Here is a 45,220-nt window from a genome sequence, read left to right on the forward strand (position 1 = left end):
CCGAACCCGCTACGAGTTCGGCGTCAAGACGTCGATTGCCGTCACCAATGCTGCAAGCGCCGGCGGACAGTTCATCCTCGGGGCCATGGCGCTGCCGGGAAATCCCTACGACGGCCATACGCTCGAAGGTCAGATAGAACAGACCGAGCGGCTCACCGGCGTGACGGTGCGGCGCGCCTATGTTGACCGCGGCTATCGCGGCCATGGCGGCGATCCGCAACGCGCCGAAGTCCATGTCGCCCATACCAGGGGCATCGTCTCGCCGACGATCCGGCGTGAACTGCGACGGCGCAACGCCATCGAGCCTGTCATCGGACATCTCAAGAGCGACGGCCTGCTGGAAAGGAACCATCTCAAGGGAGCCGAAGGCGATGCCGTCAACGCCATCCTCGCCGCAGCCGGCCACAATCTGCGGCTGTTCATCGCATGGATGAAGCAGCTTTTGGCGTTCCTGCTTGCGATCGTCCTGATCAGCGCCGAAAAACAGCCGCCATCGAACACGATGACGGCCGTCCCAAACGCCTGAAATCGCCTAAATCACGGACGACCAGCTTGATAATTCCAACCTGCAGAGTAGCACCGACGTCACCGACGAGCGTCACCAAGAGAGCGCCAAGACCCTGCATGGGCCAATCATCTTGACCGAAATCCGCCTTCACCGGCTCTTGAGAACAGCCATCACCGCCGCGCCGATCTCCTGCAGCGCCGCGTTGCGGGTCACGAAATCCACGTCGGCATCGGAAAGATAGATGGCCACAAGCCAGGGCGCGTGGTCCCGCGGCGTTACCATTGCCACGATGTTGCGCGTCTGGTCCCCGCCGCCCGACTTGTCGGCGATTTCCCAGTCCGCAGGCGCCTCGGCCCGCAGCAATGCGCCCGTCACACCGCCACGGCTCATCCACTCCGCCAATTGCGCACGCGAGGCCGGCGTCAGCGCATCGCCCAGCAGCATGGCCTGCAAGGTATCAAGCATCGCGGCCGGAGTCGTGGTGTCGCGGGGATCGCCTGGGGCAAAGGTGTTCAGTTCGGGCTCCCGCCGGTCGAGGCGAGTAACAGGATCGCCGATATCGCGCAGGAAGGCGGTCACTTCCTGCGGGCCGCCCAGCCGATCCATGAGAAGGTTCGCGGCGGTGTTGTCGCTCATGTCCAGGGTGGCGAGGCAGAGATCGCCGATTGACATGGACTCACCCACACGCGTTTCTGTCACAGGGGCGTAGGACAGCAGGTTCTCGTCGCGAATGGGCAACACCTCGTCGAGCGTCAAGGCGCCGCCATCCACCTCCGCCAGGACAGCGCCGCAGATCACGGGTTTGACCGTGCTGTTCATGAGGAAGCGCTCCTCGGCGCGATACGCCCAGGTCCAGTCCGAGCCTGTGTCGCGTACCATGACCCCGGTCCGGGCGTCCAAGCGGTCTTCGACGCGGTGGATCGTTTCGGCGAGCCGATCTTCGGCGTCCTGCGCGACGGCGGAGGTGGCCAGCGACAGTCCGAGGGCGAGCGTTGCCGCGAGGCGCGGCAGGAAGGAAGCACTGCGCTGCGGATGTGGCAAACTGAATCTCAATTTTCTCAAAAAAGGGTGCGTAATGCGCAATGATCGGAGGAACCAGCCCTTTTCGACTAAGACCATGACGACTGGTCTTTGGGAAGCCGACCGTCGGGATCGTGGACTTCAACGGAATCCGCTCTTGTCAGATTTGCAGGGAATAGGAGGAGGTTCGTCCCTCCGGCATGGCGTAACGAGGGGAAAAGCAATCCGCGTAGTCCAGAGGAAATCACGGTATCAGCCAGTTTCCACGACGGCGGGATTTTCTTGTCGATGCGTGCGATCTGACGCCACTGACAATCCCACTCGCTCCATGCGGGATCCAGTGATCCGGATCGAAACCTTCGGACAGGTCGGCAACCTCCTCCAGCGTAATCTTGTAAGCAGCGAGGGTAGCGGGCGGCGTGATGCTGGTGCCTTGCCGATATTCCTCAAGGGCTGTTTGCGGAGCTTCCGATAGGTACAAAGCTTCCACGCCTGGCCGATTGAAGCGGCCGCCATCACCAGCTGCCCCTGCCCCGCTCGTTGGAAGAAACGCCCATCGCGGCGTAAGGTATCTATGGAAGACGGCGTTCAGACCGATGCGAGTGACCTTCACCCGCGGGCTCCGTTTTCCAGATCACGGATATAGGCCAGGACGGCGTCAGCATGACCATCCGCGACAAGTTCGGCCGCGGTGCGGTGATCGTAGTCGGCAATCGGCTCGTTTCGATACCAATAGATGGCCTTCTGAATATCCCCCGTGAGCTCAGCGGCGGCCGATATCACCTTGATCATTTCCCGCATCTTCAGTTGTAGACGCTCGGACGATGGATTGCGCAATGTGTTGCGGTGAACGCCGGTCAGCTCAGCCAAAGCAATGACCTTAACGCCAAGCACCTCAGAAAAGCGCGAGGGCGAGATATAGGGTGTCCGCGGTTCCTGGAGGCTGTCCACGAACTTGGATACAACGACATTCGCCTGCTCGGCATGAGCGTGTGACATGACTAATCTCCGCACTGTTCAATGCACAATATATGCACATTTTCTAGCATATCAAGTTTATTCGGCTACAACAGGCCCCACGCACGATAGCGTCCCCTCCCCGTCATCTCACGGACGCCAAACTCTTTAACTAGGCTCAACGCCCCGCGAAGCAGATCAATGGCAACCGGGAGACTGCTCGTCGACCGCTTGCCGACGGCGCGCCGCTCTAAGGCCTGTTGAGATTCATCGTGAATTTATGACGGCGGCTGCGAGATGGATGATTGCAATGAACGAGGTGTCGGTTTTGTCGGCGCGCATGGCGATGCGTTTGAACTCTTTGAGCTTGCAGAAGAAGTTTTCGACGAGATCTCAGGACCAATTCGCTCGCGGTGCGCCAACTACGCAGATCTCGGTGCGGCCAGCCTCTCGAGCCGCGACTTCGTTGTCTCGCTTTCCGAAATAAGCCAATTGCGGAAGCGTCGGACCTGCGGTCGTGCCATGGCGGCATCACGAATCCTGATGCGGTACGGGCTCGTCGCGAGCACATGGTCACAGACGGGGAAAGGCAAACTCATCCTCCCTGCTTCGACATCGTCGAGAACAAGAGACAGGCCGCAGATAAGAAGCCCCGCGTTCGATCTCACGCCCTCGAGCGCGTCGCGCATATGCGCGTAGCGCACCCCTCGCTCGGGTTCAGCCCGGTCGTATCCGAACGTTTCGGCCCATTCCCGCCAACTCGGCGTATGGGGCTGAGAGGGACGCGACTGTATATGGAGCAACGGGAACCCTTCCAGGCCCGCGGCAGCGGAGTGACGCCATAATCTCGCCCGATCGTCGAGCGCACCGACAGGCAGGTACTTTGGAGACGGCACACCGGAGGGCTGGTTGAAAGCACCTTCAAGCCGGGCCTGGTTCTCGAGGGAACACACGGGCAGGAAGCGTTCGGTATAAAGAGGCTCGCCATCGGCAGCATGACCTTCCGTGTCGCGGTCGATTATGCAGTCCGTCGTCCCCAAACGCATTGGGACATCACCTTCCCCATTCAAGTTGAAGGATATGTTGGGATGTTCTCGATGAAAGAGCTCAAGGCGCGGAAGAAGCCACAGATCCGCCCAGTCGGGATCGGCAACGACATGGATCTCTGCGGCCCGCTGGAAATCCAGCTTGTCGGTGGCTTTGTCGAGCGCCGCGAAACCCGCTCGCAAATCGTCGAGTGCAGCACCGAGCGCAGGTGTCGGCTGCAGCCCCGATCGCCCCCTGACAAGCAGGTCGGTCTCCAGATATTCCTCTAGGAAACGAATTCTCTGTCCGACGGCAGCGGCGGTGATGCCTAGACGCCGAGCTGCCCCCTGCAGCGATCCCTCCTGGATCGCCAGATCCAGAGCCTGGAGTGATCTCAGATGTGTTGCGCCTGACATCTGCTGAAAGTTGACTCTGGTGGAACAAAACGCAGCTTTGATTATAAAGATTTCCTTTCTAACGAAAAGAAAAACCTCATTAGGCTCAAAGCCCATTTTGCGTCATGCTATGCAGCGATCCCTCCTGGATCGCCAGATCCAGAGCCTGGAGTGATCTCAGATGTGTTGCGCCTGACATCTGCTGAAAGTTGACTCTGGGGGAACAAAACGCAGCTTTGATTATAAAGATTTCCTTTCTAACGAAAAGAAAAACCTCATTAGGCTCAAAGCCCATTTTGCGTCATGCTGTTCCCATCCCGATCACAGGAGGAACAAATGACCCAGATGAAACGCTACATCGTCGAGCGCGACATTCCCGGTATTGGCCAAATGTCGATCACGGAACTTTGCGGCGCGGCACGGGCGTCGAACAAAGCCCTCGCCGAGATCGGTCCGAAGGTCCAGTGGCAGCACAGCTACGTGGCTGGGGAGAAGACATTCTGCGTGTATCTTGCCGATAGCGAGGAAACCATCCGCAAGCATTCCGAGGTCTCCGGAATTCCCGTTACGACGATTACGGAAGTTCCACAGATCATCGACCCCCTCACTGCCAACAACTGATCGTCCCGATGGTGCGCCTTCGCGGCCGTCGGTGCACCATCGGCGGAGGCGATGGATCGTTCGAAGTACCAGGAGAGTATGCGGCAGCGGTTCAATCATGCGAAGGCGCATTCGAATATTGATACTGTCAATCCACTAGGTGATCCCCAGGCGGAGTTTGTCTGGTGTGCGGACGAAGAAGACGCTCACGGGCTACGCCGACCTAGATCCTCGAAGAAGCGGAGCAGGTAGCCATCTGGATCGGCAACTACGAATTGACGATTTCCAACCTCACCGTCATTTTTCCGATACCACTTTTCTTCCGGACCGAAATAAAGGGGAAGCTCAGCCTTCGTGAGCGCATCGAGCAAAGGGGCTATGCTCGTGACATGCTCCCCTGAATGTACCCATTCATAGGCTAGCCCTGTTCACGTTGTGGTCCATTCGTGACCGGGTTGCAAATTCGTGCGGGGTGAGCCCGTCGAGACTCGTGTGCGGTCGCTTCAGATTGTAGTCGATCCTCCATCTCTCGATGACCTCACGGGCATGGCGGTAGCTGCGGAACAGATGCTCGTTGAGGCATTCGTCTGCCGCGCGATCCTATGAATGTGTGGTTCGTGTCGCGCGCGTGAGAGGCTGATGCTCTGGCATTGTGCGCGGGATGACCATCATCCGGCTGAGTGAACCGACATGGCGGGTGGTGGGCTCGATCACGGCCCGTCATCTGCTGGAAGCGCGGTGGCGCTGACCGGGACAGGCCGGTGATTCTCCTTCTCACTTTGCCGGACAGTGGATTTGCCGCCGGGGACTTTTGTTGTCTGCTGACAAATTCAGCAAAATATGTAGAAATATCAATTGTATGACTCTGTCCACAAAGATGCCGAGCAGGCGGCGTCGCCCTGTTAACTATTCATTAACCTAAAATTTCTTGTTCAGAGCGACGAATCGGGCATACTCACGGTTGATTGGTGGATTTTTGCCAAAAATCGTTATTTGGGAAGCCTGATCGAATGAACGTGAGTTCGCCTGTTCCAGCTCAAGCGCCATTGCACTTCGAGAAGCATATTCTCGAACAGGGCGATCAGATTTCCAAGAAACTGCACCTGTTGAGCATGCAACGGTTCCCGCCGCATGCGAAGAAGAATCTGCGATCGTTTTCGCTGGCGGAGGTCGCCACATATCTCGGCGTTTCGCAAAGCCATCTGAAGAAGCTGCATCTCGAGGGCAAGGGGCCGGTTCCGGAAACCTCCTCCTCCGGCCGTAGATCATATACCGCCGAGCAGATGCTCGAGTTGAGACAATATCTCGATCAGCATGGACGCTCGGATGCAAGAATGTATGTTCCGCATCGGCGCTCCGGTGAGAAGCTGCAGGTCATCGCTGTGGTAAATTTCAAGGGTGGTTCAGGCAAGACCACCACAGCCGCTCATCTGTCGCAATATCTTGCTCTTACCGGGCATCGGGTTCTCGCAGTCGATCTCGATCCGCAAGCCTCGTTGTCCTCCTTGCACGGTTTTCAGCCGGAGCTCGATCAGATCAAATCGATCTACGACGCGATCCGATATGACGACGAGAGAATCCCGCTTTCCAACATCATCCAAGAGACCAATTTCCCCGGTCTCGACATTGTTCCGGCAAATCTCGAGCTGCAGGAGTACGAGTACGATACGCCGCTTGCGATGGCTGATCGAAATTCAAATGCGGGCAAGGCATTTTTCACGCGTATTTCGAGCGCCTTGGCCGAGGTCGACGACAGCTACGACGTAGTCGTTGTCGATTGCCCTCCGCAACTCGGCTACCTCACGATCACTGCACTGACTGCAGCCACCTCGGTCCTGATCACCATCCATCCCCAAATGCTGGATGTGATGTCGATGGGACAGTTTCTGCTGATGCTGGGCGGTATTCTGGAGCCAATTCGCAGCGCCGGAGCTGCCGTGAATCTGGAATGGTACCGTTACGTGATCACGCGATATGAACCGACCGACCAGCCGCAAGCCCAGATGGTGGCATTCCTGCAGACGCTGTTCGGGGAGTTCATCCTCAAGAACCAGATGTTGAAGTCCACGGCGATCTCGGATGCGGGGATAACGAAGCAGAGCCTCTACGAGGTTGAGAAGAATACCATGACGCGGTCGACATATGAGCGCGCCATGGAAGCCCTCGAAGCGGTCAATAGCGAGATTGCAGGCCTGGTCCATCACGCGTGGGGACGATGAGATGTTGTCGGCTGACAAAAACGGTCTTTTGCGACGAAAAATCAGCGCATTAGCCATCAAGAGGAACTGATGTCATGGCCCGAAAGAATCTGCTGGCTGGCTTGAATGACATTGAGAATGAGGAGTCTTCAAGCTCGGCCGCTCCATACGCGGTCCGGGGTGCATCGAAGTCGATGATCCGCTCTGTGAGCGAGCTCGCCAAGCAGGCAGACGCCTATCTCGAGGGCGAACATGTGGTCGAGCTCGATCCGGGTGTGGTCGATGGATCATTCATCTCCGATCGTATGGGTGACGACCAGGAGCAATATCAAGAACTGCGCGAAGCCATTCGGGAGAGGGGACAGGACACACCCATTCTGGCGCGGCCGCATCCCGAAGCGGAAGGCCGCTACATGGTTGTTTTCGGCCATCGGCGCGTTCAAGTCGCCAAGGAACTCGGCCGAAAGGTGAGGGCGGTCGTCAAGGCGATAGACGACAAGATGCACGTCATCGCTCAGGGGCAAGAGAATTCCGCCAGGGCCAATCTCACCTTCATCGAAAAGGCCATGTTTGCGAGCCGCCTCGAAGACATGGGTTACGACAGAGATGTCATTTGTTCCGCACTGGCCTCCAACGCCGCCGCGGTGTCGAAGATGATTTCCGTCATCAAGCGCATCCCGGCTCCCGTCATCTCGAGAGTAGGAGCCGCTCCCGCTATCGGCCGGGAGAGATGGGTAGAGCTTTCATTGCTGGCTGGCAGGAAACCGGAAGCCGCCGATGCTGTGATGGCCACCCCTGAATTCGACGATCTTGAGAGCAATGACCGTTTTGAGCGACTGTTTTCGGCCCTGAACGAAAAAGGAAAGCCAGTTCGGAAGACGACGGCCAAGCCCGTGCCCAGAACCTGGTCCTCAGATGACAATTCGGTCAGCGCGGCATTCACGCGAAGCGGCAAGGCGGCAACCATAGCTCTTGGAGCGACCGATGGTCCGCGTTTTGCCGAATGGATTTCCAGCAATCTGGGCGACCTCTATGAGGCGTTCAGGATGTCGGAGAAGAAAGAAACAGGAGACTGAAACCGCAAAAGAAAAAGGCCCCCGAAACGTCACCGTCGCGGAAGCCCTTCTCTGCTTTGGTCAGCTTGAGAATCGCAAATCCGCGAATCACTGTCAAGAGTCCCGGCGTCGATTCGGCGAGCAGATTTCTTTTGCCTAGCGATAGGTGAAGAAAAATGCAGACGCATATCCCAACGACGCCCTTTGGGCGGCGAACGATGTCGCTTGGCATGATGACAAGCCAGGCCGTTGCGAAGGCAGTGCCGGAAAGCGCGCAGGTTCAAAAATGGAAAGTGTTTCACTCGATCCGGGAAGCGCGCGATCTGATCGGCGCCACGGACCGCTCACTGGCCATTCTCAATGCCCTGCTCTCTTTCCACCCGGAAACCGAGCTCGCAGGCGATGGTGAACTGATCGTCTGGCCGTCGAACGAGCAGCTCATGGCTCGCGCGAACGGGATGCCGGCGACAACGCTGCGGCGCCATCTGGCTGTCCTGGTTGAATGTGGGCTGATCATCCGCCGGGATAGTCCAAACGGAAAGCGCTTCGCGCGGAAGGGCAGGGGAGGGCAGGTCGAACAGGCCTATGGGTTCGATCTGGCTCCAATTGTTGCCCGGGCCGAGGAATTCGAGGAACTAGCGGAGACCGTCCGGGCCGAGAAGAACGCCCATCGCGTCGCCAAGGAGCGCCTCACGCTGCTGCGCCGAGATATCGTCAAGCTTATCGAAACCGGCATCGAGGAGAACGTTCGAGGCAACTGGGGCAGGGTACATCAGACCTATCAGGCCATTGTCGGCCGCTTGCCGCGCTCTGCACCGAGGCAACTTATCGAAGACATCTGCATAGACCTCCATGGCCTCTACACGGAAATCCTCGAGGTACTGGAATCATTCGCAAAAACACAGAATGCGGACGCCAATGAGTCCCATTCTGGTCGCCACATACAGAATTCAAACCCAGACTCCACATCTGAATCTAAAAGAGGCTCTAGAAAAGAAGATGAAGCGGGCGGCAGCGCGGCGGAAAACGACAACCTGCGGAGCTTGCCGAAGCGGGAGCTACCCTTGGGGATCGTGCTTGATGCTTGCCCAGACGTGAAGGATCTGGTGCAAGGCGGAGAGATACGCCACTGGCGAGACTTTCTGGCCGCCGCGGAGGTGGCCAGACCTCTGCTTGGGGTCAGCCCGAGCGCCTGGCGGGAAGCCTGCGAAGTCATGGGCGAGGCGCAGGCCGCGATTGCTCTGGCAGCCATCCTCCAGCGGGCTGATCAGATCAACAGCGCCGGCGGTTATCTGCGCAGTCTGACCGACAAAGCGAGGGAGGGGAAATTCTCGACCTGGCCAATGGTCATGGCGCTCTTGCGTGCCAAGTTGGACGCCAGTAGGTCTTTCGTCGGAAAGCCCGCTGAGCCGCGAAACGATGGGAACAAGGCAGACGAGCGTCTGGAAGTCTCCGACGCGCTGCTGAAGTCACTGGATCGATCGAGAAGGTGAGGATGCCCCGATGAGCTGGACAGCCTCGTCGAACCCCCCGGACTTTTCTGTGGCAGAGACCTTGCGCTCAGTCGACGTCGACGAGACCGTCGAATGCCTCGAGCAAGCCCGTTCGCTTAGCCCGGTCGAGGAGGTTCTTGACGGATGAGGGTGCCCATCTCGTACCACCCCGCGGCGTGCGCTCGTGAAGGCGCTCGAGCTGATTGGCGATTTCGCGCAAGGTGAGCTCCGGATTGGACGAATGGATGCCCGCCACCAGCGTCATCAGGCGATCCTCGGGCGGTCGAGGCGGCGACTTCCTCAGAAGCGACTCATCGGCCATTCCTTCGCTGATCATCCATTTTGCAGCCCGTCGCAGGCGTTCCGGGGTCCAATCGAAGCCCCGCCGCTTGAGGACGCGTGAGATGTCGTCCCAAGTGTGGTCTGGTCGCATGCGCCGGACGATTGGAAGCCATTGGTTGGCAGTGGACTGGATCCGCGCACCGTAGGCCGCCTTTTGAGCAGCTGTCATTTTGGCGAGTGCTTCGGGCCGACGTTCTCGAATCCCAGGATTGCCTGGTAATCGGCCTTTTGCCCTGGCGGCTTTGACGCCTGCCTTCGTCCGTTCCGAATTGAGTGCCCGTTCAAGCTGAGCGACGGCGCCAAGGACCTGCAGCGAAAACATGCCCTGCGGCGTCGTGGTATCGATTGGATCACTTAGCGAGCGGAAATGTGCACCTTTGGCAGTCAGCTCCTCGATGACATCGAGCAGGTGGCTCACCGAACGAGCCAGGCGGTCGAGCCGAACGACAACGAGGGTGTCGCCGGCGCCGATCTCCCGAACAAGCCTGGCGAGGGCAGGGCGGGTCCGCGAGGCACCGGAACCGTGCTCCTGGACGATCATCTCGCATCCGGCCGACCGCAGTTCCATCTCCTGCGCTTCAGTCTCTTGCTCGTCCGTAGACACGCGCGCGTAGCCGATAAACTGGCCCTGTGGTCGACGGGAGGTGTGGTTGCGCGGTGTTTTGGCCATCTGGAGGAATCTGAGAGCTGTGTTGAAGACGAATTTACAAACATAGAAGATATGCATAACCGATCGTTTGTAAACGTCTCTTGCGTGTCTTTTTGACCACCTGAAGCGGCAGAAACCCCAGAAAAACAGGCCCTCTCGTCGATCTGAGCACGAATTGCCGGGTCTCTGTTCAATCCCGAAGGCCGCAGCGCGCATTATATATAGAGGAGCTCAGAAATTACCGGTGTGACGGAAGCGAAAATCATGATAGCTTCCGTATGAGGATCGAAGACGCGTGACATCAATGACTTACGAAATCGGAAAATTGAGCCACGAGACCCTCTTGGGACCGATAGCGGCTGCGGAGGACGCGCTCGCGCGGCTCGATGAGAAAGTGGCGCGGTCTGAGGTGGGACCGGGCTTTGCAGAACGGGCCGACTTCTTCGATTCCGTCTCCTGTATGTGGGTTGCCGGCGAACTCGTCCATCTCGAGGATCTCGTTCTCCACGATGCGCAAATGGACATCCGCGCGCCGAGCCACGAGCTCGTCATCGCGCACCGAATCGTCAGGGCGAGGCGGCGGGTGTCGAGAAACGATCCCGGATGGGCGGTTGCGCGATCGGGGATCATGGCGCTCGCCGGTGTCGCCGAGGAACCTTCCGGTGAGGCCGAACCGGTTGACAGGCGAGGGGAGGGGGTCGAGCTCGAGTTGGTCGTCGATGAAGCACTGTCGCCCGAGCTGGCTGAGATCGATGAGGTTCTCACCCGAACCAAATGGCTGGTCGATGGCAATGGGTCTGTCGAGCAAAGGAAGCGGGGAACGGAGGTCAGTGTTGGGGAGCTGCTCATTCGCGACCCGGATTGGGATGAAGGTGAACGGATTGCTGAATGGCTCGAACTGGCGAAGAAGGTCGATCGGTTACCGGCCACCTTGGCGGCGGCCGTTCTTTGGGACGCCTGGGAGCATCTAGAACCGTTACAACGCCAGCACTGGCTCGGGCAGGTGCTCGTTTCGGATTTCCTAAGATCGCGTGGAAAGGTCCGATCGCACTTGCTGGCCTATTCGGTGGGCTTACGGGAAATTCCCCGCGAGCGGCGACGTGCGCGCGATCCAACGACGAGGCTGGTCGGCTATCTCGAAGCGATGAGTGCTACGGCAAGCGCAGGGATGAAGGATATCGATCGGCTAACGCTCGCTAAGCGCCAGCTAGAGCGGCGCGCTGTCGGCAAGCGGTCGACGAGCAGTCTCCCGATTGCGATTGATCTACTTCTTTCGCGGCCGATCGTGTCGGCGCCCATGATTGCGAATGCAGCGAGGATCTCGCCACGCGGGGCGTTGAACCTGGTTAAAGAGCTTGGCGTCCGTGAAATAACGGGGAGGGGGCGCTACCGGGCGTGGGGCGTGCTGTAGTCTATTAAACTTGATTTGCTAGAAAATGTGCATATGAAATGTGCATATATTGTGCATTGAACAGTGCGGAAATTAGTCATGTCACACGCTCATGCGGAGCAGGCAAATGTCGTTGTATCGAAGTTTGTGGATAGCCTCCAGGAACCTCGGACACCCTATATCTCGCCATCGCGCCTTTCTAAGGTGCTTGGCGTTAAGGTCATTGCTTTGGCTGAGCTGACCGGCGTTCACCGCAACACATTGCGCAATCCTTCGTCCGAGCGTCTGCAAATGAAGATGCGGCAGATGATCAAGGTGATATCGGCCGCTGCCGAACTCACGGGTGATATTCAGAAGGCCATCTATTGGTATCGAAACGAGCCGATTGCCGACTACGATCACCGCACCGCGGCCGAACTTGTCGCGGATGGTCATGCTGACGCCGTCCTGGCCTATATCCGTGATCTGGAAAACGGAGCCCGCGGGTGAAAGTCACTCGCATCGGTCCGAACGCCGTCTACCATAGATACCTTACACTGCGATGGGCGTTCCTTCCGACGAGCGGGGCGGGCTGCCGGTGATGGCGGCCGCTTCAATCGGCCAGGCGTGGAAGCTTTGTACCTATCGGAAGCTCCGCAAACAGCCCTTGAGGAATATCGGCAAGGCGCCAGCATCACGCCGCCCGCTACCCTCGCTGCTTACAAGATTGCGCTGGAGGAGGTTGCCGACCTGTCCGAAGGCTTCGATCCGGATCACTGGGATCCCGCATGGAGTGAGTGGGATTGTCAGTGGCGTAGGATCGCGCGCATCGACAAGAAAATCCCGCCGTCATGGAAACTGGCTGATACCGTGATTTCCTCTGGACTACGCGGATTGCTTTTCCCCTCGTTACGCCATGCCGGAGGGACGAACCTCGTCCTATTCCCTGCAAATCTGACAAGAGCGGATTCCGTCGAAGTCCACGATCCCGACGGTCGGCTTCCCAAAGACCAGTCCTCTTGGCGCTAACGGTCTCGCCCGCGTACGTTCCTCCTATTTTGGATTCCGCAGACTCCTTCTGCGACGGCGTCGAACACACGGGTATAGCCAGCCTCACGTTCCAATACCAAGGAGGTTGCCCGCTCCCGGTCGCCTTCTAAAATCTTCAGCTTCTCATCGAGGCTTTGCAGCACCGTGGTTTCATCGGCGATTCTTTTTCTGACGGCTGCGAGCCTCTTGGCCGTCTCGTTGTCTGCAGCGACGATCTTCTCGATCCGGGCGATCTCGGCTTCAAGCGTTCCCACTGGCAACTTTTCCGGGTCGTCGGTCGGTCGGACGGATGAAGGAACCAGAGTCATCTACTGGCGCAGTTGGCGCGACACCGCGCCAACCCTCCATGCTCTTTGCAGCATCTATCGCTTTCTTCGACACCACCTCGTCGACATTTCCGGAGTATGTCAGAAGGAAGCGTTTCCAATCGTCATCCTCGATCTTGGCTCGTTGATGCTGCTCGCGCATGGTGCGTAGCGTATCCGCGCCTTGTTCTGCCGCAGATCCTGCACTTCGGCCTATATTCCGGTGATGGCCGACTGCTGGTTCGCGAAATACCGAATGTATCCGCGCACCTTGTCCGCGGCCGTGATTAGATCCTGCAGTCTCTCAGCAGTCTTGTTCGGCCCTTCGGTGGAAGTTGTTTGCGGTCCCCCTGGTAGCGGTCGATTAGCTTCTTCTTCTCCGCGACCTGCGCCCGAAGAGATGCGGCTTGACGCGATTTCTCGAGCTCGACCCCGGTCTGTTCGGAAAGACTCGCGAGCGCGGTTTCCTCGCGGGCGCGAGCGTCACGGTATTCGCATGCCCGCAGCTCCAGCAGCTCCTGGAAGTTGACTGTGGCGCAACGCTCCCTGATTAAGGGACTCGGGCTCGGCAGATCACATTTGGTTGCAACGTAGGGAAAGTATGCCCGTCGGCGCTTGACAAATCAGGCGAATGATTGTCCCAAGATGCATGATGAGAAGGCGCCCGCAAACGAGACACCAGGGATTGGCGGCATTCCGCACGATCCTGGCGCTCGCCTTTCTGTTTCTTACCGTGCTTCAGCCGGGAATGTTTGCTGTCGCTAATGCAAAGGGCTTCCAGGTCGCTACGGCACTTGCCGCGGATGCCTCGTCTGTCGAGCACGGCAGCCATGCGCAGCATCACCAATCGGTCGCTGAAGAGCCGAGCCAGGACAACAGTTCCCAGAACCACCATGACAAGCGCTTCGCCGACAAGGCCTGCGAGGTGCATTGCGCGTCGGTGACGGCCGTATCGGTCGATTGCCAGGCATTGCAGCGGCCGGTCGAGCGCTGTTTCGAGCCGGTGCATCTTTCGGTACTGATCGACGGCGAATACGCCGAACTCATCCGCCCCCCCAGACGCCTGAACTGACGCGCGCCCTCTTGGGGCGCTCACTGCCGGGCGGCCTCGCGCCGCCCCGGCCGATGCATTCCGTCATGTTCAGGAATTTCGATGAAACTGTCATTTCTCGCGGTTTTTGCGCCGCTGTCGCTGGCAGCGTGCGCGGCCACGCCGCCTGCAGTGCTACCCATGTTCAATGCGGCCGATCCGAGGCTCGGTCCGAGGGACACCCATTATCACCCGGTCGTCGTCGATTACACGCACCGTGAGCCTGTCGAGCCCGAAGATTGGCGACGGCTCAATGAGCAATTGTCGCCTTCCGACGGGGAGGTACGGCCATGAGGCGCCTTTCGGGAAAAGCCATGGCCGCGATTTTGCTGCCGCTGCTGACGGGAGCCTGCGCCACCGCGGGACCGGATGTGGCGAACCCGCTTGCCGGCTTCTCGACGGTGTCGCAGCGAACTGCTGGCGTGACGGGAAAGCGGGCGGTCTGGGCCCAGTCGAGCGACGAGGCGCGCGCGCTGGCCGGCCAGGTCCAGGCGCTTGTGCGCAACAAGACGGTCGGTCCCGACACGGCGGTCCAGGTGGCGCTCCTCAACAACAAGGGCCTGCAGGCAGCCTATGCCGACATCGGTCTGGCGGCCGCTGACGTCTGGCAGGAGACGATGTTGGTCAATCCGCGGGTTTCCGTTGGAATGACCGGCATAGGCGGCATTACGCAGACGGTCGAGGCGGCCGTGGTGTCGAACATCCTGGCGCTGGCCACGCGTGAGCGCCGTGTCGCCATTGCCGACGCCCGTTTCCGGCAGGCACAATTGCGTGCCGCCGAAGAAACGCTCAGGCTCGCCGCTGATACCAGGCGGGCCTGGATCGAAGCGGCCGCCGCCTGGGAGCGCGTGGCCTACCTCAACCAGGCGCAGGCGGCTGCCGATGCCGCGTCGGAACTGGCAAAGAAGCTCGGCGAGACGGGCGCCTTCACCAAGACCGGACAGGCGCGCGAGCATGTCTTCTATGCCGAGCTTGCCGGTCAGACGGCAGAAGCGCGCATGGAGGCGCGCACGGCCAAGGAGCGGCTTACCCGCCTGATGGGGCTTTGGGGTGCCGATCTCGACTATCAGGTGCCGAACGCCCTGCCTGCCTTGCCCAAGCGCCCCGCCGCGAAACGCGCGATCGAGGCGGAGGCGCTGAGAAATCGGGTCGATCTCGATATCGCCAGGCTCGACCTCGAGGCGTTGGCGCTGTCTTACGGTCTCACCGAAGCGACCCGGATGGTGACCGATCTCGAACTGCTGACCGGCATAGAGGTCGAGCGCGAGGAGGAAGAGGACGGCGCGAAGGAGACCAGTCTGGCCGGAAACCTGGAGGTCGAGTTCGTGATCCCGATCTTCGACAGCGGCAAGGCACGGATGCGAAAGGCGGAACTGGCCTACATGCGTTCGGCCAACGTTCTGGCCGAAAGTGCGATCAACATTCGCTCCGAGGCGCGCAGCGCCTACGACGCCTACCGCTCGAGCTGGGACATCGCCCGCCACTATCGCAACAATGTCGTACCGCTCAGGACCACGATCGAGGAGGAGTCGGTGCTGACCTATAGCGGCATGATCACCAATACGTTCGAGCTCCTGGCCGACACCCGTGCCAAGATCAGTTCAATCATGCTTTCGCTCGACGCCAAGCGGCGCTTCTGGCTGGCCGATGTCGACCTCGGGGCCGCCATTCACGGCGGCGGCGAAGGCGCTTCGCCGGACGATGGCGGAACCGAAATGGCCGCGGCCGAGGGTGGCGGCGGACATTGAGTTTGGAGAACCGGACATGATTACCAGACGACAAATACTTGGCGGCGGCGCCTTCCTTGCGGGGGCGGCTGCCTGGACCAAAACTTCGGCGATGGGCTTGCCCGAGGCTCCGATCATGGAGTCTGCGGACCTGCAGCCGCCGATCTTTCCGACGAGCGGCCCCGATTATCAGCCGGTCGTCACGCTCAACGGCTGGACGCTGCCGCACCGCATGAACAATGGTGTGAAGGAGTTCCACCTTGTCGCCGAGCCGGTCGAGCGCGAGCTCGCCCCTGGAATGACGGGCTATCTGTGGGGCTACAACGGACAGTCGCCGGGACCGACCATCGAGGCGGTGGAAGGCGACCGGGTGCGCATCTTCGTCACCAACCGGCTGCCGGAGCATACCACCATTCATTGGCACGGCATGATTCTGCCGTGCGGTATGGACGGCGTCACGGGGCTCACCCAGCCGGGCATTCCGCCCGGCAAGACCTTCGTCTACGAGTTCGACCTCGTGAAGAGCGGCACGTTCATGTACCACCCGCACGCCGATGAGATGGTGCAGATGGCGATGGGCATGATGGGCTTCTTCGTCATTCACCCGAAGGACCCGGAACTGCATCGCGTCGACCGCGATTTCGTCTTCCTGCTCAACGCCTTCGATATCGAACCGGGCTCCTATGTGCCGCGCATCATGGAAATGACCGACTTCAACATGTGGTGCTGGAACAGCCGCATCTTTCCGGCCATCAGCCCGCTCGTCGTGTCGAAGGACGACCGTGTCAGGGTCAGGGTGGGCAATCTCACCATGACCAACCATCCCATCCACATGCACGGCTATGACTTCGAGGTCACCTGCACCGACGGGGGGTGGGTGCGTCCCGAGGCGCGCTGGCCGGAGGTCTCGATCGACATACCGGTCGGCGCGATGCGGGCCTACGAGTTCGACGCGAAATATCCCGGCGACTGGGCGATCCACTGCCACAAGTCGCACCATACGATGAACGCCATGGGACACGACGTTCCGACCTTCATCGGCGCCGACAAGACGGAGGTCGCGAAAAAGATCCAGCGCCTGCAGCCCGACTACATGGCCATGGGCAGCCGCGGCATGGCCGACATGGGCGAGATGGAGATGCCCCTGCCGAACAACACCATTCCGATGATGACCGGATGGGGCCAGTTCGGCGCGATCGAGATGGGAGGCATGTTCTCGGTCGTGAAGGTCCGCGAGGGCATCTCGGCCGACGACTACTCCGACCCCGGCTGGTACGACCACCCGGAAGGAACCGTCGCCTATGAATGGACGGGCGCGACGCCCGAGCCGGCGAGTTCAGGCAACACAATGCAGACAGCCCCGGCGAGCCCGCATGGCAGCCACCGGAAGGGCTGAATCTCCGTCAACAAAAAGCAACCAGGAAAGGAACAACATGAGACATCTGATCATGGCCGTCGCTTCGATGGCACTCTTCGCAGGCGCCGCTCACGCAGCGGGCAACGATGCCGGTGGCCACGGACACGGCGATACCGAAACCATGGCCATCGGCGAGCCGGGCGAGGCCGCCATGGCCAAGCGGACCGTGACCATAACCATGCTTGAAAACGACGAGGGCGAGATGCTGTTCAAGCCCGCGTCGCTGAAGGTGAAGGCCGGCGAGACGATCCGCCTGAAGTTCGTCAATAGGGGGGAACTCGACCACGAGTTCGTCATGGACGTTCACGACGAAATCATGGAGCACAAGGAACTGATGGCGAAGTTTCCGGAGATGGAGCACGACGACGCCAACGCCATCCGTCTCGTTTCCGGCGCGACGGGCGAGATCGTCTGGACCTTCGCCAATGCGGGAGACTTCCAATTCGCCTGCCTCATCCCGGGCCACTATGAGCTGGGTATGAAAGGCGAGATCACAGTCTCGAACTGAAGCTCACAAAAAGGTGAAATCCCATGAGAAGTCTTATCAAGGCAATCGCTGCGTTCGGCGCAATCCTTATCCTTGCAACTGGTGCGTTCGCCACCGATTACACCAAGGGTGAAGTCACCAAGATCGACGCCAAGCAGAAGAAGCTCACGATCAGGCATGAGGAACTCAAGAACCTCGACATGCCGGCCATGAAGATGGTGTTCGTCGTCGCCGATGACGCGATGATCGAGAAGGTCAAGGAAGGCCTGGCAATCGAGTTCGTCGCCGAACGCGTCAATGGCCGCCTGACGGTCACCAAAATCAAGGAATGACGGCTGCAGCGGGCCGGCCTTTTGGCTGGCCCGCCGCTCATCGCGCAATGCCGGCCGACCGGCCGCGCAGCGCGGAAGACTGGTCAGGCATCTTTTCATTCTCCTCGGCGGGGGGCTGATCGAATGGGACGACGGTGACCAACGAACCATCCTCTACATTGAATTCGGAAGCGATGCGCAAACTGCGCTCCATATCGCTACGCCTTGCCGCGATCTTGACGCTGACATTGAATCTTGCCCTTGGCCAAGGCGGTCTTTCGGTCCACCTGAACCTTCGGCGGCGCCATATACTTCTCTTCAGCGGTCTCGTCACAAGCGCCTGGGTCGCGATGATCGCGGTCATGGAGTGGCGTCACGAAACGCTGCGTCCGGGCACCTACCTGTCTGCATTCCTGGACGTGGATCTGGCGCTGACGATCAGCTTCGCCTTTACCGGATTTGCCGTGTTCCTGCTTGTTTCCGAGCAGGATCAGGCCAAGAGGGAGGCCAGGAAGCTTGAGCAGCGCCGCAACAATCTGTCGCGATTCTTCTCGCCATTCGTCGTGTCGGACCTGGAGAATGGAAGCGCGGCGCTCGATCTGCAGAGAAGGCAGGCGGCGATCATGTTCGTCGATCTGCGAGATTTCACCAGCTACGCGGAAAGTGCTCCGGCTGCGCAACGGGCATCCGTGCTTGCCGAATATCGTGAACTGGCGGGCACCGTATTCCACTACGGCGGTACGGTCGACAAGTTCGTCGGGGATGGAGTCATGGCCGTCTTCTGCCAGCCCAAGCCGTCTGATGGAGACGCGGCTCAGGCCCTGGCGTGCGCATTACGCCTCATCATGGTGCTTGATGAATGGCGTTATCGGCGCCTGAACGGCCAAGCCGCTACGTTCGATGCAGTCATCGGATTGCATCACGGGCTGATCGTCGGTGGTGTCCTCGAAAGCGGATTTCATGACGAATTCACGGTCGTAGGAGACGCCGTGAATGTCGCCCAGCGCCTGGAAGGCCTGGCCAAGACCCTTGGCGCCTCTCTGGTCGTCTCCACGGACCTGTTGAGACAGCTCGCACCGGCGAACCGGAAGGAGACTGGGTTTTCCGGCAAGGGGTTTCACTGCAGGGCCGCCGCAGCCCAATAGACATAGCATATCTCCCGCGCCGTGCTCCGGCCGGCGGAACGAGCACATCGGCAGGGTCTGCCGACGTGCCGCCCGCCGCCGAACACGCCAAAGGCGACGTCGCCAAGATCGACATCCCGACAAGCCGGCCATGAACATGGTGCTCATTGTCGCCGGTCCGCATCCCGTCAGGTCAACCACGGCACGTCAAGATCGTAGTTGCCCGGAAAGGAAATGCCGATGATCTGGAAGCGCGCTTTTCTTGCCGGTATCGCCCTGCTCGTCGTCGCTCTGGTCGCCTGGCGTTACTGGCCGGCACCGAGGGAGACGGCGTCCGCCGCGCCGATGGTCGACGTGACGATGTCTCAACTGACGGCGCTGGAGCAGGAGGGGCGCTCGGCTTTTGCGCCGCCTGCCACGGCGACGACGCCGGCGGTCGGGACGGAATTGGCCCGCCGCTGGTCCACATCATCTACGAACCGAACCATCACAGCGACGCCGCATTTCTGCTTGCGGCAAGGTCGGGCGTTCGCCAGCATCACTGGGGGTTTGGCGACATGCCGCCAGTCGCCGAGGTCGAAGACGCCGAGATCGCCGCCATCGTCGCCTATGTCCGTGCGTTGCAGCGGGCCAATGGCATACGCTGACTGTCCCGCCTACTCCCGATCGGCAGGGGCAGGTTCAGGAGGTCGGAACCTCGCATACGGTTCGCCAGAGGTTCCGCTTCCAGTCCGCCGGATCGTACGGCAGGGCGGACGGCTGGACGGCATAATCGGTGCCTCCGACCAATACGCCCGCCGGCGCGCCGCAGCGCACACGCGCCCGGTGCCTTCCACGGTCGCGGTAGCGTTGCGCGCCGTCTGCTCCCAATTCCGTCAGGCCTATGGTGACGTCGTAATCGTAGTCGGCAGCGACCGACAACTGGCGGGTGACGAGACTTAGATCGACGGTCGTCGCGTCCGAGAAGCGTGACGTGTGGAAGATTACGGGCTCCGCTCCGCTCGTGCTGGTCGCCGCAAGTGCCAGAAGCGCACCGGAGATCAGGGAATGTGCATACATTGCCATCCTCCCTGTCCATTGACGGCGCCAATCATAGCACCACAGCAGTTCGGCGTTGAGTCGATAAGGCAGTATTGCGCAATTCGACGACACCTACGATCGAACGATACACTATTCTATATCGCATAGCGCCAAATCATCACGACCCTATATCAAACGTGTTGACGGAGACCGCGTAAGACGATAGATATAGTATCCTGAGCGAAATCAGTGTTTTAATCTGGATTCTATATCATGGCCTACCAAAGCGAAAGCCTGATCGCGCAAGCACGCGAAATCCGCGAGGCCTCCGGCGTTAGTCAGCGCGCGCTCAGCGAACGGGCCGGATTGACGCAGAGTCACATCTCCCAAATTGAGAGCGGCAAGATGGAGCCGGGGCTGTCGAGCTTCATCGATTTGACCCGGGCGCTCGATCTCGAGGTCATGCTTGTCCCGAAGAAGCTCGTACCTGCCGTATTGAGCCTGGTTAAGGCCCGGGCGACACGAGACATGCATATCCACGCCGGTCAGCCAAACGACAAGCGATTTGCTCGCGCAGAGCGCTTGGTCAAGAAGATGAAGCACCTCTACGGTAGCTCGGCCGATCTCGATCGCATCGAAGACACGCTTCGCTTCCTGCGACGCTTTAACATAAGCGATCAGGAGATGCAGCTGGTGCGCGCGCTGATCGCCCGCCTCGAGCGGTATCAGGCAAGCGCGCAGGCAGCTCCCGTCGTCCGCGACATTGCCCAGAACCTGCAGCAACTGCGCAATTCGATCGTACATGCCGCTCCGTCTGAGCCCCGACCCGCCTATTCGCTGGACGATGGAGATGCCGATGCCGATGCCTGACGTATCGGTTCTTGATGTGCGGCTCTACGACGAGCCTATCGGCACTCTGACCCATTTGCAGGGCGATCGGACGATCTTTGCCTTCAATGAAGATTACGTCGAGAACCCGGATCGACCGACCCTCAGCCTGTCGTACAAGGACGACCTGGGAGGCCTGATCACAAAGATCCGCCCGACACAGCGGGTTGTACCGCCGTTCTTTTCGAATCTGCTGCCGGAGGGTGGCCTACGCCGCTATCTCGCCGAGCGGGCAGGGGTCAATCAGCAGCGCGAATTCCTCCTGCTCTGGGTACTGGGGCTCGACCTGCCCGGAGCACTCTCGATCCATTCGGCGGTCGGTGACGCCCTTCCACCCAGCGATGACGAGGATTTGCCGGAGAAAGCCAAGCCCAATGCGCTGCGCTTTTCGCTCGCCGGTGTGCAGCTCAAGTTCTCCGCGTTCGAGAACGCAGGGAAGGGAGGCGGCTTGACAATTCCTGCAGAGGGCGTTGGCGGTTCGTGGATCGTGAAGCTTCCGTCCCAGCAGTTCACCGGTGTTCCGGAGAACGAGTTTTCGATGATGACGCTTGCAGGCATGATTGGCATGGATGTGCCGGCCATCAACCTGATTGATCTCGATACGATCGCCGGCATTCCAGCAGGAGTAGGAGAGCTAAAGGGGCAGGCGCTTGCTGTTAGTCGCTTCGATCGAACCGGCGACGGTCCGGTCCACACCGAGGATTTTGCGCAGGTGTTCGGGGTCTTCCCGGACGACAAGTACAAGCGTGCGAGCTACGCCAACATCGCGCGCGTCATCGGCACCGAGGCGGGAGATGTCGGCGCTGCCGAATTCATTCGCCGCCTCGTGTTCAGCGCGCTGATCGGCAATGGCGACATGCACCTCAAAAACTGGTCGCTGATCTACCCGGATCGGCGCTCGGCCGCGTTTTCGCCGGCCTACGACCTGGTATCGACCATCCCTTATATCGACGGTGAGGATACCGCCGCCCTCAATTTCTCTCGGACCAAAAAGATGGCCGAATTCGATGCGGATGAGCTACGGCATCTGGCGGCGAAAGCGCTTCTACCGGAAAGGCTTGTCATCGACACTGCCGCCGAGACCGTGCAACGATTTCGGCAGGTTTGGGAGGCCGAGAAGGGGCATCTGCCTCTCGCCGCCGATGTCGCGATCGCGATCGACGCACACGCCCCGACGGTGCCACTCTACAAGGAACTGGCATGACTAAGAACCCGGTCACGAACTTGCGCCACCGTCCATCTTCGGAACAATGGAGAGGACAGGGCATGTAGCCTCGGGAACCGTCGCTTGAGTTCGTATGTCCACGATGCGGGGCGACGATCACCGAAATCATTGAAGAAGTCCCGGGCTATGACGTCTTCGCAAACAAGGAATCCGACGCGCAGGGCTATGCCGAACAGACAGTGACCTGCCCCGAATGCGCGCAGGAGTTCGTTGTGAACATCCTGAACACCGGGGCGTGCCTCGTGGCGGACCTGGCGGACGGAACGACGCAGGTGAGCGTGATCGACGATCCGATCCACAGTCCGGAGGATGCATGGGAAGTGGAAGCGTATCAACGCGCGCGTTCATCACCTCTCGGCAGGTCACAGCCGCTCCGCCTTCGGCGGCTGCTTCGTACCGTAGTGCCGTCGATTTTCCCGCCCCAGGTTCGCCAAGCAAGACGACATACCGTCTGTCGCGCAAATGGCTCAGAGGGTGAGCCCCTGTTTCGCCGTTGGTTTGAACGGCGACTCGCCTGTCTAGAGATGCGCTTTCCATGGTCGGAAAGAAGTAGTGAAATCTTCTCGACGAAACACAGACATTATTGAGAGCGGCTCCCGGACAGCAGTTTTACCCTGGTTTGTGGCGAACCTCACCTCGCGCAAGCTGAAGGCGACGTGTCGCTTGCGCTCTTGATTGTCAGAAAACGGTAGCCTATTTTCTGACACATGACGACAGCCACAACACCAGTTCCCGATCGTATCATGCGACGCGTCCGCGCTGGCGGGCGTGGCGGTGTCTTCACGCCCCGTGACTTTCTGGATGTGGCAGGGCGCGCCGCCGTCGATCAGGCCCTTTCCCGTTTGGTCAAGAGTGGGAAGCTGCGCCGCTTGGCGCGGGGCCTCTATGACTATCCGAAGGTCCATCCGAAGCTGGGGCCGCTTTCGCCGGCGCCGGACGACGTTGCGCGTGCACTTGCCCGGGAGACTGGTTCGCGCGCGCAGATCGCCGGTGCGCACGCAGCCAATGCACTCGGCCTCTCGACGCAGGTTCCTGCTAAGAGCCTCTACCTGACGGACGGGCCCTCACGCCGGATCGTGCTAGGCAAGCGCGTGATCGATCTGCGACACGCGTCACCTAAGCATTTGATCGCACCGGGCAGTCCCGCCGGGACCGTTGTCCAAGCTCTCCGCCATGTCGGACCGGTTCGCGCCGCTGATGTGGCCCGGGTTGCAGCCCGTCGGCTGTCGGCCAGCGACAAGAGGCTGCTCGCGTCCAATGCGGTCCAGGCTCCCACCTGGATGCGGCCCACGCTGATCTCGATCGGCAACACAGCATCAGAGGCAGCAAATGGACAAGGTTGCTCGTCTTCCGGCAGGTGATCGAGCAGCGCTGTTCGGCGAAACCGGTGCTAGCCGCGGCGTCGCCGACACGATCATCCAAAAGGACTTTTGGGTCTGCTGGACCTTGAAGCGATTGTTCGGTCTTCCGAAAAACGCGGCCGCCAGCCTGGTCTTCAAGGGCGGAACGTCTCTGTCCAAAGCCTTCGGCATCATCCGCCGCTTCTCCGAGAACATAGACCTGTCCTTCGATCGGGCGGATCTCGGCTACACAGGTGATCGCGATCCGGAGCAAGATGGCATCAGCCGGAAGAAGGCAGGGCGGCTTGTCGATGACCTAGTGGGGGATGTCGAGAGGCATATCGCCGACAGGTTGCTTCCTGCCCTCCGCGCCGCGATCGTCGAGGAGCTCGGCGAACCGAGAAACGGTGAGTGGTCGCTTTCGATCGATGAAGCCGATGCGCAGACATTGAATTTCCACTACCCGATCGCGCTTCCAGCGGCCGAATATCAAGGCATGGCGTACATCACGCCACGGGTGAAGCTCGAACTCGGTGCCCGCGGTGATCCCTGGCCCGCTGAGACGAAGGTCATCCACGCCTACGCGGCCGAGGATTTTCCTGACTTCTTCGAGGATCCGGACACGGCCGTCACAGTACTCTCGGCACGACGAACATTCTGGGAAAAAGCCACCGCCTTGCACGCGGAGGCCAATCGTCCTGCCGCGTCCGCGACGCCGCAATATTTCTCGCGCCACTATTACGATCTCGCTATGCTGCTCGGCTCCGACGAGGGCAAGGCGGCGGCTGATGATCTTGAGCTATTGGCAGCGGTCGCAAAGCACAAGGCAATCTTCTTTCGGTCGGGCTGGGCAGACTACGATGCGGCGCGTCCAGGCACCTTGCGGCTGGTGCCCAGCGAGGCGCGGGTCAGGGATCTTAGAGCCGACTATCGCGCAATGGCGCCTATGATGTTCGACGACAGCCCACCGACCTTCGACGACATTCTTGCCACGATCGAGAAGCTTCAGGAAACCATCAACATCTAGGCGCGCCACCTGCCGAGGATTTGCAACTGACGATGCGCGGAAACCATTCACGGGCGGTGATCGATATGCCCCAGTCGTGGCCAATTATGTCGGGGCATATGATTGCCACTGCGGGGCTCGACCTTCGAGAAATGACGACAAGGGGTGCTATCGAGCCTGGGGATGTTGTAGCACTGGGCCAAAACGTTGATGTCGCTTGGCAGCTAAATGTAAGTGTCCGTTCCAAAAAGGAGTGAGTGATTTCAGCAGGTTGTGATTCTGTCGGATTGCTGAGATTCGACGGAGAACACGATGCCCTGGACCGAAACCACTCGGCCGCACTATGAGCGGCGTTGCCCTCGCTATGCAAGCGACCTGACTGACGAAGAATGGGCGCTGATCGAACCGCTGATCCCGTCGCCGAAGCGCCTCGGGCGTCCGCGCAAGACAGACCTGCGCGAAGTGGTGAACGCGCTTTTGTACATGGCCTCCTCGGGCGGTGCGTGGCGGCTTCTGCCCAAGGACTTCCCGCCGTTCTCGACGGTGCATATTTCTACCGCTGGCGTGACGACGGCCTGCTGCGCACGATCAACAATGAACTGGTGATGGCGGCGCGCGAACGGGCCGGCCGAGAGGCAAAACGCCGATCCCGAAGAGAAGCGAGGGCCTGCGGAAGACGCCAAAACTCCGGACACATTGAAAGCTCGAAAGCGCTTGACCTCAACACGCCGAATAGAGAAGACACTAAGAATGCGCCGGTTTGGTTCGAATGGAGCATTTAATTATGAGAATATTGGCCGATGGATTCTCAAATTAACTGCGTCTGCGAGGAGGCTTACAGCCGTCAACACAGGCCACAGTCTTCTCGATGAGGTAGTTTTGCGGGCCGTAAATATTGGGAGCCTTATTCTCGCATTAGGTGACAAACTCCAGGCGACATTATCAAATTATCTGCCCATTCTCAAATTAAGTGCCCGCCTATCTATCTGATATCATTGACATGTGATTCTCATATTAATTGCCAAGTGACACCAGTTCCGAAATCGACCTGCGGAACATAGGCGCGATCACATCGATCATGTTTGCAAGCAGGCTTTCCGGATCGGCGGGGTCGAATGCACCTTCCGTGAGAATTCTGCACCTCGCGGAATCCCGGAAAGCGACTTGACGGATGCCGAGGGCGCAGTGAATCCGCCAGCCGATCTCGCCGTCCGACAACCATGGAGCAATGCTGCCGAACGCCTTCATGAATGGGCCGAGGTGCTCTGCCGAGAATCCGGCGATGCTTTCGAATTCGAGCCCGTGGCTGCTGATCTGCACGGCGGAAAAATGGCGAAACACCATGTAGCCGGAGTTGGGATCGGAATGCCAGCGGATGGACGGCCCGACGAGGGCGGCGATGACGGCTTCGAGCTCCGGAGGTTCTGGCGCGCCGGCGTCCACTGCGGCCTTCAGCAGGTTGAGGCGTTCGGCGCACAGTCGGCGATAGACACGCTTCACGACCTCCGCGACGAGGTGATCGCGACTTCCGAAATGATAGCTGATCGCAGACACGCTGACATTCGCTTCGCGCGCGATCGCACGGATCGGAACCTGGTCGATGTGCGAGGCCCGAGCCAGGAGGCGCTCTGCCACGGCCATGATGTGATCTGCAGTCATACCTGCGGAATTGAGCATCTTGCCACCTTGAACACTGGCAGCCACTACATCGCGAATACCACATACGTTTAACATGCTGTGGGCCGCTGCGGGTTCGGCCACACGGCCGACGTCCGAACAGTGTTCGGAAACGGTCATCAATGTGTATCGACCGGCCCCTACGATACAGCGAGTGCCTGCTCAAGCCGAACTGCCGCTATCGTAAAGGAGACGTGACCACCATGGTGACCCGCCGCCAAACGCTCGGAGTCCTTGCCTCCACCCTTTCCATTCCCACTTTCCTCGGAGCGGGCGCCGCGCGCGTTTTCGCGCAGGACGGACGGCCGATCCTAAGGATCGCCGTGCAGGCGCTCGGCCCTTCGCTGGACCCGCTCGAGTCGATGACAAACGTGGGATTGCGGGCGATCGACTGCCTCTTCGACCGCCCGCTGCGCCGTGATTTCATCGCCGAGGAGAAGAATCCCGGAACGACCGCCATCGAACCGCAACTCGCCACGTCCGTGACGCAGGTGTCTCCTCTCGTCTGGGAGGTGAAGCTGCGAGAAGGGGTGCGTCTTCACGACGGATCGGAGCTTTCGGCCGACGATATGCTTGCTACGCTCGGCCAGGATCGCATCGGCCCTGAATCGCCCTACCCAGACGGCAAGATTCTCTTCGGACATCTCACCGCCGTCGAGAGGGTCGACGACCTGACGGTTCGCCTCCACACCGCCCAGGAGGACGTGGTCATGCCGCACAGGCTGGCGGGATACGGTCCCTGGATTATCGGCGCGAAGGCCTACAAGGAATTGGGTCCGGAAGGGTTCAAGGCCAAACCCGTCGGAGCCGGACCGTACAAGCTCAAAGAATTTGCACGCGATTCCAAGATCGTGTTTGCAAGCCACGACGACTACTGGATGGGCAAACCGGCGGCAGCCGAGGTCGCGATCACGGTGGTGCCGGAAGTCGCCACGCGTGTGGCAGGGCTGATCTCGGGCGAATACGATATCGTCACCAACGTGCTGCCGGACCAGGTGCCCCAGTTCGAGGGGTATGATGACGTCGCGGCGGAGACGGTTCCGATGGACCTCCTCCACATGCTATTCTACGACTACAACCGCCCGGCGGTTTCAGACCCGAAAATGCGGCGGGCGCTGAGCTTCGCCATCGATTACGACCGCGTTGCCAAGGCGATATGGGGTCCGAAATACAACCGACCCAACAACTTTCAAATTCCGGCCTTCGGTGAGCTCTACGACAAGGATCGTAAGTACTTCCACTACGATCCCGCGCGGGCAAAGGAGCTTCTGGCCGCGGCGAGCTATTCGGGCGGCGAGATCGTCCTTCGCGTACCGCCGAGCTACTACCTGGGCAGCGGCGACGCGGCGCAGATCATCCAGGCTCAGTGGCAGGAACAGGGCATCAACACGAAAGTGGAATTCGCCGAGAGCGCAGCGCAGCAGATGGAGCCCGGCGCCGACGTGCGCATGGTGTCCTCCTCGTTCCGCTATCCCGATCCGCTCAGCGGAGGCGTGATCGTCCATTTGGGCAAGAACTCGTTCCTGCAGAAGAACAATTTCTTCGTTCCGCAGACCGACTACAACGAGGTCTGCGATCAGTTTGCGGCAGCGACCGATCCCGCCGAACGCCAACGTCTGTTCTGGAAACTGCTCGATCTCCTCGAGGAGGAGGCGCCGGTCACCATACTCTATTCGGTCAATGAAATTGTCGGCAGGAACAGGCGTGTCAACTGGACGCAGTATCCGTTGTACTATCTGGATCTCAGGCCCGACGTCTTTTCCTACGCGTGATGGAGAGATCGATGAGGGTGGTCCAGATATCCGATGTTCATCTCTCGCGGAAGCACGGCTTCTTTGTCGAGAACTGGTGGAACACGGTACGTCATGTCAACGCGCTGAGTCCCGATCTCGTCGTGATCACGGGCGACCTCGCGATAAACGGACCGGACGAGGACGACGAACTCGCCTTTGCCCGATCCGAACTTGCGCGCCTTGCTCCACCCTGGCGGGCGATCGCCGGCAATCACGACGTGGGTGACGAGCCGCCCGGGCAGGACGCCAAGCAGCTCATCGACATGCCACGTCTGGCACGGTGGCGGCGCACCATCGGAGCGGACCACTGGGCCGAAACGATCGGACGTTGGCGCCTGATCGGCTTGAACGCCCAACTGTACGGAAGCGGGCTGGACGCCGAAACGGAGCAGCAAAGCTGGCTGGAGGAGCAGCTGACGGGCGACGGCTTCGACGGTATCGGTGTGTTCCTGCATAAGCCGCTATTCATCGAGGGAATGGGAGATCCAGCCTCTGCGGCGTGTGTCACACCGGTCCCGCGGGAGCGCTTGCTGTCGACTTTCGCTGCCGCACCGGTACGCTTCGTGGCGAGCGGCCATCTGCATTGTCATACCATCCTCACCCATTCGGGAATCGACCTGATCTGGGCCCCGTCGACGGCTTTTCTCGCAGGTTCCGCTGACGGAACGGCGCAGGACCATGTCGTACCGAACACCCGGCGGGAGCTCGGCATACTTGTCTACGAGCTTGGTGACGAGGGCTATCAAATGAGGTTCGAAGCCGTGCCCGGAATAGAACCGCTTTACCTCAGCGACCTCAAGCAAGGGAAGTACGCCTTTCTGCGCGACATGCCGCCCTACATGCCGGCGGGACGGTTCTGACGTGCCGGTGGCCGAACTCGCATTTGCGCCCGGCATCGATGCCTACGAGCCGTCACACCGCGGCGAACCGATCTTGGAAGTCCGCAATCTCGCGGTAGCGGTGGACGACGGATTGGCGGTCGAAAATGTCGATCTGTCGCTGGAGGCGGGCAGAACCCATTGCCTGGTCGGCGAGTCCGGGTGCGGCAAGAGCCTGACATGTCTCGCTCTGATGGGTCTGTTGCCGCCAGGTGCCCGCGGGGTTTCGGGAAACCTGCGAATGAAGGGCAGAAGCGGCGCGATACCCGAGAAAGGCCCGCCGGAAGGCCTCGCGATGATCTACCAGGACGCGACAGCCTCGCTCGATCCTCTCATGACCGTCGGCAGGCAGATCGTCGAGGCGCTGCCGGCAGACGTTCCCCGCAGGGCACGGCGCGCCGAAGCGGAAGACCTGATCGCGCAGGTCGGTATTCCTCATGCCCGGGCCCGCTTCGAATCCTATCCGCACGAACTTTCGGGAGGAATGAACCAGCGCATCGCCATCGCCATCGCGCTGGCGGCCAGGCCCAGCGTGCTTTTGGCCGATGAACCCACCACCGCGCTTGACGTCACCGTGCAGGCCCGGATTCTCGACCTTATGCTGGAGTTCCAGCAATCGACAGGTCTTGCTATTCTTTTCGTCACGCACGACCTTGGCGTCGTGGCGCAGATCGCCCACGACGTCTCCGTGATGTATTGCGGCGAAATCGTCGAAAGTGGTCCGGTGACGGACCTGTTCGCCGCGCCGAGACACCCTTATTCGAGAGGTCTGGTCGAGTGCCTGCCACGCCTTTCGCGCCAGACGGAACGCCTCGAGTCGATTGCCGGGATCGTTCCGCCTCTGCAAGCACGGCCCACAGGTTGCCGTTTTGCATCGCGCTGCACGCGCGCCGACGATTTGTGCTCAACGCAAAGGCCATGTCTTGAACGTCGCGGCAATACGGGAGCGGTTGCGTGCTTCAATCCCCTTTGAACCGGCGCCCGGGCGGTTTGCCGCTCCTGCATGCTGAAAACCTGACGCGCATCTATCCGCCACCGCGGCGGGGACTGTTGCGACGCGGCGTTGGTGTGCATGCGGTGGCCGGCGTAAGCTTCGAGATTCATGCCGGGGAAGCTCTGGGGCTGGTAGGAGAGTCGGGAAGCGGAAAGACGACGATCGGCCGGATGGTCTCGGCAACGCTGCTTCCGACTTCAGGCACCGTTTCGCTGGACGGCGCCACATTCACCAACCCCATGCCGCTGCGACGACGAGCCCGCGTGCAGGCTGTGTTCCAGGATTCGCTCGGCGCCCTCAACCCGCGCATCCGCATCGGCCGGCAGATCGAAGAACCGATGATCATTCACGGCTTCGACCGTGATGCGCGGGCAGGACGGATCGCCTCTCTGATGGCTGATGTAGGATTGCCGCACTCGATCCTGGCCCGCTTTCCGGGCGAAGTCTCCGGCGGCCAGCGGCAAAGGGTTCTCATCGCAAGAGCGCTCGTTCTGAAGCCGGAGGTGCTTGTTTGCGACGAACCCGTATCGGCGCTCGACGTGTCCGTTCAGGCCCAGGTGATCAACCTTCTGGCGGAACTTAGGTCGCAGCATCGGCTGACGATCCTGTTCATCTCACACGATCTGCGCGTCGTGAGACATCTTTGCGATCGCGTGGCCGTGCTCTACTGCGGAAGGATCGTCGAGATCGGACCGATCGCCTCAGTCATCGACACGCCCTCCCATCCCTATACCCGGGCGTTGATCGACGCACTGCCGCCCGACCAGCCCGGGCAGCGCCGTGTGCCAAGTGGTCGATCTTCCGACGCCGGGACGGACGCATCAACCGGCGCGGGTTGCGCTTTTGCTTCAAGATGCCTGCAGGTCGAAAAGCTGTGTCTGGAAAGCGCGCCGGCTCTTCGGCCGCTTCGGCCAGGCCATGCATCGGCCTGCCATTTCGCCGGGACGCTTTAGCCCATGCTGCGTTTCGTGGTGTTCCGGCTGGCACGTGCGCTGATAACGATCGTCGGCTGCGCGACGCTCGCTTTCTTCGTTCTTCGCATGGCCGGTGATCCGATCATCGCGCTTCTGCCGGCCGACGCACCGCCAGAGGTGATGGAGCGCTACCGCACGCTTTGGGGTCTGGATCGGCCACTCTATGAGCAGTATGTCCGCTATCTGATTTCCCTCGCCCAGGGCGATTTCGGACAATCCCTCGTCGACGGGCGCGACGCGCTCGGCGTCGTGCTTGAGCGCGCCGGCGCGACGCTGATCCTCGGCGGCGTCGTCATCGCGCTCGCCCTCCTGATCGGCGTGCCGGCCGGCACCTTCGCTGCGCTCCGACGCGGAACGCCAGCCGATCATGCGACGATGACCGTCGCGATATTCGGCTATGCCATGCCGAACTTCTTCCTCGGGCTGCTGCTTATCCTGCTGTTTTCAATGCAGCTCAGGCTCCTGCCGTCCTCCGGTTACGGCAGTGCCGCTCACCTGGTGATGCCGGCGCTAACCCTGGGCACCGCCATGGCGGCGAAGCTCGCGCGCTTCGTCCGAACGTCGGTTCTGGACGTACTCGGCCAGCCCTTCGTGCGCGCAGCCCGCGGCAAGAGGTTGCCCGAACTTGCCGTGATCCTGCGTCATGTCTTTCCGAACGCCGCTATCCCGGTGATCACCTTTCTCGGGTTCGAAATCGGTCTCCTGATCGGCGGAGCTGTGGTCACCGAGAACGTGTTCGGCTGGCCGGGCATCGGAAACCTTCTCGTCCTGTCCGTCGCGCGCCGTGACCTCGCCGTGGTGCAGACCATCGTCATGGCGATTGCCGCGACGATGGTACTGGCCAATCTCGTGGTCGACCTGGCCTATGGCTGGATCGATCCGCGGGTACGACTTGCGGGAGGGCCCCGTGAAGGTTGAGATCGAAGCGCCTCTCGACGCCTTGCGCAACCCCACGCGGCGCCTGCGAACCATTCCCGCGGTCGTGCTGGCCGCAATGATCCTCCTCGGCCTCGTCATTCTTCTCGCAGCCTGTGCCGACGTCATTGCCCCTTACGGATTTGCCGACCAGAACCTCGATGCCCGGCTCCAGCCGCCATGGTTCGCCGGAGGCAGCGCGGACTATCTTCTGGGAACCGACACACTCGGTCGCGACGTGCTGAGCCGGATCTTCTACGGGGCGAGGACGTCGATCCTGGTAGCGCTCGGCGCCACCGCATTCGGGTTCCTGCTCGGCACGACGCTCGGCTTCGTTGCGGCACGTTTTCGCGGCTGGATCGAGGAGGCGGTGATGATGCTGGTGGATATCCAGGCCGCGCTGCCGACGCTTGTGCTGGCGCTCGCCGTTCTGGCATTCCTTGGAAACAGTCTGCCGCTCCTGATCATACTCGTCGGCCTCGACGGCTGGGAACGCTACGCGCGGCTGACGCGCGGCATGGTGCTTTCGGCAAAGGAGAGCGGCTATGTCATGTCTATGCGCATCGTCGGTGCGCCCGAATGGCGTATCTATCTCAGGCACATCCTGCCCAATATCGCGGGTGGGCTGATCGTCCAGGCAACGCTCAACTTCCCCGGCACGATCATCCTCGAGACGGCACTGTCGTTCTTCGGCCTGGGTGTACAGCCGCCCATGACATCCCTCGGCCAAATGCTCGGGAACGGTCGCGCCTATCTGATCAACGCCTGGTGGATTGCCATATTTTCGGGCGTCGTGATCTTCCTGACCACACTGTCGATGTGCCTGATCGGAGACTGGCTGCGCGACCGGCTCGATCCGACACTGACCCGCTAACGGCATAGAAGGAGCCGGCGGAAAAGGTCATCAAGGACATCCGCCGCGCCACCCGCAAACAGTATTCGGCGGAGGAGAAGATCCGCATCGTGCTGGAAGGTCTGCGCGGCGAGGAGTCGATTGCCGTGCTGTGCCGGCGCGAAGGCATTGCCGAGAGCCTCTATTACAATTGGTCGAAGGAGTTCCTTGAAGCCGGCAAGAAGCGGTTGGCCGGTGACACGGCGCGTGCAGCCACCAATGACGAGGTCAAGCATCTGCGGCGCGAAGCCCGCGACCTGAAAGAGGTCGTCGCCGAGCAGGCGCTGGAACTGCGGCTGCTCAAAAAAAGCATGATCGCGGATGGGGGCGACGACGAATGAGATACCCCGCATCCGAGAAGCTGGAGATCATCCGGCTGGTCGAGCAGTCGCATCTTCCGGCCAAGCGCACGCTGGACAAGCTCGGCATTCCGCGCGCTACTTTCAATCGCTGGTATGACCGCTTCCTCACCGGCGGCGTCGATGCGCTCGAAGACCGCAAGCCGCAGCCCAGGCGGGTCTGGAACCGCATTCCCGACGAGGTCCGCCAGAAGGTCATTGACCTTGCCCTCGACGAGCCTGAGCTGTCACCGCGAGAGCTGGCGGTGACGTTCACCGACACGCGAGACTACTTCGTCTCGGAATCCTCGGTCTATCGCCTGCTCAAGGCGCAGGATCTGATTACCAGTCCCGCTTTCACCGTCATCAAGGCTGCCGACGAGTTCCATGACAAGACGACGGCACCCAACCAGCTCTGGCAGACCGATTTCACGTATCTGAAGGTCATCGGCTGGGGCTGGTTCTATCTCTCGACCATCCTCGATGATTACTCGCGCTACATCATCGCCTGGAAGCTGTGCACCACAATGAAGGCTGGCGACGTCACCGACACGCTGGAACTCGCCCTGCAGGCATCAGGCTGTGACAACGCCAGGGTGATGCAACGTCTCCGCCTCTTGTCCGACAATGGGCCGTGCTACGTTGCCGGCGAACTGGCAACCTGGCTCTCCGGCAAAGGGATGGAGCACACCCGTGGTTCGCCTTGTCATCCGCAGACCCAGGGCAAGATCGAGCGATGGCACCAGACGCTGAAGAACCGCATCCTGCTCGAAAACCACTTCCTGCCCGGTGCCCTCGAAGCGCAGATCGGCGCCTTCGTCGATCACTACAACCACCGGCGCTACCATGAGAGCCTCGCCAATCTCACGCCGGCCGATGTCTACTTCGGACGCGGCCAGACAATTTTGCAGACAAGAGAAAGGATCAAACGCCACACCATCAACCAACGGCGCTTGCTACATCGCAAGGCCGCCGCTTAGAATGAAAACCCTGATGGGCCAGAGCCTCCACTAAATCAGGCAGACAATTGTCCCAAAAACCCTGACCACGGACAGACTGCAAGGTCGAGATCGAGGTCATCGCATTTGCGCCGGACAAGTGACGCCAGATGGTTCTCAACCAGCTCCAGTCGGCGAGTGCACCGGGCGCGCGCGCATTGTCGGGTATTGGGACGAATAAATAGACAGCCTCGATGGTCGAGATGGGGACGCGTTGCGGTCGGTGCAATCAGGCCTAATCGGCTCAAAGCTGCGAATTTGGCCAACTTGCGGAACAATCAGAGAACCTTATGGCTTGCCCTGTGCGGGCAACAGCATGACAACGTTCTCAGCGGTAAATTTGAAACCTCTGCGGTCGGGAATTCGCTCAGCGGAGATCGGATAGCGGGGCCGCTCTGAGTCGATGCCGGTAATCCGGAAAATCTCACCTCCGGTCCGGAATTCCCGTTCAAAGTCGGACGGCTGCAAACCGTAGTGCTCTGCGAGGATCTCGAACCTTTCCTTTTTCGAGATTGAATGCCGTTCCGTCGGAAGCGGGAACGCTGACGCGGAACACAGGTTCGAAGGAGAAGCCGGTGTCCATGCCACGCCAACCGGCACTTTCGACAACCAGGCCGTGGTTCGCGACAACTTTCCGGCAAGTCTTGGGCATGCGGGACAGGATTTCTTCGCATGCAGCCGGCGTCAAGCGAGTTGTGCGCTTGTCCTTCGTCATTTCGTTCGCCGTGCGCGCGGTTCCATTTTCTTGGTCGTTTCCACCAACCATTCGGTGGCCCCGGGCGTCCCCTGCCAGGCTTTGCCATACTCCTCGACGTAATACGCCGCCTCAACCTTGCCGCCCATGGTGATGTAGCCGTCCTGGGAAGCCATGATGTCGCTTGGCACATCTGCGAAGAAGCTGTCGACCTGCGAGCTCGGGCTATCATATTTTCGGCGGCGCCGCGAGGGGTCCCCCTATCCCGATCAATCCCCTACGATTCAGATCAATGGGAAAAGGCTCTAATTAACTGCCAAGTGACACCCGCCGCGACGCTCACTCCAGTCGCACGATGTGACCGGTCGCCGGATCACCGCCACGAGCGGCGAGTTCGGCGATCACCGCCGCCGCCCCCTCAAATCCCTGCGCCATCGCAACCCGCACCCAAGGCTGCGATGCATTGATAATTCGATCGAAGAAGCGGGCCTGCGCGTGGTTGTAGCGTTCCGTGACCGCGGCGGGGCCCCAGTCCGCATTGCGCTTCCTGATCTGTACCGGCGCGAAGTAGAATTCGGGTTTCGGCCCCGGCAGATCGGTTTCCCGCAGTAACTCGTGATTGACCGAAGATCCTGCGTAGCAATCGTAAGTCAGCGAAGCGCCGAAATGTCGATGCGCACACCTCCGCAGAGCTGCGTCGCCGGAGAAATCGACATATACGGTTGCAGCATCAGGATCGAGCGTTTCCAGCCGGTCGTAGGAAAGCACCGTGCCGTAACAGCCGAGTTTGTGCGCGAAGCCCTCGTTCCGCGCAGAAGTCAGGCCGATAAGTTCGAGTTCTGGCATGACGGCAAGGCAATAGGCGGTTCCGTAAGCCGTCTTGCTTGATGCACTCGAGAAGACGATGCGCCGGGCGCCGAAGAAGCCATTGTCCTCAAGGAAGTCGGCGAGCATGAACGAGGTCAGAAACAGCGGCCTGTAAAGAGCCTGCAGGTCTTCCAGTTCGGGTGCGTAGGCCGGATCGTTCGAGCAACGCGTGTACTGATTGTATGCGGAGGTCAGACGGCGACGATGATCGGCCCCGTCATAGAAACCACGTGGCGTGACGCGTTCCGCGCGCATTAGCACCAGGCTGGCGATCGGAAAATAACCGTAGAAGCGTTCGCCGACGGCAATCCCGGGCGCCTGGGATGCAACGACGTCGGCGAAGCCCCAGACCGGCATCTGCCCCCAGCCGTCCCTTCCGGTCGGGAAGAAGTCCCAATAATTCATTGCCTCTCCGAAGGCCGCATAGGTTATATTGTTCGTCGTGAGCGCGAACCTGTCCACCTTCAGGGCCACGTCGCCTGTTTCGACCGGCGTCGTCGATGTGCAGTCGAGTTCGGTATGGCCCAGGTCGGTCTTGCTGGTCAGCAGGCGTGTCGTCGTCATTGAATGCAAATTCATCGGTTCCTCGCGGTCGGCTCGGGGGATTTTCCCGTGAATCCTAGCAGAACCCGCGGTTCGGCGCGTTCGGATCGCGCGAAGACTGAATTGCAGCAAGGTAAGTCCTTGCCAAAGCCGCACAAACGGCCATCGCAGAATCGCGCGCGCTTCACCGTCGAGGCGATATATGACGCCTACGTTCGGATATGGCGTCGCGAGGGCCAGACCGCCGTCACCACGCGTGCCGTCGCGGAGGAAGCCGGCTTTGCCGTCGGCACACTCTATGAGTACTTCCCCAACAAGACGGCCCTTCACTCCGGCTATGTTCGCTTCACCATCGATTGGCTGCTGGCGCGGATCGACCGCGACGTGATCGCCGCTTCATTCCCGACCTGGCGCCATGGCGTACATCGCCTTGTCGGTATCACCTGCGGCCACGAGCCAGACCAACCCTATTTCGACATGGACATGCTCGACCTGGTGAACGCTGTCGCGGAGCCTTGGCACCATACCCGCGTCTTCGAGGAACTTGCAGAGAAGTGGAGTGCCGCCATCCACGGATGGGCCGATATTCCCAGGTCGCCGACAGACGAGACGATTGAGGCTCTGGTAATCGCTGTATGGGGCGCCCGGCGCTATGCTCTGCTCGTCGATCCGGACAATGAAAGGATCTCCGGATGGACGGAGCAACTGACGCGCCTTTGCCTTCTGACCCTCGAGCCGGACTGAGGTGTTACGTCAAGGCCAAGTTCGTCCCCACCGAGGGCGAGAGCGAGCGCGGCCCCGACTTCCGCATCTTCGCCGGCGCGACGGATTATGCGTAGCTCGGGATTATGCGGAGTCGCGAGCTGACGGCCCCGGCTTTTCTGGGTTTTGTAGCTGTGTCGCTCCGCATAATCTCGACCATTGAGCCGCTCCTCCTCGCACGTTGTCCGCCTTAAGCCCGAGCGTCCTTTGGTCTATGTTGTCTTGTGACCTGGTACCTTGAGCGTGAGTTGCGACTTTGGTGGATGAAAAGGATGTTTCGAAGGAAGTCGCGCGCATCCGGCAGCGGCTAGCCGACCTGGATGCGGAGCGGACGGCGCTTTCGCGCGAATTGGAAACGCTGGAGCAAACACGGATTTCCGATAACGGTGCCGCCGGACAACCCTCTTTTGCCGATGCCCCTGTCACCAACAACTCGTCATCGGCCGAGAAGATCGTGCTGTTCCGCCGCCTGTTCGCTGGGCGCCCAGATGTCTTTCCGGTTCGATGGGAAAACAGAAAGACGGGAGGTTCAGGATATTTGCCGGCATGCTCGAACGAGTGGGCGAAGGGGATTTGCGGCAAGCCGAAGGTGAAATGCGGGGAATGCCCGCATCAGGCATTCGTCCCGCCATCCGAGGACATCATCGAAAAGCATCTGCGCGGAGGAAATGTCCGCTCCGGTGACTTCGTCGCCGGGGTGTATCCATTGCTGCATGACGAGACGTGCTGGTTCCTCGCCGCCGACTTCGACAAGGAAAGCTGGGCGGATGACGCAAGGGCATTATTGGATACCTGTCATGCGAAAGGAGTTGCCGCCGCGCTGGAGCGATCGCGGTCGGGGAACGGCGGCCATGTCTGGATATTCTTCTCCGAGCCTGTGCCGGCAAGGATCGCCAGGCAGATGGGGGCCGCCCTGATCACGGAGACGATGGAAAAACGCCCAGAGATCGGCCGCACTTCCTATGATCGCTTCTGGACGATCCGAGCTTCCCGGCGCCGATCTACGCCAGCCTGGTCGAAGCCGAGGACGGAAAGTCACAGAACCTCATCTGGTCCCGCCGCAACGGTCACTAGTACCGAAGGCCGAAACCGCCCCGCTCCTCCGAGCGGGGCTTTCTGCTTAACTAGACGGAGCTCCGTAGAATGGCCTCGACGTGCCGTTGCTCTATGAATTATCTATAAAACATGAGCACAGCCAAATCAGACACCATCGCAGCACAGATCAGCAGGACGCTGGCCAATCGGATAATCGCTGGCGAGATCGAGGCTGGCGCGAAGTTGCGGCAGGACCACATCGCCGAGGAATTCGGCGCGAGTCATGTCCCAGTGCGCGAAGCGTTTCGCAGGCTGGAGTCGCAAGGCTTGGTCGTCAGCGAACCGCGCCGGGGCGTGCGCGTCGCCGGCTTCAGTCCCGACGAAGTGCGGGAGGTGGCAGAGATGCGCGCAGCGCTCGAAGCCCTGGCGCTGCGCAACGCCGTTCCGCACATGACCAAGGCCATTCTCGATCAGGCGGAGGAAGCGAACCGGGCCGGAGACCGTGCGCGTGACGTTCAGGCGTGGGAAGAAGCCAATCGCAATTTCCATCGCATTATCCTGACCCCCTGCGGAATGCCGCGTCTGCTCAAGGCTATCGACGATCTGCACACGGCCAGCGCCCGTTTCCTGTTCTCGGGCTGGCGTGCGGAATGGGAAGCTCCCACTGATCGGGATCACCGTGCGATCCTCGACGCCTTGAGGGCTGGACAGGCTGAAATGGCGGCTTCCGTGCTTGCGCGTCATGTCCAGACGATCGGGCAGAGAAAGCCAAAATAGGCGACCACAGTTCGTCTAGCTCCCGCCCAGAAATGGTGCCGCGCGCATGGCTATTGCTATGACCGTATTTCTGTGGATTCCTTTAGCGATAGATTCTTTAAATTATCTATTATCTGCGAAGGAGACAGCATGAGCAATGTGGCCATGAGACCCATCGAAAACCGATTTGCGCTTTCGGCGTTGACCATCATCGCCGGCACGGCGCTGATGGCCCTTGCCGCCAAGGTGCAGATTCCATTCTGGCCGGTTCCGATGACACTGCACACGATGGCGGTGATGGGCTCCGCCGTGGCGTTCGGACCGCGCATCGCCGTTCCCATCTTCCTCGCCTATCTGGCGGCCGGCGCTGTCGGCCTTCCGGTCTTCTCCGGTTCCCCGGAGCGCGGCATCGGTCTTGCCTATATGGTCGGCCCTACGGGCGGCTATCTCCTGGGCTACCTCATCGCCTCATGGCTGGTCGGCATGCTGGCGGCCGGCAAAGGCACGCTCGGACGTGTCGGCGCGATGCTTGCCGGAATGGTGCCGATCTATGCAATCGGCATGGCCTGGCTTGCCGTTTACGTTCCGGTCGGCCAGCTCCTTGCTGTTGGCCTCCTGCCATTTCTCCTCGGCGATCTGGTCAAGATCGGTGTCGTGGCGGCGGCAAGCACCATTTTTCCCTCCTCCTTTGCCCGCCTTCGGAGCAAAGCCGAATGAGCACGGCCGATGGAACGATCCGGCACGACTGGACAACTGACCAAATCGTCGCCCTGCATGAGCTGCCTCTGCTTGAGTTGGTCGGGCGGGCCAATGCGGTCCATCGCCTGCACAATGATCCGAACAAGGTCCAGAAGGCGAGCCTGCTATCGATCAAGACCGGCGGCTGTCCCGAGAACTGCGCCTACTGTCCGCAATCGGCGCATCACCGCGAGGTGGAGATGACCCGCGACAAGCTGATGGACCCGGCAAAGGTGATTGCTTTGGCTGCGACCGCCAAAACGGCCGGCGCGGAACGCTTCTGCATGGGCGCGGCATGGCGGCAGGTGCGCGACGGCAAGGGATTCGATGCGGTCATCAAGATGGTCGAGGGCGTGCGCGCCCTTGGCATGGAAGCCTGTGTCACGCTCGGCATGCTGAAACCACATCAGGCCAAACGCCTCGCAGCCGCCGGCCTTACGGCCTACAACCACAATCTCGATACCAGTCCCGAGTTCTACGGCCGAATCATCACCACCCGGACCTATGAGGACCGGCTAGAGACACTCGCAACCGTCCGCTCCTTCGGCATTGAGCTATGCTGCGGCGGCATCATCGGCATGGGCGAGACGATCCGCGATCGGGCTTCGATGCTGCACGTCCTTGCGACAATGGACCCGCATCCTGAAAGCGTGCCGATCAACGCGCTCGTTCCGGTCGAGGGCACGCCGCTGGCGAACCGGCCGCGCGTAGATCCGCTGGAGCTGGTGCGTATGGTGGCAACAGCCCGCCTCATCATGCCGGCCTCGACAGTGCGGCTTTCAGCGGGACGTTCTGCCCTCAACCGCGAGGCGCAAGTGCTCTGTCTCATAGCAGGCGCAAATTCGGTCTTCTACGGCGACACGCTGCTCACTACGCCAAACTCCGGGATCGGCGAGGATGCCGAACTATTCGCCGCGATCGGTGAACCGGATCGCGCCTGCATGTCCGCGTCTGCCGCGTGAATAATTCTGGAGCGGCAGCTATGAACGCTATTGCCGCTCCAGTGGTCTACGAAAGGACTGCCTCCTATCGGGCAGGATCGCTAAGGGCGCTGCCCTCGCGCGGCGCAAGGGATCGCTGACGCTCAGCCGGACGTCACCGCCAGCCGTCGTAATCTTACCAACGGCCGGCGGTCTGATCGCGCTCTCAAGTTGCGCCTATACTTGCATATCTCGATGGTCTCTCCGCTTACACCCTTGGACGTGGTGGGGATTGGGCGGCGTCAGTTCGGCTTCACCGAGGTATCGCCCAGCACCACACCCTTGGCGGCCTGTTCGATCACGCCGGCGACAGCCTCTGACTGGGTGAAGAAGATCACGTGACTGCCCTTCACCTCGGTCGTGACTGCACCGATGCGATTGGCAGTGCTGCGAAGCAGTTCGGGTGCAATCGCACCGTCCTCAGTCGCCACGACGTACCAGCTTGGCCTGGTCTTCCAAGCCGCCGTGGTCACCTTGGCTTCAAGCGCTTTCATTGCGATCGGCACCTGGGAGTCGCGCAGAAATGCGGCGTCAGAATTGTCAGTGTCCCCGGCAAAGCCATCTTTGAACGTCTCAGCGTTCAAAAACGCAAAGCCATCTGGCTGCACATCGGGCTGAAAGTTCGGCGGAGGAGGAACCTCGGCATACTGGTCCAGCGTTGACTGGCCGACCTCCGGTGCGAATGCGGCCACGTAAACGAGCCCCGCTACATTGGGAGCGTCGCCAGCCTCCGTGATTACGCTACCGCCATAGGAATGACCAACGAGGATGGCCGGCCCATTCTGCCGGGCAAGCACGCGGCGGGTTGCAGCTACGTCGTCTTCAAACGACGTGAGCGGGTTCTGGACGATCGATACTTTGTAACCACGGCTGGTCAGTCGGTCGTAGACGCCGCGCCATCCGGCTCCGTCGGCGAAGGCGCCATGGACGAGAACAATGTTGTGGACAGGCTCACTCTGTGCCTGGGCCGCAGTTGCCGAAAGCGTCAGCGCACTGGCGGCGATCGCGAGGGATTTGATCATGGCAGTCTCCAGTTGGAATTGTTGTTGATAGGACAATGATCATTTAATCCCGAGCAGCATTCTTGATTATCGGGCAGAATCGGACATCAATGTCTCGAAATTGGAGACAATTAAAATCTTCTGGAGGACTCCTATGCTGCGCGACTTCAGCGATACTGCTGCCTTCGTGAAGGTCGTACAGGAGGGAAGCTTCACCGCGGCGGCACGCGTGCTTAAGGTGCCCAAGACGCGGATCAGTCGAAAGGTGCAGGAGCTTGAATCGCGGCTCCAGATACAGCTCCTCAATCGCACGACGCGCAGCCTGAAGCTCACCGAAGCGGGAGCGGTCTATTTCCAGCACTGCGAGCGACTGGTTAAGGATCTCGAGGATGCCGAAAACGCAGTGGCAGAGTTGCAGCAACATCCGCGCGGCTGGCTCCGAATCACGGCACCATACTGGTTGGCAACGCGTGTCCTCACGCCGCTGCTGACCGAGTTTCGCCGATTCTATCCGGAGGTTTCGCCCCAATTGCTTCTCGGGCACGAGGTCGTCGACCTGGTCAACAAGGACATCGACGTCGCCTTGCGGCTCCAGGAAGGCAGCCTACCCGATTCGACGCTGACGGCGCGGCGCCTCGGCGTGCTACCGATGAGTATCTACGCCGCGCCCTCGTATCTGGAACGTGCAGGAACGCCACAGCATCCGGCGGAGCTGGCGGACCATTCCTGCCTGTTGACCGAGTTCTATTTCAACCGGCCAGTGGTGGCATGGCCGTTGTCGAACGGAGCCGAGCGATCACTATTCGGAGTGCGGCCAGTGGCCGTGGCCAGCGATCCAGAGGCACTTCACGCGTTTCTTCTAGCCGGAGTCGGCTTGTTGATGACGAACGACGTGCGCGTCAAATCGGACGTTGCCGCAGGCAATCTGGTTCGTGTCCTGCCCGAATGGGCGGGGCCGAAGCCAACCCTATATGCCATTCGGCCAGGAGGCCGGGTTCAGCCCCCTAAGGTCAAGGCATTCCTGGACTTTCTCATACCGCGTCTAGATCTGAAGAGGATTGATGGCCAAGGGAGCCAGCCCTGAGGCGGCACCAGCCGCATTCTCTATCACATCGATTGTTTTCAATTATAGGACAATCATTCCCGATCAGGCGCGCTAATCAAGCTTCCTCAAAGGAAGTACACCTCCATTGTCACAGAAATCGCCACTTGCCGCTCGCCGAGTGGACAACCTTTGGAGGAAGCAATGACGACGCGCAGGTCTTTCTTGCAAGCCGGTCTTGGATTTTTCACGATCTCTGCCGCAGGTGCTTTGACTACCCGAAACAGCCGCGCGGCTGCGCCCTTCGCCAGGACGCAAGCGCCGGCTTTCTATCGCATGATGGTCGGGGATTTCGAGGTTACCGCTCTCTCCGACGGCACGTTGCCCGTGCCGTTGGAGAACCACTTCAACAACACCACTCCCGATCATATCGACGCCATCTTTAGATCGGTTTTCCTTCGATCGCCGGTCGATCTTTCGGTGAACGCCTATCTGTTCAATACGGGCTCGAAACTGGTTCTGGTCGACGCTGGCACTGGCGAATTGCTGGGGTCAAGATTGGGGCATCTGGTTACCAATCTCCGCGCCGCCGGCTACAAGCCTGAACAGATCGACGACGTCATTCTCACTCATATACACGCCGATCACTCCGGAGGCCTGACCATTGGCGGCAAACCGGTATTCGCCAATGCTTCACTGCACGTGAACAGGCGGGACGCGGAATACTGGCTCGACCCCGCAAATCTCGAGAGCGCGCCTGAGGCGGCCAAGAGTTCGTTTCGCGAGGCGACCACATCGCTGAAACCCTACATCGAAGCCGGCCGCCTGCACGCCTTTGCTGACAATGCCAGCCCGGTACCTGGCTTCGGATCCATCCTTCGCCCCGGCCATACGCCCGGCCACAGCTCCATCGTCGTCGAGAACACGGGCGAAACCTTCGTCGTTTGGGGTGACATCGTCCATGGCGATGCCGTCCAGTTCGATGAGCCGAACATCGCCATTGATTTCGATGTCGACTCAGAAGCCGCGGCCACCACACGCCGCCGGGCCCTCATCCATGCCGCCGAGCAAGGCTACCTTGTGGCAGGGGCCCATCTTCCCTTTCCCGGCATCGGCCATGTTCGCACCGACAGCGACGAGTTCGACTGGGTGCCGGTGAACTACAGCGCCGGCGGGTAATCGATCACCCGTTCCCCCGGAAACGAATCTGGCTTCGGACCCATGGCGGCGCCATCGACCGGTTGCGGCAATGAAGGCCTTTATCGCCTGCGCCATTCAGAGTCCGGCGGCCGAGGAACCACCGCGGACATGAAATCCGATCGTATCCAACAAAGGAGCAAGCCATGACTACTGAATCGAAGCAAGAGCACGAGAACGCACATTCCGTGTCTCGGCGGCGCGTTCTCGTCGCCGGCGTAGGAGCAGCCGCATTACCATTTCTTGCGTCTACCGCCGGCGGAGCCACCGGATCCACCTCGCCTCTCACACCCCCTGCACAAGGAGCAACAACCATGACTACCATCACCACCTCCGACGGCGTCGACATCTACTACAAGGACTGGGGCAAGGGTGCCCCCGTCATCCTCAGCCACGGCTGGCCGCTTAACGCTGATAGCTGGGAATCCCAAGCCTTCCACCTCGCCTCCAATGGGTTCCGCGTCATCACGCATGACCGTCGCGGCCATGGTCGCTCCAGCCAGCCTTGGGACGGCAATGATATGGACCACTACGCCGACGACTTGGCGGAACTGATCGAGAAACTCGATCTTGCGGACGTTTCGCTATTCGGTTTTTCCACCGGCGGTGGGGAGATCGCGCGTTATGTCGGTCGTCACGGCACCGCACGGGTCGCCAAACTCGGGTTGATCGCGGCGGTGCCACCGCTCATGGTCAAGACCGAAGCCAACCCCGGCGGCCTGCCGATCGAAGTGTTCGACGGGCTCCGTGCGGGAAGCTTGGCCGACCGCTCGGCTCTTTACCGAGACCTCGCCAGCGGCCCGTTCTTTGGCTTCAACAGGGCCGGCGCCCAGGCCTCTCAGGGCATGATCGACTCATTCTGGCGGCAGGGCATGCAGGCCGGCCACAAGAACGCTTATGAGTCGATCAAGGCGTTCTCGGAGACCGACTTCACCGAAGATCTTAAGAAATTCGACCGGCCAACCCTGATCGTCCATGGCGACGACGACCAGATCGTTCCGATCGATGCCGCTGGGCGCGCCTCGGCGAAGTTGGTGCCCCACGCGGCGCTGAAGGTCTATTCAGGTGCACCGCACGGCCTGGCCGATACGCACAAGGACCAGCTCAATGCAGATATGCTCACGTTCCTGAAGTCGTAGTACTAATGGCCGGACCGGCATCCATCGGTCTGCCTTTCGACAACGGCCAGGTCCACAGGCGGAGAAGGGGCCGGAGAGATCGTGCGCACCCTGACCACACCAGGCTGAAGGTGCGCAACTTAGTCGTCCCTTTGAATCGAGCGTGCAGGATCGGAACTGTGGTGGTCCCAACCATGCCGGATGTACCGAGGGTCTAAGAGTCGGTTTCGAAACTCATGATGATCGAGCCAATCGGCGAATGATCAGCATGGCAGATGCGGCGTAGAGGAAGGCTGCGGCGGAATTGACGGTGGCCTCGAAGTCCTTTGCCAGCCGTCTGTTACGATTGATCCAGGCGAAGAACCGCTCCACCACCCACCGCCTTGGCAGAACGACGAAGCCGACCTGATCCGGCTTTTTCCTGAC

46 protein-coding genes and 8 pseudogenes are annotated in these 45,220 nt (G+C 60.4%); 37 read left to right on the forward strand and 17 right to left on the reverse strand.

The window, feature by feature from the left end:
• Positions 1–526, forward strand: a pseudogene (locus GM909_RS25895) (IS5/IS1182 family transposase); the annotation flags it as partial.
• Positions 527–655: 129 nt separating this feature from the next.
• On the opposite strand, the gene bla reads toward GM909_RS25895, so the two are convergent.
• From bla to GM909_RS24135, 6 genes and pseudogenes are all read right to left on the reverse strand, one after another.
• Positions 656–1,627, reverse strand: a complete 972-nt coding sequence (gene bla / locus GM909_RS24110; protein WP_157020011.1) for a class A beta-lactamase — start codon at positions 1,625–1,627, stop codon at positions 656–658.
• Positions 1,618–2,141, reverse strand: a pseudogene (locus GM909_RS24115) (RES family NAD+ phosphorylase). The gene bla and the pseudogene GM909_RS24115 overlap by 10 nt, the downstream one beginning before the upstream one ends.
• Positions 2,138–2,527 (reverse strand): hypothetical protein, encoded by a 390-nt coding sequence (locus GM909_RS24120; RefSeq protein WP_157020013.1) that lies wholly within the window; start codon positions 2,525–2,527, stop codon positions 2,138–2,140. Before GM909_RS24120 ends, GM909_RS24115 begins: the two are co-directional and overlap by 4 nt.
• Positions 2,528–2,592: 65 nt before the next feature.
• Complete coding sequence (locus tag GM909_RS26540; protein ID WP_407941354.1) at positions 2,593–2,667, reverse strand: helix-turn-helix domain-containing protein; 75 nt, start codon at positions 2,665–2,667, stop codon at positions 2,593–2,595.
• An 85-nt stretch (positions 2,668–2,752) separates the two neighbouring features.
• Positions 2,753–2,875: pseudogene (locus GM909_RS24130) on the reverse strand (transposase); the annotation flags it as partial.
• A gap of 32 nt (positions 2,876–2,907) precedes the next feature.
• The gene (locus GM909_RS24135) at positions 2,908–4,023 is read right to left on the reverse strand and encodes a LysR family transcriptional regulator (RefSeq protein ID WP_157020015.1); all 1,116 of its coding nucleotides are present in this window, start codon (positions 4,021–4,023) and stop codon (positions 2,908–2,910) included.
• A gap of 219 nt (positions 4,024–4,242) precedes the next feature.
• Between GM909_RS24135 and GM909_RS24140 the strand changes: the two genes are divergently transcribed.
• Positions 4,243–4,527 carry a DUF4242 domain-containing protein gene (locus tag GM909_RS24140; protein WP_157020017.1) on the forward strand — a complete coding sequence of 95 codons (285 nt, stop codon included), beginning with the start codon at positions 4,243–4,245 and terminating at the stop codon, positions 4,525–4,527.
• Positions 4,528–4,712: 185 nt separating this feature from the next.
• Here the strand turns inward: GM909_RS24140 and GM909_RS26545 are convergent.
• A pseudogene (locus tag GM909_RS26545) lies at positions 4,713–4,895 on the reverse strand (bleomycin resistance protein); the annotation flags it as partial.
• A 22-nt stretch (positions 4,896–4,917) separates the two neighbouring features.
• A pseudogene (locus tag GM909_RS24145) lies at positions 4,918–5,103 on the reverse strand (integrase core domain-containing protein); the annotation flags it as partial.
• 413 nt (positions 5,104–5,516) lie between these two features.
• Here GM909_RS24145 and repA point away from each other — a divergent pair.
• From repA to repC, 3 genes are all read left to right on the forward strand, one after another.
• On the forward strand, positions 5,517–6,725 hold the full coding sequence (gene repA, locus GM909_RS24150; protein ID WP_157020019.1) for a plasmid partitioning protein RepA: 1,209 nt from the start codon (positions 5,517–5,519) through the stop codon (positions 6,723–6,725).
• A gap of 74 nt (positions 6,726–6,799) precedes the next feature.
• Positions 6,800–7,780, forward strand: coding sequence for a plasmid partitioning protein RepB (gene repB, locus GM909_RS24155; RefSeq protein ID WP_157020021.1), 981 nt, complete (start codon positions 6,800–6,802; stop codon positions 7,778–7,780).
• Between the two features lie 155 nt (positions 7,781–7,935).
• On the forward strand, positions 7,936–9,252 hold the full coding sequence (gene repC, locus GM909_RS24160; protein ID WP_157020023.1) for a plasmid replication protein RepC: 1,317 nt from the start codon (positions 7,936–7,938) through the stop codon (positions 9,250–9,252).
• A gap of 67 nt (positions 9,253–9,319) precedes the next feature.
• On the opposite strand, the gene GM909_RS24165 is transcribed toward repC, so the two are convergent.
• Positions 9,320–10,264 (reverse strand): recombinase family protein, encoded by a 945-nt coding sequence (locus GM909_RS24165; RefSeq protein ID WP_157020092.1) that lies wholly within the window; start codon positions 10,262–10,264, stop codon positions 9,320–9,322.
• 283 nt (positions 10,265–10,547) lie between these two features.
• Between GM909_RS24165 and GM909_RS24170 the strand changes: the two genes are divergently transcribed.
• The 3 genes from GM909_RS24170 to GM909_RS24180 all read left to right on the forward strand — a co-directional run bounded on the left by GM909_RS24170 (position 10,548) and on the right by GM909_RS24180 (position 12,641).
• Entirely contained in the window at positions 10,548–11,654 is a 1,107-nt protein-coding gene (locus tag GM909_RS24170) for an RHE_PE00001 family protein (RefSeq protein WP_157020025.1), read from the forward strand.
• Positions 11,655–11,732: 78 nt separating this feature from the next.
• Complete coding sequence (locus tag GM909_RS24175) at positions 11,733–12,122, forward strand: hypothetical protein (RefSeq protein ID WP_157020027.1); 390 nt, start codon at positions 11,733–11,735, stop codon at positions 12,120–12,122.
• Between the two features lie 117 nt (positions 12,123–12,239).
• Positions 12,240–12,641, forward strand: coding sequence for an RES family NAD+ phosphorylase (locus GM909_RS24180; RefSeq protein WP_235912060.1), 402 nt, complete (start codon positions 12,240–12,242; stop codon positions 12,639–12,641).
• Here the strand turns inward: GM909_RS24180 and GM909_RS24185 are convergent.
• Positions 12,638–12,916: a hypothetical protein gene (locus GM909_RS24185; RefSeq protein WP_157020029.1), complete on the reverse strand. Its 279-nt coding sequence runs from the start codon at positions 12,914–12,916 to the stop codon at positions 12,638–12,640. The two genes, GM909_RS24180 and GM909_RS24185, sit on opposite strands and share 4 nt — an antisense overlap.
• 736 nt (positions 12,917–13,652) lie before the next feature.
• Here GM909_RS24185 and GM909_RS24190 point away from each other — a divergent pair.
• The 8 genes from GM909_RS24190 (at position 13,653) to GM909_RS26430 (ending at position 19,770) form a co-directional block, all read left to right on the forward strand.
• On the forward strand, positions 13,653–14,039 hold the full coding sequence (locus GM909_RS24190; protein WP_157020031.1) for a hypothetical protein: 387 nt from the start codon (positions 13,653–13,655) through the stop codon (positions 14,037–14,039).
• A gap of 81 nt (positions 14,040–14,120) precedes the next feature.
• Positions 14,121–14,351: a hypothetical protein gene (locus GM909_RS24195; RefSeq protein ID WP_157020033.1), complete on the forward strand. Its 231-nt coding sequence runs from the start codon at positions 14,121–14,123 to the stop codon at positions 14,349–14,351.
• Positions 14,348–15,805 carry a TolC family protein gene (locus GM909_RS24200; RefSeq protein ID WP_157020035.1) on the forward strand — a complete coding sequence of 486 codons (1,458 nt, stop codon included), beginning with the start codon at positions 14,348–14,350 and terminating at the stop codon, positions 15,803–15,805. The genes GM909_RS24195 and GM909_RS24200 overlap by 4 nt, the downstream gene beginning before the upstream one ends.
• Before the next feature lie 16 nt (positions 15,806–15,821).
• The gene (locus GM909_RS24205; RefSeq protein ID WP_157020037.1) at positions 15,822–17,180 is read left to right on the forward strand and encodes a multicopper oxidase family protein; all 1,359 of its coding nucleotides are present in this window, start codon (positions 15,822–15,824) and stop codon (positions 17,178–17,180) included.
• Between the two features lie 37 nt (positions 17,181–17,217).
• Positions 17,218–17,709, forward strand: a complete 492-nt coding sequence (locus tag GM909_RS24210) for a cupredoxin domain-containing protein (RefSeq protein ID WP_157020039.1) — start codon at positions 17,218–17,220, stop codon at positions 17,707–17,709.
• A 23-nt stretch (positions 17,710–17,732) separates the two neighbouring features.
• Positions 17,733–18,020, forward strand: a complete 288-nt coding sequence (locus tag GM909_RS24215) for a copper-binding protein (protein ID WP_157020041.1) — start codon at positions 17,733–17,735, stop codon at positions 18,018–18,020.
• Between the two features lie 329 nt (positions 18,021–18,349).
• On the forward strand, positions 18,350–19,144 hold the full coding sequence (locus GM909_RS24220; protein WP_198174389.1) for an adenylate/guanylate cyclase domain-containing protein: 795 nt from the start codon (positions 18,350–18,352) through the stop codon (positions 19,142–19,144).
• Between the two features lie 146 nt (positions 19,145–19,290).
• Positions 19,291–19,770, forward strand: a complete 480-nt coding sequence (locus tag GM909_RS26430) for a c-type cytochrome (protein ID WP_328600481.1) — start codon at positions 19,291–19,293, stop codon at positions 19,768–19,770.
• Positions 19,771–19,804: 34 nt separating this feature from the next.
• Here GM909_RS26430 and GM909_RS24230 read toward each other — a convergent pair whose 3' ends face one another.
• Positions 19,805–20,182 (reverse strand): hypothetical protein, encoded by a 378-nt coding sequence (locus GM909_RS24230; protein ID WP_157020045.1) that lies wholly within the window; start codon positions 20,180–20,182, stop codon positions 19,805–19,807.
• Positions 20,183–20,416: 234 nt separating this feature from the next.
• On the opposite strand from GM909_RS24230, the gene GM909_RS24235 reads away from it, so the two are divergent.
• The 5 genes and pseudogenes from GM909_RS24235 to GM909_RS24255 form a co-directional block, all read left to right on the forward strand.
• A complete protein-coding gene (locus tag GM909_RS24235; protein ID WP_157020047.1) occupies positions 20,417–21,013 on the forward strand; it encodes a helix-turn-helix domain-containing protein in 597 nt (198 codons plus the stop codon).
• The gene (locus GM909_RS24240; RefSeq protein WP_157020094.1) at positions 21,006–22,235 is read left to right on the forward strand and encodes a type II toxin-antitoxin system HipA family toxin; all 1,230 of its coding nucleotides are present in this window, start codon (positions 21,006–21,008) and stop codon (positions 22,233–22,235) included. The genes GM909_RS24235 and GM909_RS24240 overlap by 8 nt, the downstream gene beginning before the upstream one ends.
• Before the next feature lie 764 nt (positions 22,236–22,999).
• Positions 23,000–23,617 (forward strand): DUF6088 family protein, encoded by a 618-nt coding sequence (locus tag GM909_RS24245; protein WP_157020049.1) that lies wholly within the window; start codon positions 23,000–23,002, stop codon positions 23,615–23,617.
• Entirely contained in the window at positions 23,586–24,623 is a 1,038-nt protein-coding gene (locus GM909_RS24250) for a nucleotidyl transferase AbiEii/AbiGii toxin family protein (RefSeq protein ID WP_157020051.1), read from the forward strand. Before GM909_RS24245 ends, GM909_RS24250 begins: the two co-directional genes overlap by 32 nt.
• Positions 24,624–24,914: 291 nt before the next feature.
• Positions 24,915–25,240: pseudogene (locus GM909_RS24255) on the forward strand (transposase); the annotation flags it as partial.
• A 376-nt stretch (positions 25,241–25,616) separates the two neighbouring features.
• On the opposite strand, the gene GM909_RS24260 reads toward GM909_RS24255, so the two are convergent.
• The gene (locus GM909_RS24260; protein ID WP_157020053.1) at positions 25,617–26,399 is read right to left on the reverse strand and encodes a TetR/AcrR family transcriptional regulator; all 783 of its coding nucleotides are present in this window, start codon (positions 26,397–26,399) and stop codon (positions 25,617–25,619) included.
• An 83-nt stretch (positions 26,400–26,482) separates the two neighbouring features.
• Here GM909_RS24260 and GM909_RS24265 point away from each other — a divergent pair, with 83 nt between their 5' ends.
• From GM909_RS24265 to GM909_RS24295, 7 genes are all read left to right on the forward strand, one after another.
• A complete protein-coding gene (locus tag GM909_RS24265) occupies positions 26,483–28,051 on the forward strand; it encodes an ABC transporter substrate-binding protein (protein WP_198174390.1) in 1,569 nt (522 codons plus the stop codon).
• An 11-nt stretch (positions 28,052–28,062) separates the two neighbouring features.
• Positions 28,063–28,932 (forward strand): metallophosphoesterase family protein, encoded by an 870-nt coding sequence (locus GM909_RS24270; RefSeq protein ID WP_198174391.1) that lies wholly within the window; start codon positions 28,063–28,065, stop codon positions 28,930–28,932.
• Between the two features lies 1 nt (position 28,933).
• Positions 28,934–29,923, forward strand: coding sequence for an ABC transporter ATP-binding protein (locus GM909_RS24275; RefSeq protein ID WP_157020059.1), 990 nt, complete (start codon positions 28,934–28,936; stop codon positions 29,921–29,923).
• Positions 29,905–30,897 carry an oligopeptide/dipeptide ABC transporter ATP-binding protein gene (locus tag GM909_RS24280; protein WP_235912062.1) on the forward strand — a complete coding sequence of 331 codons (993 nt, stop codon included), beginning with the start codon at positions 29,905–29,907 and terminating at the stop codon, positions 30,895–30,897. The genes GM909_RS24275 and GM909_RS24280 overlap by 19 nt, the downstream gene beginning before the upstream one ends.
• 3 nt (positions 30,898–30,900) lie before the next feature.
• Positions 30,901–31,836 (forward strand): ABC transporter permease, encoded by a 936-nt coding sequence (locus GM909_RS24285; RefSeq protein WP_157020061.1) that lies wholly within the window; start codon positions 30,901–30,903, stop codon positions 31,834–31,836.
• Between the two features lie 76 nt (positions 31,837–31,912).
• A complete protein-coding gene (locus tag GM909_RS24290; RefSeq protein WP_407941355.1) occupies positions 31,913–32,707 on the forward strand; it encodes an ABC transporter permease in 795 nt (264 codons plus the stop codon).
• Between the two features lie 29 nt (positions 32,708–32,736).
• Positions 32,737–34,043, forward strand: a protein-coding gene (locus GM909_RS24295) for an IS3 family transposase (RefSeq protein ID WP_157020065.1) whose coding sequence is annotated in 2 segments (ribosomal slippage) — positions 32,737–33,028 and positions 33,028–34,043 — 1,308 coding nt in all. Because the reading frame shifts where the segments join, the coding sequence is not laid out codon by codon here.
• 466 nt (positions 34,044–34,509) lie between these two features.
• On the opposite strand, the gene GM909_RS26180 is transcribed toward GM909_RS24295, so the two are convergent.
• The 3 genes from GM909_RS26180 to GM909_RS24310 all read right to left on the reverse strand — a co-directional run bounded on the left by GM909_RS26180 (position 34,510) and on the right by GM909_RS24310 (position 36,321).
• Positions 34,510–34,776 (reverse strand): hypothetical protein, encoded by a 267-nt coding sequence (locus tag GM909_RS26180; protein WP_235912064.1) that lies wholly within the window; start codon positions 34,774–34,776, stop codon positions 34,510–34,512.
• Positions 34,773–34,931 (reverse strand): hypothetical protein, encoded by a 159-nt coding sequence (locus GM909_RS24305; protein WP_157020067.1) that lies wholly within the window; start codon positions 34,929–34,931, stop codon positions 34,773–34,775. Before GM909_RS24305 ends, GM909_RS26180 begins: the two co-directional genes overlap by 4 nt.
• A 163-nt stretch (positions 34,932–35,094) precedes the next feature.
• Positions 35,095–36,321 carry a DUF2855 family protein gene (locus tag GM909_RS24310; RefSeq protein ID WP_198174392.1) on the reverse strand — a complete coding sequence of 409 codons (1,227 nt, stop codon included), beginning with the start codon at positions 36,319–36,321 and terminating at the stop codon, positions 35,095–35,097.
• On the opposite strand from GM909_RS24310, the gene GM909_RS24315 reads away from it, so the two are divergent.
• The 6 genes and pseudogenes from GM909_RS24315 to bioB all read left to right on the forward strand — a co-directional run bounded on the left by GM909_RS24315 (position 36,307) and on the right by bioB (position 40,418).
• Positions 36,307–36,909, forward strand: a complete 603-nt coding sequence (locus GM909_RS24315; protein ID WP_198174393.1) for a TetR/AcrR family transcriptional regulator — start codon at positions 36,307–36,309, stop codon at positions 36,907–36,909. The two genes, GM909_RS24310 and GM909_RS24315, sit on opposite strands and share 15 nt — an antisense overlap.
• A gap of 472 nt (positions 36,910–37,381) precedes the next feature.
• Positions 37,382–37,843, forward strand: a pseudogene (locus tag GM909_RS26550) (TOTE conflict system archaeo-eukaryotic primase domain-containing protein); the annotation flags it as partial.
• A 56-nt stretch (positions 37,844–37,899) separates the two neighbouring features.
• Positions 37,900–38,001: pseudogene (locus tag GM909_RS24330) on the forward strand (DUF736 family protein); the annotation flags it as partial.
• A gap of 111 nt (positions 38,002–38,112) precedes the next feature.
• Positions 38,113–38,739 (forward strand): GntR family transcriptional regulator, encoded by a 627-nt coding sequence (locus GM909_RS24335; protein ID WP_157020074.1) that lies wholly within the window; start codon positions 38,113–38,115, stop codon positions 38,737–38,739.
• Positions 38,740–38,868: 129 nt separating this feature from the next.
• Positions 38,869–39,435, forward strand: coding sequence for a biotin transporter BioY (locus tag GM909_RS24340; protein WP_157020076.1), 567 nt, complete (start codon positions 38,869–38,871; stop codon positions 39,433–39,435).
• A complete protein-coding gene (bioB, locus tag GM909_RS24345; RefSeq protein ID WP_157020078.1) occupies positions 39,432–40,418 on the forward strand; it encodes a biotin synthase BioB in 987 nt (328 codons plus the stop codon). The genes GM909_RS24340 and bioB overlap by 4 nt, the downstream gene beginning before the upstream one ends.
• Positions 40,419–40,678: 260 nt before the next feature.
• Here bioB and GM909_RS24350 read toward each other — a convergent pair whose 3' ends face one another.
• Entirely contained in the window at positions 40,679–41,458 is a 780-nt protein-coding gene (locus GM909_RS24350; protein WP_157020080.1) for an alpha/beta fold hydrolase, read from the reverse strand.
• A 133-nt stretch (positions 41,459–41,591) separates the two neighbouring features.
• Between GM909_RS24350 and GM909_RS24355 the strand changes: the two genes are divergently transcribed.
• The 3 genes from GM909_RS24355 to GM909_RS24365 all read left to right on the forward strand — a co-directional run bounded on the left by GM909_RS24355 (position 41,592) and on the right by GM909_RS24365 (position 44,815).
• On the forward strand, positions 41,592–42,521 hold the full coding sequence (locus GM909_RS24355; protein ID WP_157020082.1) for a LysR family transcriptional regulator: 930 nt from the start codon (positions 41,592–41,594) through the stop codon (positions 42,519–42,521).
• Between the two features lie 162 nt (positions 42,522–42,683).
• The gene (locus GM909_RS24360) at positions 42,684–43,658 is read left to right on the forward strand and encodes an MBL fold metallo-hydrolase (RefSeq protein ID WP_157020084.1); all 975 of its coding nucleotides are present in this window, start codon (positions 42,684–42,686) and stop codon (positions 43,656–43,658) included.
• Between the two features lie 164 nt (positions 43,659–43,822).
• A complete protein-coding gene (locus tag GM909_RS24365) occupies positions 43,823–44,815 on the forward strand; it encodes an alpha/beta fold hydrolase (RefSeq protein WP_157020086.1) in 993 nt (330 codons plus the stop codon).
• A 213-nt stretch (positions 44,816–45,028) separates the two neighbouring features.
• Here GM909_RS24365 and GM909_RS24370 read toward each other — a convergent pair.
• On the reverse strand, positions 45,029–45,220 hold a 192-nt coding region (locus tag GM909_RS24370), incomplete at its 5' end, for a transposase (protein WP_157020088.1).

Source organism: Mesorhizobium xinjiangense, assembly GCF_009749525.1.
Lineage (GTDB): Bacteria > Pseudomonadota > Alphaproteobacteria > Rhizobiales > Rhizobiaceae > Mangrovimarina > Mangrovimarina xinjiangensis.

Excerpts from the sequence above, each read along its gene's own strand:
- GM909_RS24220 (WP_198174389.1), top strand. The coding sequence starts at position 18,350 with ATGATCGCGGTCATGGAGTGGCGTCACGAAACGCTGCGTCCGGGCACC.
- GM909_RS24335 (WP_157020074.1), top strand. The coding sequence starts at position 38,113 with ATGAGCACAGCCAAATCAGACACCATCGCAGCACAGATCAGCAGGACG.
- GM909_RS24265 (WP_198174390.1), top strand. The coding sequence starts at position 26,483 with ATGGTGACCCGCCGCCAAACGCTCGGAGTCCTTGCCTCCACCCTTTCC.
- GM909_RS24260 (WP_157020053.1), bottom strand. The coding sequence starts at position 26,399 with ATGACCGTTTCCGAACACTGTTCGGACGTCGGCCGTGTGGCCGAACCC.
- GM909_RS26180 (WP_235912064.1), bottom strand. The coding sequence starts at position 34,776 with ATGACGAAGGACAAGCGCACAACTCGCTTGACGCCGGCTGCATGCGAA.
- GM909_RS24135 (WP_157020015.1), bottom strand. The coding sequence starts at position 4,023 with ATGGGCTTTGAGCCTAATGAGGTTTTTCTTTTCGTTAGAAAGGAAATC.
- GM909_RS24170 (WP_157020025.1), top strand. The coding sequence starts at position 10,548 with ATGACTTACGAAATCGGAAAATTGAGCCACGAGACCCTCTTGGGACCG.
- repC (WP_157020023.1), top strand. The coding sequence starts at position 7,936 with ATGCAGACGCATATCCCAACGACGCCCTTTGGGCGGCGAACGATGTCG.
- GM909_RS24195 (WP_157020033.1), top strand. The coding sequence starts at position 14,121 with ATGAAACTGTCATTTCTCGCGGTTTTTGCGCCGCTGTCGCTGGCAGCG.
- GM909_RS24340 (WP_157020076.1), top strand. The coding sequence starts at position 38,869 with ATGAGCAATGTGGCCATGAGACCCATCGAAAACCGATTTGCGCTTTCG.
- GM909_RS24200 (WP_157020035.1), top strand. The coding sequence starts at position 14,348 with ATGAGGCGCCTTTCGGGAAAAGCCATGGCCGCGATTTTGCTGCCGCTG.
- GM909_RS24230 (WP_157020045.1), bottom strand. The coding sequence starts at position 20,182 with ATGTATGCACATTCCCTGATCTCCGGTGCGCTTCTGGCACTTGCGGCG.
- GM909_RS24355 (WP_157020082.1), top strand. The coding sequence starts at position 41,592 with ATGCTGCGCGACTTCAGCGATACTGCTGCCTTCGTGAAGGTCGTACAG.
- bioB (WP_157020078.1), top strand. The coding sequence starts at position 39,432 with ATGAGCACGGCCGATGGAACGATCCGGCACGACTGGACAACTGACCAA.
- bla (WP_157020011.1), bottom strand. The coding sequence starts at position 1,627 with ATGGTCTTAGTCGAAAAGGGCTGGTTCCTCCGATCATTGCGCATTACG.
- GM909_RS24215 (WP_157020041.1), top strand. The coding sequence starts at position 17,733 with ATGAGAAGTCTTATCAAGGCAATCGCTGCGTTCGGCGCAATCCTTATC.
- GM909_RS24270 (WP_198174391.1), top strand. The coding sequence starts at position 28,063 with ATGAGGGTGGTCCAGATATCCGATGTTCATCTCTCGCGGAAGCACGGC.
- GM909_RS24165 (WP_157020092.1), bottom strand. The coding sequence starts at position 10,264 with ATGGCCAAAACACCGCGCAACCACACCTCCCGTCGACCACAGGGCCAG.
- GM909_RS24235 (WP_157020047.1), top strand. The coding sequence starts at position 20,417 with ATGGCCTACCAAAGCGAAAGCCTGATCGCGCAAGCACGCGAAATCCGC.
- GM909_RS24365 (WP_157020086.1), top strand. The coding sequence starts at position 43,823 with ATGACTACTGAATCGAAGCAAGAGCACGAGAACGCACATTCCGTGTCT.
- GM909_RS24240 (WP_157020094.1), top strand. The coding sequence starts at position 21,006 with ATGCCTGACGTATCGGTTCTTGATGTGCGGCTCTACGACGAGCCTATC.
- GM909_RS24210 (WP_157020039.1), top strand. The coding sequence starts at position 17,218 with ATGAGACATCTGATCATGGCCGTCGCTTCGATGGCACTCTTCGCAGGC.
- repB (WP_157020021.1), top strand. The coding sequence starts at position 6,800 with ATGGCCCGAAAGAATCTGCTGGCTGGCTTGAATGACATTGAGAATGAG.
- GM909_RS24205 (WP_157020037.1), top strand. The coding sequence starts at position 15,822 with ATGATTACCAGACGACAAATACTTGGCGGCGGCGCCTTCCTTGCGGGG.
- GM909_RS24305 (WP_157020067.1), bottom strand. The coding sequence starts at position 34,931 with ATGGCTTCCCAGGACGGCTACATCACCATGGGCGGCAAGGTTGAGGCG.
- GM909_RS24360 (WP_157020084.1), top strand. The coding sequence starts at position 42,684 with ATGACGACGCGCAGGTCTTTCTTGCAAGCCGGTCTTGGATTTTTCACG.
- GM909_RS24250 (WP_157020051.1), top strand. The coding sequence starts at position 23,586 with ATGGACAAGGTTGCTCGTCTTCCGGCAGGTGATCGAGCAGCGCTGTTC.
- GM909_RS24120 (WP_157020013.1), bottom strand. The coding sequence starts at position 2,527 with ATGTCACACGCTCATGCCGAGCAGGCGAATGTCGTTGTATCCAAGTTC.
- GM909_RS24285 (WP_157020061.1), top strand. The coding sequence starts at position 30,901 with ATGCTGCGTTTCGTGGTGTTCCGGCTGGCACGTGCGCTGATAACGATC.
- GM909_RS24140 (WP_157020017.1), top strand. The coding sequence starts at position 4,243 with ATGACCCAGATGAAACGCTACATCGTCGAGCGCGACATTCCCGGTATT.
- GM909_RS24350 (WP_157020080.1), bottom strand. The coding sequence starts at position 41,458 with ATGATCAAATCCCTCGCGATCGCCGCCAGTGCGCTGACGCTTTCGGCA.
- GM909_RS24290 (WP_407941355.1), top strand. The coding sequence starts at position 31,913 with ATGATCCTCCTCGGCCTCGTCATTCTTCTCGCAGCCTGTGCCGACGTC.
- repA (WP_157020019.1), top strand. The coding sequence starts at position 5,517 with ATGAACGTGAGTTCGCCTGTTCCAGCTCAAGCGCCATTGCACTTCGAG.
- GM909_RS24245 (WP_157020049.1), top strand. The coding sequence starts at position 23,000 with ATGCGACGCGTCCGCGCTGGCGGGCGTGGCGGTGTCTTCACGCCCCGT.
- GM909_RS24175 (WP_157020027.1), top strand. The coding sequence starts at position 11,733 with ATGTCACACGCTCATGCGGAGCAGGCAAATGTCGTTGTATCGAAGTTT.